Raw genomic sequence first — 57671 nt, 5'->3', positions numbered from 1 at the left:
AGGGCATCAATCCATATATCACTATTAATGCTTACAATAAGAAATTAACCAGTGAAAATGCTTTGGAGTTGATTTCTCAATACGATGTAATAGCAGATGGAACTGACAATTTCCCCACAAGGTACCTAGTTAATGATGCTTGTGTATTGTCAAATAAAACGAATGTTTATGCCTCAATTTTCCAATTTGAAGGACAGGTCTCTGTTTTTAATCATTTCGATGAAGGTGTTAGAGGCCCCAACTATAGGGACTTGTACGAAACCCCTCCACCAGCAGGCCTTGTTCCTAGCTGTGCAGAAGGCGGGGTCCTAGGCGTTTTACCAGGCATCATAGGAAGCTTGCAGGCCCTTGAAGTTATAAAGGTGATTACAGGTGTAGGTGATGTGCTCAGCGGAAAACTATACACTTTTGACGCTCTATCCTTTCAGGCACATACATTCAAGCTGAAAAGGAAAGAGAGCAATCCTTTGAATGGCGCAAATCCTTCCATTACTGCTTTAATAGATTATGATCAGTTCTGCAATATTGGCAATGAGCAAAGAAAGATTAAGGAAATAGATGCTTATGAGCTGAACGCCTTAATCGAAGGGGAAGAGCTGTTTCAGTTAATAGATGTTAGAGAACAGCATGAGTTTGATTTAGAAGATATCGGGGGAGAATTAATTCCTTTAGGCGCGGTTTTAGATAAGGCTGACAAAATTAAGCGGGACAGAAAAGTAGTAATTCACTGCAAAATGGGAGGAAGAAGTGCCAAGGCTATACGTGATCTTGAAGATCGATTTTCCTTTGACAATTTATACAACCTAAAAGGTGGAATAAACAGTTATTTAAAACAATACAAACCAAGATAGACCCAGGTATTTGAATATGAACTGAATTGCCCCTTACTATTTCATTTCCAATAATTTATGCACTTACAATACGGATAAAATTGATAGGCATCCAAAGCAGATATTTAGTTAAACCCGAAATATGCAATAGACAATCTATTACGTGCTGAAATCGCTTCAAAATCAGCCACTTCGTTGCTGTTTTGATATTTCACCATAGCGGTGCTATGCTAAAATATCCAAACAGCCTGATTTTCTTGCGATTGCAACACTTCCCGTAAACACGGGACAGGCTATCACGAATCCAATTACATAATCCGGGTTAAAAGAACAAACCCCTTAGTATTTGATTACTGAGGGGTTTGTTTTTAATAAAAGCACAATTTCCAAAATTGGATTTGCTATTCTTCTTTCTTAGACCAATTCTTGTTTAGTTTTGGTAAGCTAAGCTCAGTGCGACGATTGAGCTGGTGCATTGAAGGTGTACAAGGTTTATCTACGCAGTCATTAACCGGTTTCTCTTTGCCGAAAAACTCATAGACCATTCGATCTGAAGCGATTCCCTTGTCTTCAAGGTATTTTTTCACAACCAAAGCTCGTTTTTCAGATAACTTTTGATTGTAAGCATCGCTGCCTCTATTGTCTGTATGCCCTTTAATTTCCAGTCTTCTTTGAAGCATTTCTCTTAGCAATAAAGCTACTCTTTCTAAGGCCATCATGTCCTCACCATCGAGGGTAGCTTTGTCAAAACCAAAGTATATAGTAGGCAATTCTACTGGCAACTGCACATTACTTATATCACATAGATCAAGGTCAGCCATTTCAGGCGGAAGGTTATATGCTTTTCCTTCCTCTGGGAAAGCCAATAATAACAACTCCGTACGCCTATTGACCTGATGTTTGTTTTCTGGACAAGGAACACCATCTCCACAGTCGTTGGCAGGTTCTTTTTCCCCAAACCACTCTGCTTCAATTCTAGATCTTGCTATTCCGTATTTACCTAAATAATCTCTTACCGCATCTGCTCTTCTTTCACTAAGGGCCTCATTGTAGGCATCACTTGCACGTGAATCAGTATGAGAACGAACAGCTATATTCAAAAATGAGTAGGACTTCAAAAGCTCTGCAACTTTATCTAGGGAAGCTTCCGCATCCTCTCTTATTGATGAATCGTCTAAATTATAAAACACCAAATCAACGTAAGCAGTGGTATTATAAGGAATACGTACCATTTGATAGGTCTTTTCCAGAGAGGCTTCTTTCAGCCCCTTGGTACTCAATTGCTTGTCATGAATGGTGAAGTATCCTTCTTTCTTGATTACCAGTTCCAAATCTTCTTCAGGTGCTATTGATGCTTGTAGTTTCCCTTTCCCATCTTGCTTTACATCCACTATGGATCGATCCGCACCTTCCATAAGGTTAACCTCAAATGTGCCTGTCAATAGCTCACCATTACAGCCTAAAATCAAAGCCTGGAAATCTTTGTAAAGTGTTTCAACTTCAAAAATATCATCCCATCCTTTACTTTCAGGCCTGTTGGAGGAAAGGATGGTTTTATTATCAGAGGTAATGAAAAAACCGAAATCATCTTGTGGTGAATTATATGGAACGCCAAGATTTTTTAAGCCTGAAAAACCATTTCCTGAAATATAGGTTTCAAACAAATCAAGACCGCCTAAACCAAGATGCCCATCAGACGCAAAATACAGTTTACCTCCTTTAATATAGGGAGCGCTTTCATGTCCACTTGTATTTATCTTATTGCCTAAGTTTACCGGGGCCTGAAATTCAAAATCATCATTGTACTGCATATAGTACAAATCAAATCCACCTAAGCCTCCGTCCATGTCGGATGAGAAATACAGACGTTTGTTTTTTTCATCCACAAAAGGATTACTTATTCCATATTCAAGAGGAGCGTTAATAGAGAGACCATTAAAATCGATCATATGGCCTTCCTCGTCCATTCGGCTAAAATAAACCTCTGAATGGACTTCATAACTTCCCGATTCTCTGATATCTCTTGTCACCGTATAAAAGATCACAGGACTCTCTTGCAGGGCAAAGGGATCTGTTGCGTGAAAAACATTGGGGACAGGAATGGTCATTGGTTCAATTTCGCCAGAATCATCCATTCTGTAAATTCCCAAAAAGTCCCTTCCGGTCCAGTCTGACTCCTTATTGTAATATTTATAGCTCTTGACAATTCTTATTCCTTTTTTATTTCGGTCTGATTTACCTCCCCTATCGGAAGAAAAATAAATGTTCCCTTTACTGTCTTTTGTAAAGCCAAAATCAGCACTAGAGGTATTGACACCTTCAACCCCTATAACACCTGCATTGGCTTTGGTCCCATACCAATGTTTTAATGAGTCAAGGTTAAGGTTTTGAATTGCGGAAGTGCCTTTTCCATTTAATGAGTCCAATGCAGCAAACACAGCATCTCTTTCCCCTGCCTTATTAGCAGCAGCGATATAGGACAACCAATCCTCATTTGAAGCATCCGAAAAGTCTACTACCTTTTTCCACCAATTATGGCTTTGTTGGTAATCTCTCAAATAGGTAAAGCCTTCTGCAGCACCTTTGGCAGCCTTATAGGTCGCTTTCTTATTGTAAGCTTTTGCATAACCAGTGGCAGCTTCGTAATAATTTGATTCCGCAGCTTTTTGCTGGGCATACCTCAACAGGCCGTTTTGTGCCTGTACTTGGCAGACCATGGCACTGAATAAAATTACAGGCAAGAAATAAATAAAAATCTTTTTCATATTTAGAACCATCTTGGGTTTTTCATATTCACTTTTCTTGGGGAGATATAATAACCTAAAGACATCTCATGGCTATTGTTTCTCAGACCATTAAGGGCATTGGTTTGTACATCATAAGCATATCCTAGTCTGAGTTTTTCTGTAGCAAACAATTCAAGGATCAATGCTACAGCATTTTTGGAAGAGAGTCCTGAAGGCAAATCAGAGGCACCAACTTTTAAATTGGTACGGTAAGAAGCTCCTGCCCATATTCTATCCATAAATAAAAACATCCCATTTAGGTCAAGGTTGGTTGGTCCGCTTCCCCCATTTCTCATCAGAAAGGATGGCTTAAACTTAACTTCATCAGATAGAGGAAACAAAGCCCCTGCAGTCAGGTAATAGTGGACATTGTGATAAGCCAAAGCAATTGCTTCTTTTTCCAGGCTTTTCTTACCTACTAAATTATACGCGCTGAATCCAGCATAAAAATTGGGGTTGTGAAAAAAGATACCCGTATTTAGGTTGGGCGTATAAACGTTGATCCTTCCTTCTGGTAATTCTCCATCACCGAAATCATTTGGGTCAAACATGCTCCCGTCAATGGCATATTCTGAAATTCCTCCACTGACACCGATTCCCAAAAAGGATTTATCTCCAGTTTGAATTCTGTAAGCATAAGTCAATAAACCGGTATTGGTTTTTGTTGGCCCAACTTCATCTGACATAATAGATACGCCAAAGCCCATCAAACCTTCATTGGCACTTAAATCTGCTGTAACCGTAAAAGTGGTTGGTGCATCCGGTAAACCTCCCCACTGACTCCTGTAGGTAGACTGAACATAATGTTCCCCCTTGTATCCTGCATAGGCCGGATTTACATGTAAGCCATTAAACATGTATTGGCTAAACTGGGGCAACTGCTGGGCTTCTGAGCCATTTATCCCAACAGCAAGCAATATCACCAAAAATCCAAAAACTCTAAAAATATTCTTCATCGAACTTATTATTTTAATGCTGCTACTATACACAAGATCACTATTTTATGACTTGAAGCCAACCTTTATAGGTCTGCTCCTCACCACTATTGTCCGTGATCACTAAGACATAAAAGTAAGAACCCGAATTTAGACCTTGTGCTGCCCAATCATTTCTGTAATCCTCTGATTCGAAATCATGGTCACCATTTCGATTGAAAATAGTCAAAGCACTTTTTGCAAAATTCTCTATTCCTTTAATTTCAAAAGTATCGTTCTTTCCATCCAGATTTCCTGGAGTAATCACGTTAGGTACAAAAAACCTAATGATCTGATTGATGTCACTGGCATCCTGATTGGCAGAACTGTTGTCCTGATCATCTGGCACTTCTATATTCACGGTATTGGCAACTGTACCTACACCTGAGGCCTGCACCTTGATGACATAAACCATTTCTTGGCCAGCAGTAATAGAAGGTATAGTCCAACTTAAGGTATTTCCAGAAAGTGTTGCTCCTGGATCTGTACCTGTAAAGCCAATGTAGGTTACATTTACTGGCAATTGATCACTGACCTTAACATTCTCGGCTGAGCTTTGACCATTGTTACTTACCCGAATTTCATATTCGAATTCGTTGCCTTCATAAATGGCTTTGCCAAAGGAGGTTTTTGACACACTAATGTCTACTGACTTGGCAACCACCGTTACTGGAGAAGCAGTAACTTGATCCGTGAAATCACCGATACTTATCGTAGCAGTATTAATTTTTTCACCTCTTTCAACACCCATTGCTTCAATTTGGAGGTTTAAAGATTCTCCAGATGCCAAAGCTGAAATCACCCAGTTGCCTTCAGAGTCCTGTGCTGGGACTGCTCCCATATTTAACAAACCGGCTGGAAGTGGGTCTGCCACCAAAACATTGGTCAGATCAAAATCTGAATTATTGGTTAGTTTTATCGTGTAGGTAACTAACCCTCCTATTTGAATTTGGGAAAGGTCTGATGTTTTGCTTAATGCCAGCAAAATCGGCCTTACCAAAACACTCACTTTGGCTTGATCGCAGAATAGTCTATCTGCATTCTCACAAATTTCATAGGTAAAGGAATCATCTCCTGAGAAATTGGTATCAGGAGTATAGGTGACTACACCACCATTGCCAATAACAATGGAACCATTGCTCGGATCTGAGGTGATCAACAATGTTTCCTCTAGAATTGCACCTGCATTGGTAAAATCATTGTCCAAAACTGGAATATCAATTGCTACATTTTGATTGGTAACCACATCCTCATCCTTGGCTTCCAATTTAACATCTTGCAAGCTAAATTTAATTTCTCCTTGATCCTTATTGGTTGGGTTTATGGTTTCTACAAGATCATATAACAGAACATAGTCCCCTTCAGGTAAACCTGTAGGCAAGGTAAGTACCCCCTCTTCAGAGAGAGTTACGCCCGCAAGGCCATCATTATCTGTCAATATTGCATGAACCCTATCTGTAGTTACAGGTTCATTATTCAAAAGGTCATTACCCAATACATTCCCTACATCTCCAGCTCGATTTAAATTTATAGAACCGAAGCTATCATCCAAAGCTTCCAATACGGTAGACTGAACAGAAATTGATACCGTAGCCTGATCACATTTCCCTGGGTCAGCTTTATCACATATTTGGTAAACCAATTCAAAATCACCAGCAGGAATTCCTTCTATTATATTAATAGTTCCATCTGCATTCAATACTACTTTACCAGCAGAGTTATTACTTACTATGCTAAGGTTGACATTGTCTATCAATGCTGGTAATCCGTTTAGCAAGTCATTGTCCAATACGTTAATTACAGTCTCTTTACCGAAACTATCATCAAGTTGGATCAAATCATCATTAGCAATAGGAATGTATTCAATGACTTCAACGGTTACCTCTGCCTCATCTGAATCGCCTCCACCCGTTGTGATCTTATAAACCATTTTGTATATGCCCGGGGCAGTATTTGGTGGCACATCTACCGTACCATCAGGATTCAAAGTGACAGTACCGGCTGGAAAAGGAGTCACTGTTTCCAAAGTCACATCAATTGGATTCAATGGAAAACCGTTTAACTCATCATTGTCGTAAACATTAATAACTGCTTCTCCTCCTAATTCACTATTAACTCTTTCCGCTAAATCCGGGGTAGCGGAGATTGCATTGACAAAAAACACAAGTTTTCCGTCAGGTTCATTCACTGCAATAATTCTTATACCAAAAATGGGTTCACTTGACTCAAAAATTGCTGGAGAAAAAAGCACCATATATTGGGTTTGGGTAGGGGCATTGGTAACATGGTTAATACCAGTATTCCATTGATAGCCTCTAACCTGGATAACCTTAGCTCCTTCTATAGGTTTTCCTTCCCTATCCAGTGCAATAAAATCTGTTGCTGAATTACCATTCCTTTCTGTATACAGTAAATACCCAGATGTAACAACCTGATCCTTGTATTCCAGGTCTACAAATGCTTCACCCTGAGGAATGGACGGTTGACCATTAATATCCCAGTAAGATCTAATATCAGGAGTTGAGACAACCATTTCCAAGCTACTCAAAAAGTCAGCTTCCCTATGTGTAGTAATACTATTGTCAGAGTGTACGATTTGAACTGCCTCCGATCTGATAGCTTCTGTACCAATTACCGGATTTGGATTTTCAACCACTGGATTTCTGGTGGTAGCAAAGATTACTTTATCACCTCCAATCTTTATTGAGCTAATTACCACTGGCACATCTGCCGGGCTAGGGTTTTCATTCCCATCGGGTGAGGTTTGAACCAATTCATTCCCTTCAATAAGGTATTTTACTTCCTCAATGAGGATATTATTTTCTGTACCCGTAACAGTCACTGTTTGGGCTGAAACCTGCCCCACAATTGAAACAATAAATAATAAAATAAAAGGGATAAACTTAATGGTCTTTTTAAAAAAATAATGAAGACCAAGCTGAACCAATAAAATTAATCTTTTCATATAAAATTAAACTTAAAAACTAGTCACAACACTCCTATGTAAATCAAAAGAATAAAATAGTCTCCAAAAATAAGACTTTTATTTATAACTGACAAGGGCATGAAAGCCCCTAACTCACTAATTCATATTGTTTTTTAAAATGATTTTAATTTAAAAAAAACCAAGTAGCTAATATAAAAGCCACTTGGTTTTTAAAACAATAATCAATTAATAAAACAGGAAAAATAAAAACTCATTCTATTTCATTATTATACTGGCAATACTACTTATTTCGCATTCAACAACACCTTATCCTCACGATAACCTTTCTGATCTTTGTACCAATCTGGATAGGCTTCTCCACCTGTAGCTGCCCATTTATAAAACATATTGTATCCTGTAGTTATGCTCTCTTTGTTCATCATATAAGGAACACTTTCGGTTACATTAAGTCCCCAAGGAAGTCCATTGTCTTTGCCTTTGTAAAAAGAGTTATCGTCTCCGTTAGAATTGTCCTGTTTTGTTCCGAATAGAGATTTGTCCACATGCGCCGTAGGCCTTTTTCCTGGAAGATGCACTTCAACACCACGTTTCTGATTAACTATAAGGAAAGGATTGAAACTATCCATCGTCAAGTCACTAAGCATTACTGGTTCTTCCCTGCTCCTAGTTGTTACAATTGGGTCATTAAGGTACAATGTGATACGCATTTTCTCAACAGACTGCATTGGGAATTTGGGATCTGTATTGATACCTACTGATCCTCCACCAGGGTGGGTAAGCACATTGTCAACATCATCAAAAGCAATTACAGTAGCATATTCATTTCCTTCTTCAAGTCCATTGGACATGAATTTATGAATGGTATTGGACTTAATTTTGGAACCTTCTACCTTATAGATCTGACCAGGAGTAATGCCTGTAAACTCTATTCCAAAGCCATTAGAATATCCAGCCCCTGCTGCTCTAGGCAATAGATCTAACTGTACTTCTACAACCTTACCATCAGCATCTGTAATCCTATTGATCATATAATCCAATACCAAATCATTGAAATCATAATCTCCAGTAGCTGGCCACAAGTCTTCAAACATTAAAGTTCCCGGTCCTTCAGGCGTAAGGTAATTGTTGTAGGCTTTGTATTTATCCTCTGGATAATCATCTTCTCCATCAATCACACCATCACCATCTGTATCTTTTTTCTCTCCTTTTGGAAAGCAATTCGAAGAAGGGTCTGAATAATATTCGCCTGGAATTTCAATATTATCAATTGCCATTAAAGCATCCTCACCATAAACCATAAAAACAAGGTGAACTTTTCCTATCGCACCCTCCATGTCTTTGGAGATTTTAAAGTCAGCTTTTTTGGTTTTATCCTTATTTTTACTACCATAGTTGACTTCATGGTAACCTAGGTATTCATAATCTGTGCTTTCTCCAGTTTCCTTATTATCTTCATCAAATGGAATAAAGAAAGCGTATACTATTGCCTCTTTCACCTTGGAATAAGGCGTCAAATCCATATAAATTTTACCTTTTTCAAATTTCATCCATGGAGATTTTATATCACCACGACTCCCATCACTATTTCCTTTTGTTATAAAGCTGTACTTTCCTTCAGTAACATAATCCGACTCATCAGTCAGAGAAATATCATAAAAATCCCAACAGGAGTAATAGTAATCTTTCAAGCTGCCCAATTCCCCATCATTAGTGACTACGGTCTCAGCAAAAGAATGATAACTAACCAACCCCAACAGGTAACAAAATATTAATTTTTTCATTGTATTAATAGTTTAAAAATTTTATGATATTATTCAGCGCTTAATTCAGCGAATTCTACGACCTCTTCGTCAGCATCTCTCTCCAACTCAAAATTGAAAGATGCTACATTGTTATTGACTTCAGACGACTTTTCGGTTCCGCCATATTTCATAACAATTAAATCCACACTTGAAGGCAAATCAAAAGTCATTTGAAAATCCTCATGCATCTTGTGAGAACCTCCAAATATTTCAGTTCCTTCACTGGTCAATAAAGTAAGCTTTTGGTTGACTCCTACATCCACTGTTAAGCCTTCAATATTTACAGTAATTTCATTGGTCGTTTTCCAATCAAAAAATTCTGAAACTGTTAACTCATCAATCGTTTCGGCTTCCGGACCTATCAGCTTGGTGTTTTCTTCTAATTGCTCCTCATTACAGGAGGAGAAAAATACCAGGATAGGAATAATTAACGCCAGGGTTCTAAATCCCATTCTTCTGCTGTTTTTCATTGTTCTGCTGTTTACTATAATTTAAAAAAGTAGTGTGACTGCGTGTCACCTTTATAATAATGAATCAAATATCCCCTTTAATTCATTATTAAAGGAAAATAATCGACGAACACAGGAAAAAGGTTGGCTAACTCCTGCTTTCAGTAGGTGAGATTATTACTAATAGTTGGTTTACTGGTATAAATGTAGAAAACATATAAAAGGCAAAAAAGTATTTATTAACAAAAGAGAGATGTTAATGATACAAAATTCTTTTTATTATTCAAAAACCAAATAATATAATATAAAAAATTACACAAGCATTTTTTTGAAGGACAGAGTAAGTTTTATGATGTTCAGATAATTCATACCTAAAAAAAGCGGAAAACCACCTTTGTTTTGATGAAACTATTTCACAATCATCCACTCTTAACTATTTTTTAATCAACTTATTGAATGCAAGCCTCAGACTCAGTCAAGCTTAATCATTTAGCCATTCAAATAATATAGATAGGTCAGCTAATCAAATATTGATGCCCCTCTTAAGTTTTCAGACCTGGATTAATTAACCCGAAATAAGCAATAGACCTTCTATTACGTGATGGAATCACTTTAAAATCAGCCACTTCGTTGCTATTTTCGACTTCACCATAGCGGTGCTATGACTCAGTCTCCAAATAGCTTGATTTTATTGTGATTACACCACTCATAACGAATCCTATTACATAATCCGGGATTAAACAACAATTTGCTAAAAAAATATCCACTACTAGGTTTGAGAAAACCAAAGCTAAAAAAACAAAAAAGCTATGCTTCACCTGACATAAGCAGGTAGAGTATAGCTTTTTCTTCTGTTTAATACGAAATAGGCAATAGAAGGTCTATTACATAATCAAGGTTTAAAACAACCCGTTAAAATATATAACGTACGGAAAGGGCGAAATCATCCCCCCAGAATCCTCCACCATTAATAAGGTTAATGGCTGGTTTAAAATCCAAGGAAAAATTCAGAGGCAAATCCTCCAGCACATAATCAAGTCCTATAATACCGTCAATCCCCAAAATGGTAGACCCTTTGTAATTATTACCAGCCCAATAAGGATTATTGGAACCACTATTCCAGCTTCCTAAATGTGCTCCACCACCATAAAACCATCCTAAACCGCTGACGTCTTCAATGTCTTTATGTACTTCATAAAGCCCTGTAAGCAATAGCCCTCTCCACCTGGTATGCAATATCCCTTCAATGGCCGCATCTTGGCTTATAAAATGTTTTACACTCAATCCACTGCTTGAACCTAAACGTAGACCAACTGCAGTGTTGTAGGCTTGTGCTTTACTTTCGTTCGATACCGAATACATTAGAATCATTGCCATAGCGGCAAACATTACTTTTTTTACCATGTTACTATTGTTTAATTATTTTTAAAATAGGATCGATCCATCTGGATGTATACAAGCATCCAAGGGGACATCGTGCGTTTCGTGTGGAATTTCCTCGGGCATTGGCGCCTCGAAAGACAATCCAATCTTCAAAACATTCGAATCAAGCTCTTTAAAGAACGTATCATAAAAACCCTGACCATACCCCAAACGATTACCAAGTGTATCTACCCCCAATAATGGGACAAACACCAAATCAATCAATTTGGCATCTGTTACGAATTCTGGTGATTTTGGGACAGGGATCCCCAATTTGTCAGTTTCATAAACGGTGTCTGCAGTCAACTTGACAATGGCCATTTTCCGACTACCATGTAAGGTCACCGAGCTATAAACCCGGTATTCTAACTTAAAAAGTCTACGCAATAATGGTACCGTATTTATCTCACACAGCCTTTTAATAGGTAAAAAAACATGAATATGCTGTACCTTAGGGAAATTCTTTAAGAATTTCAGACAATTTAGAGCAATACTTTCGGAGCGTCGGGCTCTTTCTTCGTCACCAATTTCTTTTCGCTCATTTCTGAGACGCTTCCTTAGCAATTCTTTCGCTACCATTTTCCTTTAATAGGATGAAATTAAAATCTAAGGGGTCAAAGGTATTAAAAAGGGACTGTATAAAATCCGGGTTACCTAAATAGAACTCAAGAAAATTAATTTTTCTTTCCTGCAAAGTACCTTGAGGGAAAAGCATTTTTTTAATATCACTCAACTGTTGAATGGCAATGGTGTTTTTTCTTTCTTCTGCCTTTCGAAACTTAGTAGCTACTTGATCCAAAATCTTTTCGTTTCGTTTATAGGCAGCCTTTACCGCATAGGCTAAAGTCGCATCCATTGTTACAGACTTCTCTTCCAAACTTTTAAAAAGATCTGCAATTTGACTTCGCTCATCTTTTAAATCCAGATCTTGTTCAGCATGTTCCTTTACATAGCTTATGCGCAAATTGTCTATGGGCAAAAACAACTCCTTTTCTACCAGTCCAAGCTTGTCCATTTTTCGCTGAACAGGTAAGGATAGCACCATGGCAAAATTCCTTGGCAATAAGAAGGGATAATCTATTGAATAATGATCGAATACACTTTTTAATTGAAACCAATAAGCCACCTCGGCAGGTCCACCCAAGTAGGCCAGGTTAGGTAAAATCACTTCCTGATAAAGTGGGCGCATAACCACATTAGGGCTGAATTTTTCAGGTTTTTCAGCTATAAGGGTAACCATCTCTTCTTCCGTCCATTCATTTTCTCCATCATAGGTTTTAAAAACCCCTTCTTCACAAATCAACCTTTCCCTTCTGCCATTTTCCATGTAGAAGAAATTAATTTCTCTCGGAAATATTTGAGTGGCATATCCCGCATCTTCCAAAGCACAATTGCAATCATTAACCAGATTATTGGCAGTAGAGGCAAACAGATCATCCTTAATAACAGGAGCAAATAATTCTTTCAGGGCTTTCTCATTGGCATCAATTATTACCAAACCTTTGTCTGCAAACAAATGATGAACATACTTCCTGACAGCTTCTTTTAGCGTTTTACTTTCCGTATAGGCCGTCTTAAAAAAATCAGGTAGAAACTGCAGTTCCCCAATTAACTTTTTCAAAGAATCATCTATTACAAAATCACCTACCGCTCCGGTTTGATCCGTGTCCCACTGGTAATTTTTCCCATCAAAATAAAAATGGTTGATCTCCTCAAAATCATGGTCTTCGCTTGCCATCCAATACACTGGCACAAATTGATACCCGGGGTTTTCCTTTTGTAGTTTTTCTGCCAGTGAAATGGTAGAGACGATTTTATAAATAAAATAGGAAGGACCAGTCATTAGGTTTAGCTGGTGACCGGTAGTGACTGTAAAGGTGTTACTTTCATTTAGTTTCTGAATGTTAGTTTTAACTTTCGCACCATCAAAGCCTCCATATTGTTGGTTTAAAACATCAACCAGGGTATTTCTTTTCTTCTGATCAAAGGTTTTACTTTCAATAGCTTGTTTAAAATTTCCCAAATCTGGAAACTCCTTATAGAACTGCTTTACTGAATCCTTATTTTGAATATAATCTAAAAAAAGTGACGAAAACAGGCCGGTACAGGCCGGGTCTAAAGTGGATTTTAACATAAAAGGAGAAATTTCATTATTGTATTGGCAGCTATAGAATGCATTTAAAACGGCTAAACCAAAGGTAAAGTTCAACAATTCTAGCTACAAATCAGAAAACAAGTTATACATTTTTTCAAAAATTGTATAACAATAATGCACTACTCAGGTCGTAATTTTGTCCAATAAATAAGCATTCTATCATGAGTAAATCAATCGAAGTACCGATTTCTGGAATGAGTTGTGCCGCATGTGCTGTAAGTGTAGAATCTATGCTTAAGGAAACCGAAGGGATTCAATCAGCAACTGTCAACTATGCCAACCAATCCGCCATAATTACCCTTGAAAATGAAGGTGTAGATCTTTCTGTAGCTAAAAAAAATATCCAATCGATCGGATACGATCTGTTAATAAATATTAATAATCAGGAAGACCTAGAGGCCATAAAATCAGCAGAGTTGAGCCTACTGAAAAGGAACACTTTGTATTCAGGCCTATTGGCATTGCCTGTATTCTTAATTGGCATGTTTTGGATGAACTTCCCTTACGCCAATATAATCATGTGGACACTAACCACTCCAATTTTAGCAGTATTTGGCAGATCATTCTTTATCAATAGCGTCAAACAAGGCAAAATTGGAAATGCCAATATGGACACTTTGGTAGCATTAAGTACAGGAGTGGCCTACCTTTATAGCTCCTTTAATACCTTTTTCCCCCATTGGTTAGAATCAAGAGGAATAGAACCGCACGTATATTTTGAAGCCGCCGCAGTGATCATCTTCTTTATTCTACTAGGAAGACTTATGGAGTCTAGGGCCAAGGCAGGCACATCTGAAGCGCTTAAAAACCTAATCGGCCTTCAGCCTACTAATTTGATAGTGATTCGGGACGGAGAACCCATAAAGATGAATGTTGCGGATGTTCAACCAGGTGAAACCATCCTTGTTAAGCCCGGTCAGAAAATCCCCTTGGATGGGATTCTCACTGAAGGACAATCTTATGTAGACGAAAGCATGCTCACAGGTGAACCTATAGCCCTAGATAAAAACATCGGAGACAACGTATTTGCAGGCACAATCAACCAGGCAGGTAGCTTTAAATTTAAATCAAACAAAAGTAAATCAGACACCTTACTATCCAGTATAATCGCAAGGGTAAAACAAGCCCAAGGCTCAAAAGCCCCTATACAAAAAACGGTAGACAAAGTTACTGGTATATTTGTTCCCGCAGTTTTGGCCATTGCTGTAATTACCTTTATTATTTGGTCTTTAAGCGGTACAGAGGACGCTACTTTAAGAGGAATGCTTTCTGCCATCACGGTATTGGTCATCGCATGCCCTTGCGCCTTAGGTTTGGCAACTCCTACCGCCATTATGGTCGGAATCGGAAAAGCCGCTTCAAAGGGAATATTGATAAAGGATGCTGAAAGTCTTGAAACAGGTAAAAAAATTGACACCTTAATCCTAGACAAAACAGGTACAATCACAGAAGGAAAACCCGGGGTCAAAGAAGTACTTTGGAAGTCGGGAATAGATAGTAAAGCATTGGCCTCCATATTTTACGCCTTAGAAGAAAAGAGTGAGCATCCCCTTGCCGCAGCAGTCACCGAACATTTTGCCGAGGAGAAAACGTCAATAGACTTAGCCGAATTCAGTTCTTTTACTGGAAAAGGCGTTCTAGGCAAGTACGCTGATAAAACGTACTATATTGGAAACTTAAAATGGCTTGAGTCTCTAGGAATAAACATCGATAAAACCCTGGCCCAAACTGCAGAGGAAATGCTGAACAATGGAGATATAGTTATCTACCTAGGAGAAGACAATCAACTTGTGGGTGTAGTTAGCATTGCCGATAAGGTAAGAGAGACTTCTAAGGTCGCCATTAGCAAATTAAGAAAAATGGGCATTGAAGTGCACATGCTCACTGGAGATCAAAAGAAAACTGCTGCTTCAATTGCTAAAAAGGTGGGAATCGATCATTTCCAAAGCGGGATGTTACCTCAGGACAAAGGAGAATACATTAAGAAATTGCAACAAAAAGGACATAGGGTTGCCATGACCGGTGATGGAATCAATGATAGTGAAGCCCTTGTTTTAGCTGATTTAGGCATAGCTATGGGGGCAGGCACGGACATTGCGATGGAAACAGCCCAAGTTACGCTAATGCATTCAGACCTTATGGCCATATCCGAATTGTTGAAATTGAGTAAAGAAACGGTGGCTACCATCCGACAAAACTTATTTTGGGCGTTCATTTACAACATCATTGGCATTCCTATAGCTGCTGGTATATTGTACCCAATATCTGGTTTTTTGCTAAACCCTATGATAGCCGGTTCAGCAATGGCGCTTAGCTCCTTGTCAGTTGTAGGTAACAGTTTGAGGCTAAAATACAGTTAGACCAATGGGTTAAAAACTGCCTCAACCGGGTCTAAAACCACCAAGGTTAATTCTATACTGAACTATTTCCAAAAGGAAATCATTTATCAGAAACAATAAAATTTCAAATAAGATCAAAAATGGCAAAACAAATTAAACTTAAAACAAATGTAAAATGCGGTGCCTGTGTAACAGCCATTTCTCCAGCAATGAATGGTTTAGAGGCATCTCATTGGGAAGTTGATTTACAGTCTCCTGACAGAATTTTAACAGTAGAAGGAGATGTTAATGAGACTGAAATAAAGGCTGCACTGGAAAAATCCGGTTATAAGGGTGAATCTATTTAAATGAAAGAAGGCAGGATAGGTAGAAATTTTATTACTTTTGCCTCTATTCTATGATTAAATACAAATCTTTTGTTTTAGACAATGGACTTCAGGTATTGGTCCATGAGGACCATTCTTCAGAAATGGCTGTTGTCAATCTCTTGTACAAGGTAGGTTCTAGAAATGAGGTCTCCGGCAAAACAGGCTTAGCCCATTATTTTGAGCACCTTATGTTTTCTGGCACCGAGCATATCCCCGAATTTGACAGTGCAATAGAACGGGTTGGAGGTGAGTGCAATGCCTTTACAAACACCGACATTACCAATTTTTACATCACCTTACCAGCTATCAATCTGGATACTGCGCTTTGGTTGGAAGCAGATCGGATGAGATTCCTTAATCTTAAGGAAAAGCCCATCAATACTCAGAAGCAGGTCGTAATTGAAGAATTCAAACAACGCTACCTCAATCAGCCTTATGGAGATGCCATGCATCATGTTAGGCAATTGGCTTTTACCAAACACCCCTATCGCTGGCCAACCATAGGTGAGAAAATTGAAGACATCGAAAGATTTGAGAGAGAGGAACTACTGGCCTTTTATGAGGAAAATTACACTCCCAACAATGCCATACTTTGTATTGCTGGAAAGGTGAATTTTGAACATGTCAAGGCAAGGGTTCATTATTGGTTCGATGACATTCCCAAAGGAAAGCAAAGCCAGAAAACTATTGTTGCTGAGCCAATCCAAAATACAATAAGGCGCAAACAAGTCTTTTCTACTATCCCTACTGAAGCTTTGTATAAGGTGTATAAGATGCCGGGCAGGCTGGAGAACAACTACCTTACCTGCGACCTTATTTCAGACATTTTGGGTTTTGGGAGATCTGCATTATTGGAAAAAACCTTGATTAAAAACTCCTCATTATTTGCCAATTGTCAGTCCTATGTTTTAGGAAATATTGATCCTGGATTGATGGTCATTACAGGTAAAATGGAAAAAGGAGTGGCTGCCGAGGATGCAGAGGCAGAGTTAGATGAAGTATTGGAAAACTTTAAAAAAGAACCTATTCCACAACGAGACCTTCAAAAAATCAAAAATCAGGCACAAGCGATGCAAACGTATGAATCTGTTTCTTTGCTAGGAAGGGCAATGAAACTTGCCTATTATGCCTATTTAGGTGACACTCAACTGATGAACAAGGAGTTTGAGCGAAAAATAGCCATTACCGTAGAGGAAATCCAACAAGCAACAAACACATACCTCAACCAGGATCTTGCTTCGGTAATTTATTATAAATGTTCACCTAACGACTGATCAATTTTATTGAAAAATCATTAAAATTATAAATATATGAGTGCATTTCGCATAGGATTCGGATACGATGTTCACCAATTGAAAGAAGGTGAAGAATTTTGGTTGGGTGGAATAATCATTCCTCATAGCAAAGGAGCTGTAGGCCATTCTGATGCTGATGTTCTGATACATGTGATCTGTGATGCACTATTGGGAGCAGCTAATTTACGGGACATAGGCTACCACTTTTCAGATCAAGACCCTCAATACAAAGGCATTGATAGCAAAATATTGCTTAGTCAGGTAATGGATCTTTTAAAGGAAAACGGCTACCAAATAGGGAATTTAGATGTTACAATTTGCCTGCAACAACCTAAAATCAATCCGCATATTCCTGCCATGAAAACCTGTTTGGCTAAAGTCATGCAAATCGATGAAGGTAAATTGTCTTTGAAAGCCACCACTACAGAACGATTAGGCTTTGTAGGACGTGAGGAAGGGGTTTCTGCTTATTGTGTGGCCTTGATTCATTCATAATTCACTTAATAATTTCCCCCATGGAAAACCAACAGCCCAAAATCATCACCACAGAAGACGGATCACATTCTGTGTATCTTCCTGAAATCAATGAAAGCTACCATTCTTCCAATGGGGCTTACAAGGAATCAATTCATGTGTACTTGTTGTATGGTTTGGAGGCATGGTATGCTAGAAACAGAGGAAAATTCCCCATCAGGATTTTTGAAGTAGGTTTTGGCACCGGACTTAATGCCTGGCTAACCCTAATCTGGGCAGAACAAAACCAAGTACCTGTTCTCTACCATACGATTGAACCTTATCCACTTGAAAAGGAGATTTATGAGGCATTGAACTTCACCCAATTGGATGAAACCCTGACTCATTTTAATGGCTACTTTAAGCGTCTCCATCAAATGGCCTGGGACAAGGGAATGCCAATGACGGATTATTTCAATATTAAAAAAGAAAAAAACACCTTACAAAAGGTACAACTATACGGTTCAGACATTGTGTTTTTCGATGCCTTTTCTCCAAAAAAACAGCCAGAACTCTGGACAATGGAAATGCTGGAAAAAATCGAAGACAGTATGAACCCATCTGCTGCTTTTGTTACCTACTGTGCTGCGGGCCACCTCAAAAAGAACCTTCAATCCCTTAACCTAACCTTGGATGAGGTACCTGGACCTCCAGGTAAAAAGGAAATGACAAGAGCGTGGAAAAAAAGCTAGTACTACAAGGTCTTACTATTCTATTGATTTTTTCTCTGCTTGCTGCGACTTCCTTTGCTTGCAAGCCTAAGGGTGAAAAATTATCGCCAATAAATGATAATTCAAGTCCTATTAAACCAAGTACTGAAGTCATTAAGGCAACTTCAAAAAAGACCGAGGGCTTTCATAATATAGTTAAAGGAGACAGTATTGTCCAACGTTTATTTCTAAATGAGAAACTGCATTATGAAAGCCTTATTCTAGATGGAAAGAGGGTTTACAACCACATCTATCCCCAAATAAGTGACTCCTTCCTTTTCGAGGACAAATACTACCTAAAAATAAGCTACCCTATTCCTTTTAGTGGCACCATTGAAACAACAATTCCCGATTGTCCCGATTATGTACTTACCGATTTGGATGATGACATCCTACAGATAGTAATTTACAATGCACTGGATCTTAGCAACATCGATCTCAAGTTCAATTATTCACCTTCCAAAAAAGACAGCTTGGTCAGTTCCGAATATCTTTTTAATTACGTGATTTTTAATTGAGGGACAGCCCTTTTACCTGGACATATTCTCCAAATATTTTAATGAAGAATTATGCGATTAATAATTCAAATTCATTAATATCAGCATGCCTTTTTGCTCCAAAGTGAATTGTTACACTTGGATTTCAGTGGAATAGTTCTAGTTCTGACACTTTAAGCATCACTTAAACAACTTGATTTTCGAGACTTTAAAACTCTTTCTAAAGGAAGAAGATCCGAAAATCGAATCGTATATTCAGGGATCAAAGGCTATGAATGACAAATAAACCTTGTGAAAATCATGAAAAACTACCCTCTAATACTGGCAAGTACAATTTTGTATGTATTTACAATAGCAGTTGTACATGGCCAATCCATAACTTTTGACAATCCTTTAGATGTAAGTCAGAGATCTGTTTCTGGAGTCAGTGCTTTAGATGTAGCAGATTTGAATGGTGATGACCAAATGGATGTGGTTGTACTTGAAGGAGGTGTTCACGCTGAAGGTCGTTTTACTTTGGCATGGTTTGAGCAAGCTAAAAAGGGGAAATGGATAAAACATGATTTTAGCATCCCTGTAGAATTTGACGATTTTATTGGTTCTGCACGTTGCGAGGACATGGACAATGATGGAGACATGGACTTGGTTTTTAGCATTGATGGCCACGGCACTGGCCCTATAAATGTCTACTTATTAATCAACCCCGGTAAAAAGAAGGTTTACAAACAATGGGAACATATTCTAATATCCAGCATTGAAGGCTTCCATGCCAATGACATGCGATTGGCAGACATGAACCTTAATGGTAAAAAAGATGTGGTAATACGTCATAAAAATCCAGAATCTTTAAAGATCATTTTTCAGAATGAAAAAGATGACTGGCAAACCAAGACAGTATATGAAGGGCAAGCAGGTGAAGGGCTTGCTGTTGGTGACATCAACATGGATGGAATTCCTGACATCACCATGACAGGACATTGGTTTAAGTCACCTAAAAACCCTAAAACCGGTCATTTTATAAGGTTTGATATAGAAGCGGGTTTCAAGGAAGTGAATAAAGCCACAAAGGAAGAAGTTGGCGACATTAATAATGATGGTAGGCCAGATGTTTTATTGTCTCCTGCCGAACATTTTAAAAAATATGGCGGCGACAATTACGATTTAGCTTGGTACGAGTGTCCTCCAAATCCGGAAGAAGTAACAGAATGGACAAAACATGTTGTCAAATCAGATTATAACAAGGCCCATTGCGCAAAACTAGCAGACATGGACAATGATGGGGATTTGGATATCATCTCCGCGGTTGCTTGGGACAATCGGGAAATCAGAATATATATCAATGAAGGTGGTGAATTTCGAAAATCAATCTTAGTAGCCGAAGGAAAAGGCATATATTCAGGTGCAATAGCAGACATGGATGGGGATGGAGATTTAGACATCGTTGGAGAAGACAAGTACGCAACAGACGCCAAACCCTGGCTATTTAGAAATCTGCTTATTAAATAATTAGTAAATTCAACTATGAAAAGGAGAGATTTCATCATACAGACTACACTTTCAGCAGCTGCCATCACCGGTCTGCCATTAGCAAGCCTTGCCAAGCCTAGTAAAAGTAAAATGGACAGGATTGGTTTAACAACTGTTGTATTTCGAAATCGATTTGCCTCTACCAAACCAAAAAATAAGGTGCTAGAAAATGAGCTAACCTTATTGAGTACACCTGAATATTTTGTAGATCGATTTAAGGTTCATAACGTTGAAATGTGGACCAATCATTTTGAATCCACTAGCAAAAGTTATTTAAAGGAAATAAAAAAATCCTTAAAGAAACAACATTGCACCTTAATCAACTTGCAGTCTGAGGGAAAATTCGACCCTTCAGATCCTTTGGAAGAAAATAGATTAAAGGCAGTAATAGAAGTTAAAAACTGGATTGACATTGCCAATACCCTTCGGTGTGAGGCAGTGCGTGTAAAATCAATGAAAATGTCTTATCCTCAGGCGGTATTGTCCCTCAAAGAGATTACAAAATACGCCAAGTCTAAAGGAATTAGGATATTGATAGAGAATCATAACGACTTGTTTTCAGATTATCAAACCCATATCAGCACAATAAAAGACGTCCCCTTGGACAACATAGCGCTTCTTGCTGATTTCGGAAACTACCCCTCCAATTCTGTGAGGTTTGAATCATTACAACACATCGCTCCATTTACCAAGCTGGTTTCCGCAAAAACAAAGGATTTCTCAGACCAAATGGAGCACAGTGCTTACGATTTCCAGAAGTGCATTCGTATTTTTGAGGCCAACGGTTACAAAGGCATCTACTCCTGTGAACAATGGGCAAAGCCAACCCAAACTATGATTATGAAAAAATTACCGATTGGATGATTGAAAACATAAAAGAAAGCATTTAAAACACTTTGAATTAAAGCGTTTTAAATGCTTTTATAGGTATAATTACCAATATAACCTGAATGCCCCTTCTGCATATCTAATGAGCTGTTCGGAAGAGCTTCACCAGAAATTGATTTCTTCATTCTGCAAAAAAAGTGCTATAGAAAATTTAAGGTTTAAGGCTGAAGTCTACTCAAAACAGCTTTCGCTTCTTCCCATGAAAGCCTTGGGCCAAATTGACTAACTATCTTTGAAGAGGCCATGCTGGCCAATTTCCCACTAGAAGCATAAGAATGCCCATTGGTAATGCCATACATAAAAGCACCAGCAAACATATCCCCAGCACCATTGGTGTCTACGGCTACAGTAGGATAAGGCGCTATGTCAATAAAAGTTTCCCCATCATAAATCAAAGCACCGTTTTTCCCTTGGGTAATTACAAAATGCTTCGCGATTTTTTTCAACTCTTCACCAGCTTCAGACAAATTGTCTTTTCCTGTATAGAGCATGGCCTCTTCCTCATTGGCAAAAAGCATGTCTACTCCAGAGCCGATAACCTCTTTAAAGCTTTCGCCAAAATATTTGACCATGGCAGGATCTGAAAAGGTAATTGCCACCTTTACATCATTTTCCTCTGCAATTTTTTTAGCAGACATCATGGCTTCTTTGGCATTCTCTGAGGTAATAAGGTAACCTTCTATGTACAAATACTTTGAGTCCTTAATTGCTTCCTCATTAATCTGGGATGTTGAAAATTTCTCGGTAATTCCTAAAAAGGTGTTCATGGTCCGCTCCGCATCTGCTGTGACCATCACAAGGCACTTCCCGGTAATCCCTTCCTCTAACTTAAATGGATCAAGGTTATGGTTAACCCCCGCTTCTTTCATGTCTTCAATGAAAAACCTTCCCAATTCATCATTGGCCACTTTACAACAATAGTAGGACTTCCCTCCAAATTGACTTACGGCAATTATGGAATTAGCGGCTGAGCCACCACACTGTAATTTTGAAGTTTTGGTATTTATAGCAGACATCAACTCTCCCTGACGATCTTCATCAACCAAAGTCATCAACCCTTTTTCTATGCCATATTTATCCAAAAAAGGATCACTAACTTCAAACTCTATATCTACCAAGGCATTACCTATGCCTGTAACATCATACTTTTTTGTCATATTCAATTAACTATTGTTTTGGCCTGAAATTGGCCACTAGGATAATAATTGTCGATTTTAATCTGTTCTTAGTCTTACAATTTTTGACTTCTGCCTTTGATCGCTTCCAGTGCAAAAACTATAGCTGAGATTACTAAACCAAAAAACTCTCTATTGATCTCCATTGCATTGGTTTTCATAGAAAGGTCTTTTTGTTGCCACTCCTGTCCTATCCATCCAAAAATGTTATCTGGCCAAAAAAAGATGGCTCCTACAAGATAGATAAAGGTAAGGATAACTAAAATATTTACATTAAACCTTCCAAAGAAGGCAAACCCTGATGTAATTGATGCTATCAGGTAAACCGGAACCCACAATTGAGGATCAGGATCATTGATCTGCCAATAACCGAACAGCAAGAATATTAATGAACAACTTCCAAAAAAAATCTTCCAGGATTTACTCATAACACTACTAATTTAATATTTATAAATAGATCATGACAAAATTCGATCACTTTCTATTGACAACATCATGAATTATTGAATAAACGGATGTTGGATCGACATTTTCTCCTTCCTCTTTATCACTCGACCTAATCAGTACAGGCCAATCTTTTGTACTTTCAGGAATTCTTCCATGCGAGCCTTTTACCAATTCAGCTTTTAAAGGGATAACGTCCATTAGGTACCTGAAGCCCAACTTTTTCTTCAACAAGGTCCAACCCAATTTCCCTTTTAGAAATTTAATGTCCGGATTGGCAAACATTTCTACAGGGTCATACCCAGGCTTGCGGTGAATATCTACTGTCCTGGCATAATCTGGAGCTACATTATCGTCCAGCCAATAATAATAAGTAAACCAAGAATCTTTGTCAGCCACAGCCACCAAATCTCCAGTTCTATCGTGGTTCAATTTAAAATCCTTCTGCTCAGCACTATCCAACACCTTTTCAACTCCTGGTAAGGCAGCTACAAGGGCCTTCACTTTAGCCAAATCCTTCTTATCGTTAACATAAATATGTGCAAGCTGATGATCAGCTACTGCAAAAGCCCGACAAGTTCCAGCATCCAAGGTTTCCAGCCCCAACTCATCTTTTACTTCAATATAGCCTGCTTTTCTTAAAGCCTTATTGATATGTATGGGTTGGTTAACAGAAGTTATTCCATATTCGGAAAGCAAAATCACCTCAGCTCCCTTCTCTTCGTAATAGGTAATCAGTTGCTCGCATAGGACATCAACTTCATTCAAGCTTTTACTAATCTTGTCGAAATCAATCCCAAATTTCTGCAAAGCATAGTCCAGGTGAGGCAAGTAAATCAGTGTCAAGGTAGGATCGTGCCATTCATCTACTTTCATAGAAGCATCTGCTATCCATTTACTAGAAGCAATATTCGCATTGGGACCCCAAAAAGAAAACAGGGGAAATTGACCAAGTTCCTTTTGCAGGCGGTCTCTCAGTCCCATTGGTTGGCTATGAATATCTGGCAATTTCCTTCCATCTGAGGGGTACAAAGGCCTTGGAGTCACTGCAAAATCTACAGATGAATACATATTGTACCACCAAAACATATTGGCGCATGTAAATCCCGGATTTTCGGCCTTCAATGCATCCCAAATTTTGGAAGATTGTACCAGATGATTGGACTGGCGCCAAAACTTGATTTCACATTCATCTTTAAAATACCAACCATTACCCACAATCCCATTTTCCTCCGGCCATTTACCGGTTAGGTAGGTTGATTGTGAGGAGCAGGTCACTGCTGGCAAAACAGGCTGAATTGCTGAAGTTTGTCGTTTTTCGCTCCACTTCTTTAAAAAAGGGGTATGTTCTCCAATTACCCTTTGCGAAAGTGCTACCACATCGAGTACAACAGTCTTTTTCATTATATATTGCTTTTTACCCAGTTCAACTCCCTGGCAATGGACTGATCCAATGACAAATGGATATCTTCAGGCAAAACTTCCCAGGTATAGGTTTCTACTTCAAGATGACTGGTAAGTTTTCGCTCTCCATTAAATTTTAACACACTTAATATATCCTCTTGTGTAGATTGTAAATGCCCGTAGGTAGCCAAGAACAAAGGAACGTGAAAATGAACACGCCACTCCACTTCATTGGTAGTCGCCAAATCGACAAGTGCATCTGGCAGGTCTGGATAAGCATGTAGACTATTGTCTCCCATTTTACCAACTACCTGATGGAGATAAGTGGATTCTACAAAGGGCAACAATGCTTTTTCTACAGGTTTTCTTTTGTCTTTTTGTGCCGGGATAGCTGCTTTTAAAGCGGCGCTCAATTGGAATTTCCCAATTTTGATGCCTTCATCCTTAAAAGTATTGAGGACTTCCTCATGATTTTCATAGCCTACGGCAAAATGACAAACATCATAACATACCCTAACATGGTCTTTGATTACAGAAGCAGCAACTTGGGGTGAAACCCCAAATTTCTCGACCAAAAGAGGGATTCCTGCCGGTATCAACCAGTCATTGTAAAAATCAACCAATCCTTTAGAGTCTTCTATAACCCCATCCGGTTCTGGTTCAATGTCCAAATGAAGATCCAGGTTTTGATCCAACTTTAATTGATAAAGTTGCTCCACAACCTCCATAATATGAGCACAAGATTGGTCCATCAAGGCTTTCATAGCCTCAGTGGATTTGTGCCAATGCTTATAGCTTAAAGGTGAAGTGGAAATCCCCGCATCCATATTGGCCGGCATTATGGCTGCCAATATTTTAAATAATCTTAATGTATAGTCCTTCCTTGCAGTTGAACTCCAATCAGGAAAATGCACCTCATCCTTAACCACTTGCCTGTGAAAACCTCCAAAGGGAAAACCATTGAAAGTAAAAACATAACAATTATTATCCTTTAGCCAGGATTTAAATTCTGCTAACCGTTCGGGTTTAATCAAGGTTTTACTGGCCTCATCAGAAACCCTTAATCCAATGGCAAAAGCTTCTGTAACAGACAACTCTCCCTTAATTTTAGGGATGTATTCTTTAAGGTTTTCAAAGGTCGCATCCCAACTTTCCCCTGGATGTATATTGGTACAGTAAGTTAAATGGAAATCGGCTATTTGCATATTAAGGGTTTGGCTATTCGTTCAGAAAATCTGGCTCAGGCCTTTAGGTATTCGACTTGTAAATCTTTAAGTTTTTCTATTGCTTTAACAATTAAAGCTTCAGTCATTTCATGAACTTCCACTCCATGACCTATTTTATCCAAAAGCATAATGGTCAACTCACCTCCCAAGTGCTCTCTAAATTCTTCAAGTCCCTGAAGCAATACCTCTCCTGACAATTCAGGAAGGTACAAATCAAATCCAAGATCAGTAATGACTTTCAATACACGGTTCAGTTCATTTTCAGATAGCATTCCAGACAGGAAGCTATAGGTGGTATCAAGAGCTATCCCTATGGCCACAGCTTCACCATGCCTTACCCTATAATCTGTCAAATGCTCTAACTTGTGCGCTGCCCAATGACCAAAATCCAATGGTCTGGAAGAGCCACTTTCAAAAGCATCTCCAGAAGCGATATGATCCAAATGCATCTGGGCACAGCGGTAAATTAATTCAGACATTGCAGGATTGTCTCTATCAAGTAGGTCTACTATTTGTCCTTCTATCCATACGAAGAAAGAGGCATCTTTGATCAGTGCAACTTTTAAAGCTTCAGAAATTCCAGATCTCCAATCTCTTGGTTCCAGTGTTTGTAAAAAATCACTGTCGTTGACCACTGCATAAGGAGGAGAAAATGAACCGAGGTAATTTTTTTTACCATATGCATTGATGCCATTTTTAACACCTATGCCCGAATCATTTTGAGAAAGTACCGTGGTAGGTATTCGGATATGTCTGATTCCTCTATGGGCGATAGTGGCTGCAAAACCAACCATATCCAAGAGTGCTCCTCCTCCTAGGCCTACAATATAGGAATGCCTGTCAATCCCGTATTCGTCTGTTGCTTTAAGAACCTGCTGAAAATACTTCTGATTGTTCTTTACCTGCTCCCCTCCTGGAATTACCAATGGGTCTGCACATAATGTAAAAACTTCTTTGTATTTCTCAGAATACGTCTTAATTGCTGTAATAAGATCAGGGTGGGTATTCACCACTCCTTCATCCAGAACAAAATATACTTTAGGGATTTTTTGTCCACTTACCAAGTCTGCAAAAAGATTGTTATTCAGTGAAAACAATGCTTTTGTAAAAAACACTTCATAACTGAAAGGAACACTGAAAACTTGTTCAATTGATTTATGTGCCACTTTATTCATTTTATTTTTGATTGTTCCTGAGAACCTTTTGCTTCATAATATATAAGTAATTCAACCTCTTTTTGGTTCACTAAGTAACCGCAAAACCCTTGGCCAATTGCAAAGATAGTGGTAATAATAGTAAAATAACCAATCCTACTATCCAACCCGAAAAAGCCGCAGCTATTGTGGCATTGACAATAATTAAAGCCAACACGGCTGCTTTTACAGATTTACCTATTAGTGAAGGCTCCTTATACTTCAAAGCTTTAACCAATGGGGGAAAAATAAAATAGCTTAATAATACCAGAAATGGTAGACTTTCCCACCAAGTTTCAATATTCATGTAAGCAAGTAGAAAAATGGACAATACAATGATTGCATAAATCCCTAAACCTGCTTTTAGGGCAGTAGTATTTTCTCCATGAACCTCACCGCGACTAACCATAGTAATGGCCGACACATAGAGTAAAGGAATAAGTCCAATGTACCAATAAGTGGCTACCGCACCTTCTATCAAACTCATTCCAAGCAGCAGATTCCCCGCCCTGCATAGTCCCATATTTATGGGGCCGAAAATATTTTGATGCTTTCCCCAAGCATCATATAAAACAGCCAAGATAGCCACCACCAGGGCAATTAAAGCAGAAAAACCACTTACTTGCCATGCCGCCAATACGCCAATAAAAAGCAGCACTGTGGCCATAATGCCAGCACTTTTTACGCTTGCCTGGCCACTGGGGATGGGCCGTTCCGGCCTTTCTACCCTATCCAATTCTGCATCAAAAACATCATTAAAGGCAACACCTCCACCATACAAGCCAATGGTGGACAATACCAGCCAGGCAATGGAATTCAGAATAGTGGCATCCACCCCCTGAATTAAAGTGTAAACTGCACCTGATATGGCAGCTCCTGCTAAAATATCTGCTATTGCAGTGACTATATTCGCAGGTCTGGTTAGCTTGATGTGCGCAATAAGTGATGACATCTGATAATTAATTCTCTATGATATTGGAGGAATCGCTTTCTACACGAGGATTTTGTCCACCTCTAAGCACAGTATTTCCTCCCATTTTTTTTGTTTGATCGATTGGCTCTTTTTCTAACCAATCTTTTTCATCCATCTGCCCGCTTTGACCGTAGGCTTTCAGGGCATTTCCATAACAAGTCATTTTAATATGCTCTTCAGGAATTCCTTTTTCTCTCATTAAGGCTGCCGTTTTTGGCACTGCCAATGGATCACTGATTCCCCAATCTGCGGCACTGTCTACAATGATTCGTTCCGGACCATATTGGCGTACAATTTCTACCATTCGCTCACTTCCCATTTTGGTATGTGGGTAAATCGTAAACGCTGCCCAATATCCTCTATCAAGAACATCCTTCACTGTTTCTTCATTGTTGTGGTCCACAATGACCATACCCGGATCGAGTCCATGCTCCTCACTTACAACCATACTTCTGATGGTTCCTTTTTTCTTATCCCTATGAGGAGTGTGGATCATCACTGGCAGATTTACCTCTTTTGCCAGTTCCAATTGAAGCCGATAAAACCTGTCTTCAGCTTCCGTTTGATCATCATATCCTATTTCACCAATGGCTACCACGCCTTCCTTGCTTACATATAGGGGAAGTAGCTCCATCACTTCCTCAGCCAAGGCCACATTATTGGCCTCCCGGGAATTCAGTCCCATTGTGCAATAGTGCACAATCCCAAATTGCTTGGCCCGAAAACGTTCCCAGCCAACAAGGCTACTGAAATAATCTTGAAAACTTCCTACTTTGGTTCTTGCCTGTCCTAGCCAAAATGCAGGCTCAATTACAGCCACTATTCCAGCTTTTTGCATGGCTTCATAGTCATCAGTAGTTCTGGAAGTAACATGTATATGTGGATCAATGTACATCATAACGCTTCAATTTTATATGCTAACCTATGTTAATTTAAATGCAATTCATAATGATAACAAATGAACGGGGAATTTCAAGTGAAAACGGCAAACTGATACAATGAATTAGTTTTCCTCTTCATATTTCTTGCCTATTCCTTCCCAACTTATTTCTCCCTTATCTATTTTATTTTTTATTTCCGGATATTTATCCAGAAGACTTTTGGCTGAAATATTTTCACTTTGAGAGCAGGTCAGGCCTACTGCATATTTCTCCAAATCTGTTCCATTGACCATTACCTTTTCCAAGAGGCCTAGGATTTCCTCATCTACAAATGGAGAGACAAAGCGCCACAGCTCTGGAATCACATTCCTATTGGCAGACCAGCGTTCGTGAACATAATCGACCAAGGTTTTAGCCAAACTGCTATTCAGCCGCTTTTCAATTCCAATGATCTGATAGAGAGGTCGCTGCATAAAGATGGCCTTTAGCACCATTTGATTCCAGGCTTGCTCCACCAGAAAATCTGCTGGATAGGGATTGTTTAATGCTATGGCATCAAATACCGAGGTCATATTACTGCGCAATCCCTCAGCAGCACGCTTGGTAAAATTCTCCTGAAAAGGATAGATGGGCAAGGCAGCATACAAAGCCTCCTGCTCATGAATATCTGCTGATTCAAAAAGTTTCTCTATATCCTTCAGCCATTTTTCACTGTCCTCTGACAATGCTTCCAATACCAATAAGACCCTTGCCGTTTGCAGACAGGTCCATTTACCAGGAGAAAAACCATCCCTGATTTTTGCGGCTTCCTGAAGACCTTGATCTGATAAATTTAATGGATTTTTGGAAAAATGACGGGATGCTTGACTAAAGGATAAAAAAAGCTTCATTGAGCCCATATCTGCTTTAATCCTCTCCACCTGAAGCTCCAACCAATCCATGCTATCGGAAGCGGCTGTTGCCTTCAAGCTTCTCTTTAGAAATTCTATGGTGGATGAAATACTTTTCATACTTTTCAGCTTTTTTGTTCTCTACAAATATAACATTTATTCTATTCCAGTTTTTTGAACATGAGCACAATCATATACTAAAAATTAGTCTCTCGGGTGAAAAAAATAAAAAAAGCCAGACCATCTTATCAAATGGCCTGGCTTAAAATAAGCTAATTCAATTAATGCTTTACAAGTTATTTTAGCCAATCAACGCCAGTATCTTTCCAGCTTCTGGATTTGGCAGAGTCTAATACGGCCTCACATACCTTCTGGGTCTCATAAGCATCTCTAAAAGTAGGGTTACAAGGCTCATCACTTTCAAGACTCTTAAAGAAATCCGCTACTTGATGAATAAAGGAATGCTCATAACCTATACTTGTTCCAGGTATCCACCAACGATCCATATAAGGTTGATCTCCTTCGGTAACATGAATAGAACGCCAGCCTCTAACCTGAGGTTCGTCATTATGATCGAAGTATTCCAATCTATTCAAATCATGTAAATCCCATCTGATGGAAGCATGTTCTCCGTTTATCTCAAAAGTATAAAGCGCTTTGTGTCCTCTCGCATAACGAGTGGCTTCAAAAAGCCCTAATGAACCATTGTCAAAATGGCAATGAAATGCACAAGCATCATCAATTTCAACCTTTTGTTTTTCCCCACTTCCCTGGTGTACTCTTTCCTTGATAAATGTTTCAGTCATGGCAGAAACATCTTTAATCCCTCCATTTAGCCACATGGCAGTGTCTATACAGTGAGCCAAAAGGTCACCAGTCACTCCTGATCCGGCTGCAGCTGCATCTAGTCTCCAAAGTGCATCTCCTCCTTGGGGTAATTCCGGACTGATCGTCCAATCCTGAAGGAAATTGGCCCTGTAATGGAAAATCTTACCTAGCTTACCAGAATCAACAATTTGTTTTGCTAAGGTTACGGCTGGCACTCTTCTATAATTGTACCATACAGTATTTTTTACTCCTGCTTCTTCGATTACTTTTACCATTTCTTCCCCTTCTTCTATGGTTCTGGAAAGTGGTTTTTCACAAAGAATCATTTTTCCTGCTTTAGCAGCAGCGATGGCTATTTCCGAGTGCGTGTTATTTGGCGTACAGATGTCAATGGCATCTACATCATCTCTTTCAATGACTTTTCTCCAGTCTGTTTCATAAGAAGCATATCCCCATTGCTCAGCAAAATCTTTGATTTTGTCTTCCCTTCTGGAACAGGCTACTTGTAAAACTGGTCGGTACTCGTATTCAGGGAAGAAATCCCCCAGTCTTTTATAACCGTTGGTATGGATTCTGCCCATTAGGCCCGTACCTATCAATCCTATTCTTATTTGCTTTTTTTCTGACATGTTTTAGTATTTTGGTTGCTAATCAATTGTGCGTGTAAAAAGGCGATTTACACTACTCTTTCCAGCCATGTTTCTCTCTTACAGAAATCATTGCTGCTAGGATATTGTTCCAGGTATCTTCCTTCTTCATCACCTCATTTGGGAACATACATCCATCCCAGCACATGTGTTTGAAGGCTTTGGTCAATTCACCTTTTTCATCCCTCAACCAATAACCAGCATCTTCAGCAATATCCAATTTACCATTAGGGTCATTGGCCAGGCAATGTCTACCTGTTTTATCATGCGATCCAGAGCCAAAAACGGTAGCATCATTCTGAGCTACGTGGAAATCAATCGTCCAAGGTCTCAAAGCATCCGTCATTTCTTTTAGGGCTGCTTTCCAGACAGATTTGTCTTTCCAGTCATATCCCTCAGGGAGTAACCTGTGTTCAGGGTAATTGTATCCTAATGTATACAATAAGGTATGGGCCATATCAGCCTGAAAACCCAAGAATGGGCTATTTACAGACTCAAGGGTTTCAAGCATAGTTTTCCAGCTTTGCATACCACCCCAGCAAATTTCACCCTCTGCGGCAAGTCTTTCCCCATATCCTTCAGCAATCTTTGCTGCTTCTTTTAGGGTCTCAACTATTATTTTTTGGCTTCCTTTTGGATCTTTTGCCCATACTTCTGGGCTACTAGCGGTGTCTATTCTTACGATACCATTTGGTCTTACACCTATTTCTCTTAATTTTTTGGCAAGCTTACAGGATTTTTCAAGCATATCCAGGTAAACCACCCTGTCTTCTTTGGTTCCTAGAATAGGTCCTCCCCAAATGGGTGCTACCACACTCCCTATTTCTAGTCCAAGTGAGGAAACCTTATCAGCTAATTTTTTAATACCATCATCATCCATGTCCAAATCGACATGTGGATCAAAAAGTCCTATATCCACCCCGTCAAACTTCACACCATTCACTTCGGCATTCGCGGTGTTTTGTAACATCTCATCAAAAGAGATGATAGGCTCGGAATCAGGACCTTTTCCTACTATTCCAGGCCATGTTGCATTATGTAACTTTGGAAAATTATTTTGGGACATAATTTTATATGGTTAGCAATGAATAATTAATTTAAATCACAATAAAAAACCGAAAATTTAAAAGGAAAATTTCCCGTTTAATATTTTGTTATCAATTTAATAAATAACTATTGGAATACCATTGTAAGGCGGTTTCCAATAGTTATTCTATTCGTTTCTAAAGGTTCAAATCAGGGTTCTTAGGGCCAAAATGTTTCAGCATCACTATAGGGTCTGTCTTTGACTGATTGGTGATTTTAACGCCTTCACTTGCCGCTTTCTCAGTGACAAAATACTCATCATGGGTCAATTGTCCATAACGAATCAAAGAAGGTGTTTCAATGTCCCAAGCTCCCATTGTACCGTGACCTTGCATCATGATCATACCATAGGCAGCATTGTCTTTAATGACTACTGTCTGACCTGGGAAAACTGTCAGTTCCTTTGCACTAAAGGCATCAGAGCGATAACAGATCCAGTTTTCTACATAACCTGCCGCTTCCATTTCGGCAACATCAGCTACAGGAACAGGTGCCATAAATCTGGTTTCCAATATATTTGGATCCACATTCAATTCCCAATCAATTACCTCCATCAATTGGTCATAATCACCAATTCTGTCTTTAGGCGTACCTTTCCAAAGTAATTCTTCAGGGATAATGGCCTCATTCACTAGCGATTGGTACATGGCAAAAACATCAGAAGACTTCTGAGGCTCATAAGTACACATACTTCCAGGAGCATGTAGCATTCCTGGAGGAACATCCCAACCCGTACCCGGATCAAGTTTGAAAGCTTGAGAAAAGCTGGTAATCTTATTGTCTCCTTTGTTAAAGTTTTTAAGACACTCTTTAATTTGTTCCTTGGTAGTACCTGGAGCTATTCCAAAAAATGTATAAGGAAAATCTCCACCGTGGTTGTTCAATTGAGGCGGGAAATAGTAAGCTTCAGGCTTACCTTTCATACCAATTTTGGCAGCATGCTCATCATTGTGATGGATATGGTGTGGCAATGGCCCCATATTGTCAAAAAACTTGGAATACATTGGCCAGCTTTCGAATTCATTCCAAAGCCTGTCACCAATGATCTCACCTTTAAGTTCATCGATAACATCCTTCAATAAAATTTGCTCCTCTTTTCCATCTTCTCCCAGGACCACTTTACTTAGGCCTTCATGCTCACCAGTAAGAGGGCCGTTTTCAGCAGGACAGGTAGAAGAAAACCATCTTTCATCTATACCACCTCTTTCACCACCCAAAATATAATAATCATCAGGATGAAGTTTTATTCTTCTTCCGGGTACACAAAAAGATCTAGGCACCCAAGTAGGGGCCAGACGCAAAATCCCCTGTCCTTCTTCTAATGCTTTTTTTGCCAAACTCATAGGTTCTATTTTGATTTATTGTTAATTTATTACTTGTTGTTCTCTACAAATGACTGTATTTTCTTCTTATTTGTCAAGACATCGAATACCAGTTCGTATTGCCTTTTTTCTCCAGGTTTCAAAAGTATAAGCGTACCTTCTTCCCGGGCTTGGGCCTGGCCTATCGGTGGATTTGTACCCGGCTCCAAAGCTGTCACATATTCATTCTCTCCCCAATGTTGCCAATTTACCAACCAAGGGAGTTGTTTTTTGTCAAAGGTCATCCGAAAAGCAAATCCTAAGGCAGGATTGAACAAGCCGGCTCTACATCTATCATCCGACTCAGGTGCTGGATCTATAAATGCCACATCCTCTCCAAAACCACTGTGTTCCGGCATAGGGGCAGGACAAGATTTAAAATCATTTTCTTTATTAAATATCCGGTTGTTGGGATCGCCATCTCTTGCTTCCCAAGATCCTTTCCATAATAGCTGAGTGCCTTCATCTATTAGTGGCCAGCCAAAATTGACATGGTACAATAACATATGTGGCGCCTCTACATTGGAGATATTGGTGACCTCGTCAGTTATTTTAAGGTAAGGCTGGCCTAAAATTCCTGAGATTGTTCTTTTCAGCAAAAGATTAGGGCCGAAAACACTACATTCTCTGATTAATCCGGTAATGTGCATTTCCAAATCACCGGAAAGGAGGTCTGGCTGCTTAATGGCGATAATCTCGGCAGGGCTATTGGAAACTCTCCCATGCAACCCTCTCTTTCCCTGCTCATCATTTTCCGGGCCTCCCACATGGGATAGACCGCAGGTAGTAAGTAATCCTCCGCCAAAGGTACTCAGCCAATCTATTCCGTCTGCCGTGAATGGAGCTGGAGGGGTAATACCAACTTGACTCACCCAAGCCAATCCATGCTCCCCAAACTGTGCTGTAGAAATGTCCATAGCCCGGTCCAAAACCAACTGGTACCGAAAACCAGCGCCTGTGTCAATATTGGCAATTCTTACTCCTTTGCCAGAGCCATTGTCCAGTATAGCAGTCTCAATACCACCTATTTGTTTAACATTTCCAACTTTACCTTTCCAGCGCTGATTTTTTGCCTCCATATTTTTGCCAGCTTTATTGCTCTAAAATAGTTATTCCTCAAAAAGAATCCATCCTGTTCTTTCAGGTAAATCCTCTTTTATATAGCCGAAAATTAAAGGTTCTTTAAATATATATTTCGGTAGGCTACCTGCATAGGAGGGCCAACGTGTACCTGCATTCCCAAATAACCTTTAGAAGAACTATTCGCAGGATCCTCATCGGTCACATCACTCATTAGGGTTCCATTAATATAATGTTTCAAGCGGTTTCCCTTAGCAACAATCCGAATTTCGTTCCAATCGTTTGACTTGACAACCTTTCTCATTTCAGCCCTATCACCCAATTCTTTCACTACTTCAAGTCCTAACCAAGCATTTTTTTCAACATTCGCTCTCAAATCACCCTCTTTTTCTTGAGGATTGATCTTGGTTTGTTGACCTATATAGGCAAGGGTAGTTCTTTTTCTTTCTTCGTAATTTTGGCCTGTATAATTGTTTTTACCATCAATATCTGCTTGGTATCCTTTAAGCGCATGTTCCAAACCTTCTACTGGAGCACTTCTGTAATTGACACCTGAGTTACCAGCCTCAGTAATTTTAAATTCAGCTTTAAATTCAAAATCTGCAGGTTGACCACCCTGATAAATGATAAAATGGTTTCTATCCAATTTGGTGGACTCGGTGATTTCGCCTACCAAAGCCCCATCTTCTACTCTCCAATAGGTGGCATCTCCATCCCAACCATTAAGACTTTCACCATCAAAAATCTTTTTAAAACCATCATTGATGTTTGCTTCAACAGCTACTTCTTCTTGACTTGCTGCCGCATCATCCTTTTGCTGACCTGAACCACAGGAAAATGTAAGCGATGAAATGGCAACCAGTGAAGTTAATCTAAATATATTTTTCATTTGGTGCTGATTTAGGTTGAAAATTTTCAGGCCAAACAAAAATTGTCCGGCCTGAAAACGTTTTTCTTTAAGTATTATTATTTGTATACCTCGTGATTAGGATTGCCTCCTGACACCAGGTAAGCCATCAAATCTTTAAGTTCCTCTTCGTTGAGTCGATTGACTAAACCTGGAAGCATCACAGATACTTCTGACTCTTTCGTACTTGTCACCTTATCTTTTGGAATCTCCACAATCATGTCTGGAGAAAAAGGATTTTGTGATATATAATAAGTCGTTTCATCCTCTCTTATTAACCTTCCAACAACCGAAGACTTGTCTCCCATCACAAATACCATAGCGGCATATTGATCAGAAATCACGTCATTAGGGTTAATGGTCGCTTCAAGAATATCCTTAGGACTAAATCGGGTACCAAGCTGAGTAAGGTCAGGACCTACGGCTCCACCTTCGCCACCCATGGCATGACAAGAAATACAAAGTGTGGCATTAAACATTGCCTTGCCTTTTTCAAGGTCTCTTCCTTTAAGCTCTTCTACTAAAGGTGCTGCCTGCTCAACGGTCCATCTTTTACCAGGGCCTTCAGGCTGAATAGTCGTTTCCACAATCTCATTTCCAGATCCGGAAAGCCTTTTACCTCCTGATAGTTCATCGTAATGATCAAACTTGGATTTTGGAACAGTACTTAGTGCCATTTTTCTAGCTCTGTCAATAAAGCCTACATAACTTCTACCACCTTTGTACTGGAATGCATTATTGGTCCAATTGAAATATTTTTCATAAGAGGACTCATCCCAACCAGCTTTGGCTCCTCCAAGTACTGTAGCCAAATAAGTTTGTTGCGCAGGAGGCACATTGGCAAGCATATTTGCTATATCCAAACCATACTGAGGATTTCTCATGATCAGGTCAGACGAAGCTGTAAGTGTTTTCTGGAAATTAGGATCATCTTTTGCATTTTCTAACATGCCCAATAATTTAGGCACTGCAGTAGGTGCTTCTATTTTCACCAAAACTTTGCCTATCACCCTGTTTACCCTGTTTGTTTCTGCCGGAAACTGGGCATCCAAATAGCCAATCAATTGATCTCTTACAGAACCAGTTGGGTTACCATGTCTGGCAATAACTACTTCAAAAGCTCTGGCCAAATTCATTTGATCTTCCTCATTGAGTGACCCATAATCTAAGCCCATCAATGCTTCTATCATTTGATTTCTCTGTGAAGCATTTCCATGTCTCGCTAAGGCAATAATTGCCTGAGCCAAAGCCCTTGGATTGGTTTCGTTCAATGCTTTGCTTTGCCATTCGGAAAGAGGTTGATGTTCTACAACTATCCTTGCCGCATATTGCACAAACCTGTCCTTATGGCTCAAATATGGCCAAGCAAAATCAATCGCACCAGATTTTGGTCCAGAATGGTATGCTTCTAAGCTTCTACGGATTTTGTGTTCTTCAGGAAGGTCTGCTTCCGTAAGACCACCTTTACGCTCACCACTTAGGTCTCCAGTATAATGAACTCTGTACAAGTCAGACTCAAGGCGTCTACCACCAGTCATAAAATACAAAGCACCATCAGGTCCGATCACACCATCTGTCAAAGGAAGTGGAGAGCCTGAAATAAATTCTTCACCTGTAGCCGTATAAGACCCGCCATTTGGCTCCAGGTTAATTTTGTACATGATACCAAAACTCCAATCAAAGGCATAAAGTGCATTTCGATACTCTTCAGGGAATTTTGCTTTACTACCATAAAACACATTGGTAGGGGAACCCTGGCCAATATTCAATACTGCTGGAAGATTATCTGTGTAATCCGGAGACCATTTCATGTTTCCTGTTCTCCAACCATATTCACTACCACTAGTTACGTGGTTGATTCGAGTAGGTCTGTACCATGGCATGCCAAAGTCCCACTCCATATCAGAATCATAAGTAAACAAATCACCTACTTCATTGAAAGCTACATCAAATGGATTTCTATAACCTACACTAATTAACTCCCATTCTTTACCTTCAGGATCAATTTTAGCTACCCATCCTCCTGGTGCTCCTCTACTGTTGGCATGACCTCTAGGATCCTTGATTTCAGGAATCAGGTTGTCATTTTCCCAAACACGTGGAATTCTGTAATGATCCATTTCAGGAACGTCAATATGATTTCCTACAACAATGTATATTGACTTTCCATCAGGTGAAACAACCATACTGTGAGGACCATGTTCTCCAGGGCTACCAGTAAATTCTCTTACGGTTGTTATTTTATCAAATTGATCATCTCCATTGGTATCTTGAAGTCTATAAAGACCTGTACTCTTGTCAAAATCATCATTGGCACGATGATTTACCATTACATATAGGCTGTTAAAGGCATACAATAAAGCCTGAGCATAACCCATACCTATTTTATCATCTCCTGCATCTCCAATAATCAATTTATTCACTGTTGGAGTCAAAGAATCTGAACCAATGGGCGGAACCTCCATGCGATAAATCGCACCGTATTGGTCTACGGTTAAAAGTCGGTTTTTATCATCGAAGGTCATTCCCACCCATGATCCCTGGTCATTCTCTCCCGGGCTATATAAGTGTTCAGCTTCGAAACCTGTCGGCAATTTTAATTTGGCTACCTTGGGATGCACCTCCTTTTGGTCAACATCGCTTTGACCACATGATCCCATCATTAACAGGATCAATCCAGCCATTAGCCAGTTCTTCATTATTTTATTTTTATACATAAGTTAGTTGTTAATTCACATTCCTACTAGCAATTGTTTACCACTCGCTTAAAACCATTTTTAAAATTAACCCAAATTCGCAGCTTATGATAACCAATAATGTCGAAAAAAAACCTTTGGTCATAAAAACCCAAAAAACAACGGAAAGCGATAAAGCTTTCCGTTGTACCTTAAACCATAAATATGGCTTAAATCTTAGCACAAACCTTTAGAAGTGAGGGGTTATCTCAGCTTCAGCTGCAGGCAATGCGTAATATTTGGTGATATTAGTAAAAGCATTGGATCTGAATGTAGCACCTTCAGGATAATAATAATCCAAAGGATTTGCTAAGGCTCTTTGACCAAAATCTCCAATGATTTCTTGAACCCTATCCGCTCTGACAATATCAAACCATCTTTTGTTCTCAAAAGCCAATTCCACTCTTCTTTCTTTAAAGATAGCTTCTCGCATATCGGCTTGGCCGGATGCAGTTGTTGCGTCCAATCCAGCTCTTTCTCTGATTTCGTTCAGATATTCTGCTGCTTCTGCAGTTTTACCTTGCTCATTAAGGGCCTCAGCCAAGAAAAGTAGAACTTCTGCATACCGGTAGATAGGCCAATTAATGCCGTGGTTTCCATGCAAGGCATGGGGCTTGGCATATTTCTTAATGTAAGGATAAACCTTGTCTTCTCTATCACTTCCCGCAATCTCTACATAAGCGATGGATGCATCTTTTCTCAAATCTCCATCTTCATAAGCCGCAATAATATCGGGAGTAGGAACATTGTTACCTTCTCCATCAAGCCCTTGAGTATTGGATGTCCCTGTAATGGGCTGTAATTCCTGAGAAGAAATTGGTCTCGGCATAAAGCTGTACAAGAAGTTTCCATTCAAGCCTTCAGGACCTTCAAGGTACTGTACCTCAAATAAAGATTCTGCATTGTTTTTATTACCCACACTTTCGGAAAATACATTTTCATAATTTTCAATAAGTTCATATTCTCCACTACTAACTATGGCTTTCAACAAAGTCTCAGCTTCTGACCATTTCTTTTGTGTGATGTAAACATCTGCAAGCAACATTTGCGCTGCACCCTTAGAAGCTCTACCTACTCCTTGATTGGAACGTACAGGAAGCAAAGCAATTGACGCTTGAATATCACTTACAAGTTGATTGTAAATCTCTGCTTCAGGTGTGATCGGTAGGGCCGCTTCTTCTCTTGTAGTAACAGGCTCTAAATGAAGTGGTACACCACCAAAATACCTTGCCAATTCATAATAAGCATAGCCTCTTAAGAAAAGCGCTTGTCCTTTTAAATTATCCTTTTTGTCTTGGTCAAATTCAACCTCATCGATTACCGAAAGAATTTGATTGGCTCTGGCGATAATAAGGTAATCCTGTCGGTACTGATTAAGCACATGGGTATTTGAAGTAATTCCCTGCGCTTCAGGCAAGGCATGGTCAGAAATATCTTCTTGTTGCTCTGTAGCTCCAAAGTTGATATTCCTGGCATAGATCGTATTGTCAGAACGCATTTCACATAATAACCAAGAACGGTCATCAGCTATGGAACGAAGTGGTGCATAAGTTGCATTAACCGCTTGCTCAAAATCCGCCTCTGTCTTATAAAAGGTGGCTGAACTAAGTGCCGTCTCGGGAGTTAGGGTCAAAAACTCTTCACAGCTTGACGCCATAATACCCAAAAGCACTATGAATATATTTATTTTTTTCATTTTTAATCAAATTAAGGTAAAAAGCCTGATTAGAATGTAATGTTTGCACCGATAGTGAAGGTACGAGGAATTGGGTAACCTGTAAGGTCAACTCCTGGGCTTAGATTACCTCCATCACCTGTTCCATTGTCTTGACTAACTTCTGGGTTAGGACCTCCCCAGTAAGGAGTAAAGATATACACATTCTGTACTGAGGCATATACTCTGGCACCTTTCACAACATTGGCAATTTTTCCGATGTCATAACCAAGCGTAATGTTTTTGATAGAAAAGAAAGAAGCATCATAAACAAAATTGCTATTTGCCCAGTCTCTTTCGATCCCTGTCACATTACCACCCCCTACTGTGGTTCCGAAGATTCCTTCACCCGGATCAGAAGGAGAGCGGAAACGATCAGTTGCTTTTGCAACCATATTAAATACTCCATCCAAATTGGCTGTACTATATAGGTGTCTCATGTACAACTGATTGCCATGTGAGCCGGAAGCAATGATATTCAAATCCCATTGTCCGTACTTAAAGTTATTGGTAATACCATAAGTAAAGTCAGGGAAAGGATTTCCTATGATTGTTCTGTCATCATTGTCTCCTCCACGTGTAATGATACCATCACCATTAATATCTTCTAGTTTGATGGATCCTACAGTAGACCGTCCAGGAACCTGAGGAGAATTATCTAAATCATCTTGATCCATATAATTACCTAGCTTTCTCAGACCGTAAAATTGACCGAAAGGCTGTCCTACCTGGGTGATGTGATAAGAACCATATACTCGGTCTATACCATCAGCCAAAGCTTCTACCCTATTTCTATTGAAAGAGATATTGGCATTGGTTGTCCATATTAATCTTCCTTCGGTATTTCTTGAAGTGATAGAAAATTCATGACCCCAGAATTTGATCTCACCAATATTATCGGTAAAGCTTCCAAAGCCTGCTTCCTGAGGAATCTGAACATTGTACAACAGATTGGTGGTGTTTTTCGAGTAATAATCATAAATGAAAGTTACACGATCATCAAACAAGCCTAAATCAAGTCCTATATCAAATTGCCTGGTTGTTTCCCATCCTAGGAAAGGATTGGATAATGAGGTAATGGCAGCCCCTGGTACCACTGTATTGTCAAATACATGGTTTACGGTATTACTAACCAAAGCATATTGGGTATAATTACCGATATTATTGTTACCAGTAACACCAAAGCTACCTCTAAGTTTAGCAAAGGAAACTTTGTCACTTGTATTCAAGAAACCTTCGTCAGACAATACCCAACCAGCAGATACTGAAGGGAACACACCCCAACGGTTTTCAGAACCAAATCGAGAGGACCCATCAGCCCTTATGGCTGCAGTCATCAAATACTTGCCTTTGAAGTTATAAGTCAATCTAGAAAGGAATGAAGTCAATGACCACTCCTGTACGTCAGAAACGGAACCACCTCTATTGATGTTAATTGCGCCTTGAATGGTAGGAAGCCTGTCATCAGCATAGGTATCTGCTGCAACTCTTGTTCTCTCTCTTCTGAATTTCTGGTTAGTAAAACCTCCCAATAACTGGAAGTTATGGTCATTGATAGATTTGTTATAAGTAACCGTATTTTCATTCAACCAGCTAAAATTATCATAATGATCCCTTACAGAAGAAGCAACTGCTGGAATAGCAATGTTGATTCCTGAAGTGGCCGTAGATGGGTTGAAATAAAAATATTTGCTATTTCTTATTTCCGCATTGATGGTAGATTTAACAAATAATCCTTCAATAGGCTCATACTGAACATATGCATTTGAAAGCAAGTTGGTTTGCTTGGTCTCATTGGTGATCTCTAAAGCAGAACGAACATAGTTTGGATAGGCAAAGATATTACCTGTTTCAGCAGGGAACCTATTGTAATATGTCAATTCACCTTCATCATCATATATAGGCATATTTGGCCACGCATGTAGGGCATTGAACAAAATACCTGTACCCCTTGAACCATCTGTTCTAGGTGTATTGTCCCTTACATATTGAGGGGCAAGATTAAATCCCATAGTAAGCTTGTCAGAAGCAGTATAATCAGAGTTAATCCTTAATGAAAAACGTTCATAATCCGTGTTCAATACCACACCTTCTTGGTCAAAATAACCAGCCACTACAGAAGTTCTCATTTTTTCTGTATTGGAATTAATGGTCAGGTTGTAATTAGAAATTGGCGCTGTTTGTAGCAAAGCGTCATACCAATCCTGGGTTTTTCCTTCATAAGAAGACGGATTTTGAAACATGTCCGGCACAGGTCTGCCCGCATCCTCATAATACTCCTTTTTAAACTGGGCAAACTCAACCGCATCCATCATTTCAAGACGGTTGTAGTGTGGTACATTTTGAATACCAGTGTACACATTTAGAGAAACACTAGACTGTCCTGCTTTACCTCTTTTAGTAGTAATTAGAACCACACCGTTCGCAGCTCTAGAACCGTAAAGAGAAGTAGAGGCAGCATCTTTCAAAATTGTGATATCCTGAATTTCATCCGGGTTCAAAGTGGAAATATCTCCTGTGATAGGGAAACCATCCACTACATATAAGGGATCACTACCTGCAGAAACAGAAAGTTGCCCCCTGATACGGACGTTCATTCCCTGTCCTGGTCTACCTGTAGTTTGGTTTATTTGTACACCTGCCAACTGCCCCTGTAACTTTTGAGCCATTTGAGACACTGGCATATCCATCAGATCATCACCATCTATGGTTTGCACCGAACCGGTGATCTCTTTTTTCAACTGACTACCATAACCCACCACAACAACTTCTGTCAAATCGCTCACAGAAGAGGCTAGGGTAACATCATATTGCGTTTGACCACCTTGAATAGTGATTTCTTTGGTCGCATACCCGATATAACTTACCGAAAGGACTTCTCCTGCGGCAGCTTCCACCTGAAACTTTCCATCGAGGTCCGTAACTGTTCCTCGTGTAGTCCCTTTCACCAATACCGACACTCCCGGTATTGTTTCGTTATCGCCTTCTGAGCGTACCACACCCGAAACGGTGCTTTGCGCATAAGAAGCGAAACTCAATAACATAGCAGCTAAAAGGGAAAATAGCTGCTTGCTATCCAAAAATTGGTAACAATTTTTTTTCATAATTAATAGGTTAAATTGATTTGGGAAATTGACTCTCTCATCGGTTTAATGATGATTTCAAATACAATAAAACCCTAATTTTCTCTAAAACTGTCCTGTACTGTGCTGAAGAAAAGTTCCACTCTTTCTCCTACAAATCAGATCGGTATATTGTAGTTATCTTAAAAAAATTAGGAGCAGGAATATTTAATTTTGAATAAAAAGAAAAAATAAAATATTTCGACATTCAATTCAGGATAATATCAAGGGACATAACTTTATATTCTGCCAGCCTATTTTAAAAAAGAATGAGCTTCAGAAAACTTAAGTCTTCTGAAGCTCATTAAAAGAAAAAAATTAATAACCTGGATTTTGAACCAATGAAGAATTTATTCTCATTTGATCCTGTGGTATAGGGAATAGAATCTCATGAGCCTCAAAAATAAAGTCATTGTTTGAAAAAGGTATTCCCTCTCTGGAAGTCGTAGGATTTGCACGCTCTCTTAGTCCATAGGCATTAAGCATGGTAACTAAGTCACTGGCAGATTTAGTACGTTTCAAATCAAACCAACGGTGGTTCTCAAATGCCAGCTCAATCCTGCGCTCATTTAGAAGCACTTCTCTGAACTCATCCTTGCCCAGGCCATTGATAGGATCCAACCCTGCTCTGGCACGGATCTCATTTAGATAGCTATAGGCAGTTCCAGTAGGACCGTCCACTTCATTGATGGCCTCAGCAAGCATCAATAGCACATCCGCATACCTAATTACAGGCCAATTGTCATTGGTTACCCCTCTGATAGTATGTGGATGATTGAATTTATTGATAAATGGTACGCCGACATATTCACCTTGAAGATTGGTATAACCTTCCTTTAAAGAAACATCTTTTCTCAAATCTCCTTCTTCGTACAAGGCAATGATCTCATTGGTAGGCGTGTTCCAGCCACCACCATCCTGGCCTGGAAAATCAATGACCGCTCCTCCGGATTCTCTCGGGGCAAATGTATAGATAAAATTACTGTTGACCCCGTATTGATTGTCGCCCTGGTATTGAATATCCCAAATGGATTCCTGATGGTTTTTATTCTGCGGATCAAATATATCCTCATAATTATCCAGCAAATCGTAACCCAAGGAAGTTACCTGATTCAATGTTTCTATCGCCGCAGAGTAATTTTTTCTGGTCAGGTGAACCTTACCCAGTAAACTTAAAGCCGCACCTTTTGTCACCCTGCCGATATCGTCTGATCCATAATTGGCAGGTAAAGCACCTATCGCGAAATTAAGGTCAGAGATAATCTGCTGGTAGACCGTTTCAACTGGTGATCTGTTGTACTCAAATGCTTCAGCAGGAGATTTCACAGGTTCGGTAATAACAATTACATCACCAAAATGCTGCACCAGATGAAAGTAAAGGTAAGCCCTGATCATTTTCAACTCACCCTCAGACCTCAATTTGATGGCCTCAGTAGCATTGGATTCAGGCAGTTTACTTAGCCCAGTATTGACATTTACCATTATCCCATAGGTACTGTTGTACAAGTTGGTAACGTTAGAGGTGGCAGGATTGTATTGCCAAAATTCCAAGGCCTCAAGGCTTGGTCCGCTACCTCTGTTTCCAGGATTGAAATGTAGGGTAGTATTGTCTGAAATAAACTCAGTATACTGCCATTGATTCAAGTGCCAGCCTCTCAACTGTCCATACACACCGTTTATGGCCTGTATGACTTGTTTTTCTGTCTGGTAAAAATTATCAGACACCAAAACCGTAGGGTCTGTTTTATTCAGAAACTCTTCATCACAGGCTGTGCCTAGTAGCAGAATGCCTATGCAAAGGATCGTTATATTAAAATACTTTTTCATGTTTCTAGTCAATTTATGATTTAGAATCTTATGGATGCGCCTAAAGTGAATGTTCTAGGCATTGGATAAGCTTCATCGTCCACGCCTATATTGATTCCACCTCTTGTGTTGATTTCAGGATTGGTTCCTGGGAATGAAGTAAACAGAAAAGGATTTTCTGCACTAAAAAACACCCTTGCATTAGGAAGTATTGGGTTTTTCGGAATAGTATAACCGAGGGTAATGTTTCTTAACCACACATGGCTAGCATCATATACATACCTGGAATTTGACTCGCGCTGCCATTTCCATGTATTGGTAGTGGCCCCTCTGCCGTCACCAGGATTTTCTGCAGACCTCCAACGGTTAACACCTGATTGCAGAATATTGAACACCCCATCCATGTTCATTGTAGTGGCCTCTATGTTTCTAAAAACATCATAATTGAAGGCTCCGGTGAACATTAGGTTAAAGTCAAAGTTTTTGAAATCACCTCCTAGGGTATAGCCAAGGATGTAATCCGGATGCGGGTTACCTATTTCTATCATGTCCTGTTGGTCATAGGAAATCACCCCATCTCCATTGGCGTCAAAATACTTATAGGTACCCGGAACTGCCCCATCTTGGTTAGGCCAGGCTTCAATTTCTGCATCAGTATTGAAAATACCCACCATTTTAAAGCCATGTAGCATCGCCAAAGGTTTTCCCACCTGAGACACATTATAAGTACTATAAAAACCACCTGACCAGATCTCATCATTTTCACCTCTTATCTCCAACACTTTATTTCTATTGATGGTAAGGTTTACATTGGACCTTATGTTGACCTGATTGAACTTGGTTCTGTAATCCAAAGCCAGTTCAAGGCCTCTGTTTCGTACTTTACCAACATTATCCAAAGATTGAGTAAATCCTGAAATCACAGGCATCTCTACAGAAAGCAGCATATTATTGGTCAACCTATTGTAATACTCCGCGGTCAAAACCAAGCGGTTATCAAACATGGCCCAATCCAAACCAATATCGGTCTGTTGGGATTGTTCCCAACCTAAATTGGCATTGGCAAAATTGGAAAGAATTTGTCCGTTGGCAATGGCTCCTCCCAAAACGTAATTTGAAATCCCCATATTTGATAAACTAGAATAATTACCAATGGCATTGTTTCCAGTAACCCCAAAGCTAGCCCTCAATTTCATATCGGTGATCCAGCGAGTTTCTGGCATAAAGGATTCTTCAGAAATTCTCCATCCTGCTGAAAATGCAGGAAAATTCCCCCATTTATTGTCTGCTCCAAAACGTGAACTACCTTCTCTTCTAAAAGATGCGGAAAAAAGGTACTTGTCGTTGAAAGAATAGTTGGCCCTTGCAAAGTAAGCCATCAAACTCCAATCCGCTTCCCCAGAGGTAGAGGTTTGCCTAATGGCAGCACTCAAAAACCTAACTTGATCATTGGGGAATTCATTGCCATTCCCCTGCAAGAACTTATAAGTTTCTTCTTGAGCAGAAAAACCAAGTAGCCCTTCCACTCTATGGTTTCCAAAAATCTTATTGTAAGACAATAATTGATCTGCTGCAATATTAAGGGTTTCAAATCTTCTCTGGTACAAAGTGGCTTCCCTTGGTGGGGCTTGATTAAATCCTGTACCTGCCAAAGTAGACGGTCTGAATTCTTTCTGATCGCTGTTTTCTAAGATTGCGTTTACAGAAGTTCTGAACTTAAAGTTTTTCAAAAAAGCAAATTCCAAAAACCCATTGGTCATGACATTGTTTTCTGATAGTTTACGTTCCATTTCATGCAACTCCTGCACCACATTGGCCGCACCAAAGACACCATTTGTTCCTCCAATATAATCATTGAAACTTCCGTCTTCATTGTAAACAGGATATCGTGGATCCGCCCATAAGGCCTTTCCAATTATTGCACTTCTTCCATTGGTAGAGGCATAATCCTCATTGGAATGGGAGGCAGCGATGTTCCATCCCATGGTAATAAAGTCATTAACTTTACCCCCTATGTTTGCCCTGACATTAAAACGCTCAAAACCCGTTTCGATCACCGCACCTTCTTGGTTGATATAACCTACAGAAACCAGGGAGCGAATGCCCCCTTTGCCTGAGGACAGGGTGGCGTTGTAACTTTGGAATTTAGCATTCTGATTTAATATTTCATCAAACCAATCTGTTGAGACAGTGTTTTGTTCAGGATACCTGAATTCAAGCGGAACTTCTTCAATCGCTGGCTCTCTTTTTTCGAAATACCTGATTCTGTCTACAAAACTATCATGCTTGAACTGAGCAAACTCTGTCCCATTCATCATCTTTGTTCTTCTACTGTCAGGTACATTCTGAATACCTTGGTTGACCACAAAATCAAGATTCACCACGCCCTCTTTTGCTGATTTTGTAGTGATCAGGATCACACCATTGGATCCTCTGGCACCATAAATGGCTGTAGATGCCGCATCTTTCAGCACCGTCATGCTTTCAATGTCTGCAGGGTTAAGGTTTTGTCCCAATGAAGTTCCCACAGGAAAGCCATCAACTACATAAAGGGGCTTACTCCCTGCGCCTAAAGAACCAATTCCACGAATGGTTACTTCCATCTCTTCTCCTGGCCTACCTGAAGTCTGCCTAACCTGCACCCCTGCTGCCTGTCCTTGAAGCAAACGGGTAACATTCGTAGTAGGCACCTCTCCAATATTGTCCATATTTATTACAGATACTGCCGAGGTAATGTCTGCCTTACGCTGGGAACCATACCCAACTACCACTACCTCTCCAAGGTCACCCATAGATGACTCCATTAAGATCTCATAGCTGGTTTGTCCCCCATTTACAGGAACCTCCTGGGTTGTAAAGCCTATAAAACTTACGGTAAGTATATCTCCGGAAGCAGCCTGAACTGTAAATTCCCCGTCAATATTGGTAACCGTGCCTCGACTAGTGCCCTTTACAAGAATAGAAACCCCTGGAAGGGGCTCATTGTCCTCCACGCTAACAACTTTACCTGAAATCTGGCTGGCCTGACGGGAATACCCCAGCATGACCACCATTATCAGTAGCATAGTTATTAACATTCGGAGCTTAAATTGTACCGAATAGTAACTTTTTTTCATGATTATTTTGGTTTGACTGTAAAATTAAACAATACAAATAGTATTGAAATTAACCCAAAATAAAAGGAATCACTATCCTGCACTATCCTGTTCTGTTAAAATTTTATATAAGCGGATACTGGTTTGAAAGCATTAAATTTCACCCTAAAGTTATTTCAAAAAACAAACAAGTAGACATCAACTAATTTACCTGTATATTCCAAAAGGATTCTTTATAAGGGATTTAAACCCGAAATATGAAATAGACATTCTATTACATAATCCGGGTTAAAAGAAAGTTTTTTGGATCAAAAGAAAAAAAAAGGGAGCCATTGGCTCCCTTAATGCATTCATAAATCTGATGGTAATTATTTTTTTACCCTGATTTTTTCTTTAATCCTTGCAGATTTACCATGTCTTCCTCTCAAGTAGAACAATCTTGCTCTTCTTACTTTACCTTCTCTCAATACTTCGATTTTTTCGATGCTTGGAGAAATAATTGGGAATATTCTTTCTACACCAATACCATTCGAAATTTTCCTTACGGTAAAAGTTTCGCCATTTGTATTGATATTTTTTCTTTGGATAACGGTTCCTTGAAACTGCTGAACTCTTTCTTTAGCTCCTTCAGTAATTTTCACGTGAACGTTGATGGTATCACCAGCCTTAAAAGATGGGAATTTACTTCGCACATCTTTGTACTCCTGTTCTACGAATTTAATAAGTAGTTCGCTCATTGCTTTACTATTTTGCTTATCGCTTTTATGGATACTTAGTAAGCACCCTTAATTATCGTTTTGTTCTATATTATTATCGTCCCTCTCTTTGGAAATGCCATCATTCATTAAATCTGGCCTTCTTTCATGAGTCCGACGTACCGATTGATCAAACCTCCATGACGCTATCTTGGCAGCATGTCCTGACAGCAAAACCTCTGGCACTTTCCATCCAGCATAATCTGCTGGCCTAGTAAATACTGGAGGTGCTAAAAGACCATCCTGAAAAGAATCTGTCAAGGCAGAAGTCTCATCATTCAAAACCCCTGGAAGCAACCTGATTATGGCATCAGTAACAAGTGCAGCAGGAAGTTCACCTCCCGAGAGCACAAAATCACCAATACTAATCTCCTTGGTAATGAAAATCTGCCTTACTCTTTCATCTACGCCTTTATAATGGCCACAGAGAATAATTAGGTTTTTTTTCAATGACAAGGCATTGGCTGTCGATTGATTGAAAGTTTCACCATCAGGTGTCATATAAATGATCTCATCGTAATCCCTCAATTTCTTCAAGGACTCGATACAATTGGCAATGGGCTCGATCATCATGACCATACCAGCACCACCTCCAAAAGCATAACCATCTACGGTCTTTTGCTTACCAATACCATAATCTCTTAAATCATGTATTTCTACCTTGGCCAATCCTTTTTCTTCGGCCCTTTTCAAAATTGAATGTGAAAAGGGACCTTCAAGGAGACCGGGTAAAACCGTTATGATATCAATGTGCATCACCTATCAATCTTCCAAGTAAATGTCAATCAAGCCCTCAGGCAAGTGACAGAAAACTTTTTTTTCTGCCTTATCAACTTTTTGTATGATTCCGTCCTTTATGGGGATAAGTACTTCTTTACCCTTGTATTCCATACCGATCAAATCCTGGGTCTCCATATCATAGATTACCTTAACTTGACCCAACTCGCCTAGCACTTCGTCGATCACCATGAAACCCACTAATTCGTGGAAATAATACTGATCATCTTTAAGTTTTGGAAGAGCTGTTGATGGAAGGTATAAAGCCGAACCAACCATGGGTTTTACCTGATCGATGTGATTAAACTCCTCAAACTTGGCTAAAAACCTGCTATTGGGTTGGGGCACCATGTGCTCCAAAATAAATGGAACCAAGCGGTTTCCATTCTCTACAAAAACATGCCCTAAACCTTCGTAATCTTCCGGATAATCAACATCAAGAACCAACAAAACCTCTCCATGTAATCCATGAACTTTGGCAATATGGCCCAATTGGTAACAATTGTCTTTGTTCATGGTATTTGATCAGTTTTATGCTTTTTCTTCAGCAGCATCTTCGCCAGCGGCAGGAGCTTCTCCTTCAGCAGGGGCTTCAGCTACAGGTGCATCAGTTGCTTCAGGAGCTTCTGGTGCGGCAGCGGCTTCAGCAGCTTTAGCTTCAGCATCAGCTGCAGCTTTTGCAGCATCTTCTCTTTCTTTGATCGCGTCAAGACGGGCTTGATTTTTAGCAGTCTCTGCTTCCAATGCGGCCTTTTTAACACTTTCTTTAGCAGACTGAATTTTCTCAACCTTGCTAGAAATAGCTTTTTCTTTACCATCTAACCAAGCCTGGAATTTCTCATCCGCTTGCTCTTGGGTAATTGCTCCCTTTACAACACCAATTTGAAGGTGTTTTTTCAACATGACTCCACGATAAGAAAGCATGGCTTTCACAGTATCGGTAGGTTGCGCACCATTCATCAACCATTTCAACGCTCGGTCGTTGTTGATGTTTATGGATGCAGGATCAGTATTTGGGTTGTAAGACCCGATTTTCTCGATAAAGCGTCCATCACGTGGAGCCCTAGCATCAGCAATTACTACATCATAGATGGCCATTTTTTTACGACCTCTACGTGCTAATCTGATTTTTACTGCCATATTATATTGACTTTTAGTTAATTGATGGAACCCGTCCATCGTTAATTTTTGGACTGCAAAGATAAGCTAATAATATCAAAAAGAAGAATAAGACTATATTTTATTTGCGTAATAGCAAAATTATGGTTTAAATTGCGGTGTTTTTGAGGGGGAAAGTCTTCAAAAACATGCTCAAACGGCTTAATCACTTGTTAGCCAATAACAAAGAAGCAGTTATTTTAATTTTATAATACTAGGCCTCGTAGTTCAATGGATAGAATAGAAGTTTCCTAAACTTTAGATGCAAGTTCGATTCTTGCCGAGGCCACAAAAAACCCCATTTACAATATGTATTTGGGGTTTTTGTTTTTTCAGCTTTAGACAAATCTATTCTCCATTTTTTTTTGCGGCTCGCACCTCTCTCCAATATTTCCCTTAAGCCTATCCCCTGAAAAGGCATTAACCTTATTCCTCTATTATGGTTAGACCTGGGCGAACAATTCATCTCTCAATCTAAAAATTGACACAAAAAAAAAGCTATGAAATAAAATCCCATAGCTTTAGTCAATTAACAATAAACCCAAAATAACCTGCTGTAGGAGAAGGAGTCGAACCTCCACGGAGCAGTTAGGAAAAATACGAGCTCGCTATTTTCTTTATCCTGTGATCTCCACCCCCGAGACAGGAGGGCATGTCTGCCAGTTTCATCATCCTACAGTATATATCAGTAATAAAGATTCCCTTCACTACCCAAAGACCTTTTGTCTTTGTTTGATATGTCAAAGGTAATTAAAAGATTAATAAATTAAAATTATGGTAACAATTAATATATATTTTTACACTATAATTATTAAACATGCTATTTTATTTACAAATCATTAATTCAACACTTCTAAAATCAACCCTAATTAAAAGATTTGTAATAAATAAAACACACAACCTTGATTTGACAAATAAAGTGAAATTTCTTGCCTACAAAACACATCTACCTTGGGAATGAAAACAAGCATTTTTGCCCGTATTCCAACCTGTTTTTAGGAGAAACCGAGATAAAAACCATCCAAAATCAATTAATTATCCCAACTAATCGATATTTTAGAATATAAGTTTATCGAGAAAAGTCAGAATAGCTTTACCTCGACACAAAAAAAACAAACCATGAACAACGGACTAAAAATCACAATTTTTTCTTTTTGGGTCATTAGCGGATGCTCTTTTCAGACCAATAATATTGTAATTCAAAGTCTGTCAGGAAAACACCATCCCTTAAAAAATGAAATTTGGCTCTCACATGAACATATTTTGGTGGATTTTATCGGGGCTGATAGCATTGATTATAGTGAATGGAATCATAAACAAGTTATTGATGAAATAACGCCCTATTTGGAGGAGCTGAAGACATACAATGTCGGTTACTTTGTAGACGCAACTCCTAACTATCTTGGAAGAGATGTATTATTGCTGGAAAAGATAGCCAATAAAACCGGATTAGAAATCCTTACTAATACAGGCTTGTACGGGGCAAGAAACAATCAATTTATTCCGGATTTTGCAAAAAGAATGACGGCCAAAGAATTGTCAGACATATGGATAAAGGAGTTTACTGATGGCATAGCCGGAAGCTCCATACACCCCGGTTTTATTAAAATTGGAGTTGACAATTCGGATCCTTTAAGCCCTATGCACAGCAAGCTGGTAAAAGCTGCTGCCCTAACTCACCTGGAAACAGGCTTGACCATTGCTTCCCATACCGGAGCAGCCAAAGGTTTGTGGCCACAATTGGCGATACTGAATGAACTTCAGATTTCTCCCGAAGCCTTTATCTGGGTACACGCACAATCAGAAACCAATACGGAAGCCTACCTTAAAGCAGCAGATAAGGGATGCTGGATTAGCCTTGACGGTTTGGGGTGGGACCTTGAAAGGCATGTAGAAAAAATAGTTTTTGCCAAAGAAAATGATTTTTTGGACCGTATTTTGATTTCCCATGATGCAGGATGGTACGATCCTCAAAAAGACCAGCAAAGCATAAAGGGCTATACCAATATTTTCAGCCAACTTATTCCTGCTTTGAAAGCGCAGGACTTTACGGAGGAGGACATTCAGCTGCTGTTAAGCACAAATCCTTCAAAGGCTTTCTCGATCAAAATCAGAAAAACAAAATGAAGGGTCTCGCAAGTGAAAAGGGCTGAATTTCTTTATTAGGCATTAAAAATACTTGCAAGAAAACCCAAAATCACTAATCGCAATCAAATTACCTCATGGACATACCCAAACTTGCCCCCCAACAACCGCTATATTCTACCATTGAAATCCGATGGTTCTTCAGTTCTCCAATTGAGGAACTATTGAATTTCGTAAAAGAGTTTTCATTGAATAAAAATGTACGGGATAGCCGTACAGATACTTATTTCCCAATGGCAGACAGGCCGGATCTGGGGCTTAAGGTTAGAGATGATATTTACGAAGTAAAGCAAAGACAGGAATGGACCATCCCTCTCCCGGAATCCCAGCCTTTGCCCGGTAAGTTTGAAGCCTGGGACAAATGGACGTTGGAAAAATTACCCAAAACTGAAAGTAAATTAACCGGTTTACCCATTCTAAAGAAACGTTGGCTGACAAGCCTTGACCAAGCATTTAATGTCATTTCCAATTTCTCAAACCCTCCGAAGAAAATTCAAATCGAATATACGGAAATCAAAATTGAAGCTACAAACCATTATACTTTTGCCTTGGAAATTTCAGGCTTCCCTACCCCGGAAAAGCTTCTTGAAATTGCCAGAAAAACACCAATCCACCCGAGGATGACCGCAGAAAACTGTTGCAGCTACCCTTCTTTTATTTTGGAAAATGTAGTAAAAAAATAATCCCCAGTCATAAGAAAATATCTCATGACTAAGGATTACATTATCTATTAAAGGGCAAATCTATTGTTCCTTTTCCCAATATTCTTTTGCTTCCAATTTCTTCTCTTTCTCCCATGCTTCAATTTTTTCTGAATATGCCTTGGCCCAGGATTCCATCTTTTCTGCATTTTCCGCGGCCCAAACTTCCATTTTCTTTTCAAATTCTTTTATTTTAGGCTCGTTCTCTTTCTGCCAGGCTTCCATTTTTTGCTCAAACTCCTTCATTTTAGGCTGAAATTCTTTTTCCCAGGCTTTCATTTTTTCCTCGAATACCTTTTGGGATTTCTCCATTTTCTTTTGAAGCAACTCCATTTTCCGCTCAAGCTTTTTCTTTTGTTCCTGTGACAAAACGGAGGTATCCCCCTGCAGCATCACTATATTTCTTGCATATACTTGAATACTGTCTCCAAAACCACCCATAATGTTTTGGGTATAATGAATCAAGCTATCATTAAACACCGGAGGACTAAAATTAGCAACAGGAGCAGGACTTAGGTTCACCACAGGCGGTTGTTGGGGTAAGGGTAAACTATCCGAAACCACTGAACGAATACTCGTTGTAACATGATTATTCGAATGAATAACTACTTCTACATCTTCTGAAACTTCTTGATCAAGATCTATAGCCACATCTTTATTGATGACGATCACAGTGTCTTCTACTTCAATGGACTTTGGCAAAGTATCCATCAAAAAGTAAGTGTCGCCATCAAATTTTGATTCCAAGGCTGTGGAAACCCAGCGTTCCTGAGTTTTTTTAACCTCATTGGCATTGCCGATAAATAGAATGGCGCTAAATATTAGGGTAAGTATCATTGTTTTAGTAATTAAAGGTGAATTGGAAAAACGGGCAGGTTCATTGCCCAGCATCCTTTTGATTCTATTGAGTAAAGGAAAATTGGAGGAATGTGCCGCCATGGCCAATTCAGGGGATTCCTCCACGGCATCATTGGCAACAATTGCCAAAGCATTGGCTAAATCAATTGCTTTGACCCCGGCCTGAATTGCGATATCATCTGCAATATGCTCTCTCGCTTCTTTCACCAGTCCGTTGACCCACCAAAAGGCCGGATGATAAAAAAACAAGATCTCTAACACAGACTGCATCAGGTTGACTGCAAAATCATACCTGCGGATATGGGCCAACTCATGCGCAATTATGGCCTCCAATTGCACCGGAGACAATTGCATGATCAAACCTAAAGGAAGCAAGACAATCGGCTTGAAAAAACCATAGGTGATGGGTACAGAAATTTCTGAACTTATCCTGAAATCCACCGGTAAACTTAGAGCCAATCGGGCTTTTATGCTTTCGATGGACTGAAGGATATTTTGCGGCACACTTTGGTGAGACCTGGTCTTTAATTGCTTCAAGACAACAAAATTCCCCAGGTGCCTTACAAAATAAAATAAAACGCCAATTACCCAAAAATAAACCAGATAAGGCAATACATAGGCTATTCTCCCTGATAAATAGGCCGGCCAATGCATTTCACCTGCAACAGGCTGAGCACTTGCCCGGATTTGACTGCTGAATACCAAGGCTTCCTGACCTTCATCTTGAAAGGAGTGAAATTCCATTATGAAGGTTCCTACAAACATGCAGCACATCACTCCCAAACCACCCAATCCAAGCATGTATTTTTTCTGTGGACTATTTAAGAATTTAAACCTAAAGAGCAACCACATCACTGCTGCTACAAAGAGCAACTGCCAAAGTGAATGGGCCAAAGTCCAACCCAAAGCTTCAGGCAAACGCGATACAATCCATTCGGTTTTCATTGTGAATCTTTTTCTATTTTATCCAAAAATGCACGAATCTCTTTGATCTCCTCCTTAGATGGCTCACTCTGACCCAAGGCTTGCATGACCAACTTTTTTGCTGATCCACCAAATGCTTTCCCTATAAAATTTCTAACCAAAGATTGCTGGGTATCTTCCTGGGAGATCAAAGCACTGTAAATATGACTTCTTTTCTCCTCGTCTCTTGCCAACAATCCCTTGGCATGCATGTTTTGCATGGTTTTTAATGTAGTCGTATAGCCGGTTTCCTTGGTCAAAGACAATTCTTCGTGCACCTGCCGTACACTTACTTGCTCCTTTTCCCAAAGAATGGCCAATATCTCTAATTCTGCTGCTGTGGGCTTGTCCATAGTATTGATGTACGATTTATTTCGTATCAAATATATACGACAAAATTCGTAATTGCAAATTACATACGATTTTATTCGTAATTAAATATTGTTAAAAATAATTTGGATTGGTTTTCCCTTTACGAGGGGAGCTAATTAATTTTACGCCATGTGCTTACTTACATTTAGCTGGAATCAGCATCCCAAATACAAGCTTATCATGGTTGCCAACAGGGATGAATACTTCAATCGTCCGACCAAAGGCCTCCACCAATGGGACAATGGGATTTATGCCGGAAAGGATTTAAAGGGAGGAGGCACATGGCTGGGTTTCCATACCAATGGTAAATTTGCCGCCCTAACGAATTATAGAGATCCCCAAAATGACAAGCCATTAAGCAAAACTAGGGGTGAATTGGTAACCAACTTTTTAAATGGAAGCCAATCTCCCAGGGACTATTTGAGGCAAATAGAAAAATCGCAGCAGGATTACAATGGCTTCAACTTATTGGTAGCTGAAAAGGAAGAATTAATGGTGTTTTCAAATTACGGCGGAGGCATTCAACAAGTACCTGAGGGTATCCATGGGCTTTCCAATGCTTTCCTAAATACGCCCTGGCCAAAAGTAGAAGCTGCCAAAGCCGATCTTAAAAACCTCCTAGCGCAAAAAACTCCTTCTCTGGAAGATTTATTAAAATTGTTACAATCAAAGGAAAAAGCACCAGTAGAATTACTGCCCAATACCGGTATCCCCATAGAGTTGGAACAAACCATTTCTTCCCAATTTATCCGGGTAGAAGATTACTACGGCACCGTCAATACAACGGCCCTATGCTGGGGTTATGATGGGAGCGTTAGCATAAAAGAAATACGCACCATTCCTGAAGAGGAAATCAATGAAAGTACTTTTGTGAGCCGGTAATTTAAAAAGCGCTGCAAGAATATTTAATTCATAAGAATTTGTGTCAGTTCAATTTGGATCAACTACCGGCATTCCATCCGATACAGAAAAATTGTCTTTCAAATTTATTTGGGTTTGTCCATAACCCGAATCACAAAGAAGGGTCTCTTATATGGCTTCCAATTAAAAGGAAGTCTCCAAACAACAATGTGGCGGCTGATTTTAAGGTAATTCAGCACTTAATAGAAGTGCCCATGCTTATTTCAGGGTTAATTGAAAGGTGAAGCAATTGTAACTGGGAAGGCAAAGTATTTAAAAAAAGTTTCCAAACGAATTCGCTAGTAGAAAAATCCTGATTTTTTGTATCTTGTGGAAATTACTATTTAACTGTATGCGCAAGACCATAATTTTGAAAAACGATAGGTTTCAAAAACTGCCTATAACACGGCTGAAATCCCTCTATGGTTTCGAGTTAATAAACGGTTAAAGGATTTATGGAATGTAAGTGGTACCTCAAGGAGCGGGTTTGGCAGTGACTTATACACCTATTTCGCTGACTGACTTAATCCCATGCAAAGACTTGGGCAGCCGTATTAAGCGTTGCGGTGGGAAAGTGAGCATTATAAAGCCAATCACTCCGCATTAGTTAAGGCATTCCTATGGCACTTATCTGCATAAAGGTAGGACGAACGGTAATACAATAGCTATATGAACTCCGAAACCATAGAACCACAGAGATTTATACGCACATAAGTAACCGGAAAATTAAGAAGGTTCAAAGTCCAATAGAGGACATGGACATAAAAATATAAAGTGAAACAAAACTACACCAATTCAACCAAATGCGGATATATTGTGCAATAAAACTGCGCATATAAACAAGTTGAACAAAACCTCCTACGTCGGTAGTTTTTTACTTTTCTTATATTAATGATCTTATTTTCAGGTATATAGATTATTTTTATTCCATGTTTAACCTTTAAACTTTACTTATCATGGAAAAAAAAGCCTA

General features: G+C 39.4%; 44 protein-coding genes and 1 tRNA gene (1 of these 45 running past the window's edge). 13 read left to right on the top strand and 32 right to left on the bottom strand.

All coding sequences use genetic code 11. The features are described from left to right. Positions 1–851, top strand: the 3' portion of a protein-coding gene (gene moeB / locus AC13EX_RS03600; protein ID WP_482891573.1) for a molybdopterin-synthase adenylyltransferase MoeB. It extends 289 nt beyond the left edge of the window; the window shows 851 of its 1140 coding nt (coding positions 290–1140); its start codon lies beyond the left edge, outside the window; it ends in the stop codon at positions 849–851. 380 nt (positions 852–1231) lie between these two features. On the opposite strand, the gene AC13EX_RS03595 is transcribed toward moeB, so the two are convergent. The 8 genes from AC13EX_RS03595 to bshC form a co-directional block, all read right to left on the bottom strand. Beyond that, positions 1232–3595, bottom strand: coding sequence for an OmpA family protein (locus AC13EX_RS03595; protein WP_482891572.1), 2364 nt, complete (start codon positions 3593–3595; stop codon positions 1232–1234). Positions 3596–3597: 2 nt separating this feature from the next. Continuing rightward, positions 3598–4572, bottom strand: a complete 975-nt coding sequence (locus AC13EX_RS03590) for a PorP/SprF family type IX secretion system membrane protein (protein ID WP_482891571.1) — start codon at positions 4570–4572, stop codon at positions 3598–3600. Between the two features lie 40 nt (positions 4573–4612). Next, the gene (locus AC13EX_RS03585) at positions 4613–7555 is read right to left on the bottom strand and encodes a T9SS type B sorting domain-containing protein (RefSeq protein ID WP_482891570.1); all 2943 of its coding nucleotides are present in this window, start codon (positions 7553–7555) and stop codon (positions 4613–4615) included. Positions 7556–7821: 266 nt separating this feature from the next. Next, positions 7822–9318 carry an LruC domain-containing protein gene (locus tag AC13EX_RS03580; protein WP_482891569.1) on the bottom strand — a complete coding sequence of 499 codons (1497 nt, stop codon included), beginning with the start codon at positions 9316–9318 and terminating at the stop codon, positions 7822–7824. 29 nt (positions 9319–9347) lie between these two features. Beyond that, on the bottom strand, positions 9348–9809 hold the full coding sequence (locus tag AC13EX_RS03575) for a hypothetical protein (RefSeq protein WP_482891568.1): 462 nt from the start codon (positions 9807–9809) through the stop codon (positions 9348–9350). 891 nt (positions 9810–10700) lie between these two features. Then, positions 10701–11192, bottom strand: coding sequence for a hypothetical protein (locus AC13EX_RS03570; RefSeq protein WP_048641126.1), 492 nt, complete (start codon positions 11190–11192; stop codon positions 10701–10703). 21 nt (positions 11193–11213) lie between these two features. Further along, on the bottom strand, positions 11214–11789 hold the full coding sequence (locus tag AC13EX_RS03565) for a 5-formyltetrahydrofolate cyclo-ligase (RefSeq protein WP_482891567.1): 576 nt from the start codon (positions 11787–11789) through the stop codon (positions 11214–11216). Next, positions 11749–13344 (bottom strand): bacillithiol biosynthesis cysteine-adding enzyme BshC, encoded by a 1596-nt coding sequence (gene bshC, locus AC13EX_RS03560; RefSeq protein WP_482891566.1) that lies wholly within the window; start codon positions 13342–13344, stop codon positions 11749–11751. The genes AC13EX_RS03565 and bshC overlap by 41 nt, the downstream gene beginning before the upstream one ends. A 182-nt stretch (positions 13345–13526) precedes the next feature. Between bshC and AC13EX_RS03555 the strand changes: the two genes are divergently transcribed. From AC13EX_RS03555 to AC13EX_RS03520, 8 genes are all read left to right on the top strand, one after another. After that, the gene (locus AC13EX_RS03555) at positions 13527–15725 is read left to right on the top strand and encodes a heavy metal translocating P-type ATPase (protein WP_482891565.1); all 2199 of its coding nucleotides are present in this window, start codon (positions 13527–13529) and stop codon (positions 15723–15725) included. A 119-nt stretch (positions 15726–15844) separates the two neighbouring features. Next, complete coding sequence (locus tag AC13EX_RS03550) at positions 15845–16051, top strand: heavy-metal-associated domain-containing protein (RefSeq protein ID WP_482891564.1); 207 nt, start codon at positions 15845–15847, stop codon at positions 16049–16051. 50 nt (positions 16052–16101) lie between these two features. Beyond that, positions 16102–17346 carry a M16 family metallopeptidase gene (locus AC13EX_RS03545; protein WP_482891563.1) on the top strand — a complete coding sequence of 415 codons (1245 nt, stop codon included), beginning with the start codon at positions 16102–16104 and terminating at the stop codon, positions 17344–17346. A gap of 36 nt (positions 17347–17382) precedes the next feature. Beyond that, a complete protein-coding gene (gene ispF / locus AC13EX_RS03540) occupies positions 17383–17862 on the top strand; it encodes a 2-C-methyl-D-erythritol 2,4-cyclodiphosphate synthase (protein WP_482891562.1) in 480 nt (159 codons plus the stop codon). Between the two features lie 20 nt (positions 17863–17882). Further along, positions 17883–18572 carry a tRNA (5-methylaminomethyl-2-thiouridine)(34)-methyltransferase MnmC2 gene (mnmC2, locus tag AC13EX_RS03535; protein WP_482891561.1) on the top strand — a complete coding sequence of 230 codons (690 nt, stop codon included), beginning with the start codon at positions 17883–17885 and terminating at the stop codon, positions 18570–18572. Then, positions 18557–19108: a hypothetical protein gene (locus tag AC13EX_RS03530; protein ID WP_482891560.1), complete on the top strand. Its 552-nt coding sequence runs from the start codon at positions 18557–18559 to the stop codon at positions 19106–19108. Before mnmC2 ends, AC13EX_RS03530 begins: the two co-directional genes overlap by 16 nt. Positions 19109–19387: 279 nt before the next feature. Next, positions 19388–20593 (top strand): FG-GAP repeat domain-containing protein, encoded by a 1206-nt coding sequence (locus AC13EX_RS03525; protein WP_482891559.1) that lies wholly within the window; start codon positions 19388–19390, stop codon positions 20591–20593. Positions 20594–20608: 15 nt separating this feature from the next. Beyond that, positions 20609–21478, top strand: coding sequence for a TIM barrel protein (locus AC13EX_RS03520; protein ID WP_482891558.1), 870 nt, complete (start codon positions 20609–20611; stop codon positions 21476–21478). A 182-nt stretch (positions 21479–21660) separates the two neighbouring features. Here the strand turns inward: AC13EX_RS03520 and AC13EX_RS03515 are convergent, their stop codons facing one another. The 22 genes from AC13EX_RS03515 to AC13EX_RS03410 form a co-directional block, all read right to left on the bottom strand. After that, positions 21661–22659 carry an adenosine kinase gene (locus tag AC13EX_RS03515; protein ID WP_482891557.1) on the bottom strand — a complete coding sequence of 333 codons (999 nt, stop codon included), beginning with the start codon at positions 22657–22659 and terminating at the stop codon, positions 21661–21663. A 74-nt stretch (positions 22660–22733) separates the two neighbouring features. Continuing rightward, positions 22734–23105: a transmembrane 220 family protein gene (locus AC13EX_RS03510; protein ID WP_482891556.1), complete on the bottom strand. Its 372-nt coding sequence runs from the start codon at positions 23103–23105 to the stop codon at positions 22734–22736. A gap of 46 nt (positions 23106–23151) precedes the next feature. Continuing rightward, on the bottom strand, positions 23152–24525 hold the full coding sequence (locus AC13EX_RS03505; protein WP_482891555.1) for an alkaline phosphatase family protein: 1374 nt from the start codon (positions 24523–24525) through the stop codon (positions 23152–23154). Continuing rightward, a complete protein-coding gene (gene eboE, locus AC13EX_RS03500; protein WP_482891554.1) occupies positions 24525–25730 on the bottom strand; it encodes a metabolite traffic protein EboE in 1206 nt (401 codons plus the stop codon). The genes AC13EX_RS03505 and eboE overlap by 1 nt, the downstream gene beginning before the upstream one ends. Positions 25731–25765: 35 nt before the next feature. Continuing rightward, complete coding sequence (locus AC13EX_RS03495) at positions 25766–26926, bottom strand: 3-dehydroquinate synthase (protein WP_482891553.1); 1161 nt, start codon at positions 26924–26926, stop codon at positions 25766–25768. A gap of 70 nt (positions 26927–26996) precedes the next feature. Further along, positions 26997–27896, bottom strand: coding sequence for a UbiA-like protein EboC (gene eboC, locus AC13EX_RS03490; protein ID WP_048641139.1), 900 nt, complete (start codon positions 27894–27896; stop codon positions 26997–26999). Between the two features lie 7 nt (positions 27897–27903). Next, the gene (locus AC13EX_RS03485) at positions 27904–28815 is read right to left on the bottom strand and encodes a TatD family hydrolase (protein ID WP_048641140.1); all 912 of its coding nucleotides are present in this window, start codon (positions 28813–28815) and stop codon (positions 27904–27906) included. Between the two features lie 105 nt (positions 28816–28920). Further along, entirely contained in the window at positions 28921–29808 is an 888-nt protein-coding gene (locus AC13EX_RS03480; RefSeq protein ID WP_482891552.1) for an EboA domain-containing protein, read from the bottom strand. A gap of 176 nt (positions 29809–29984) precedes the next feature. After that, positions 29985–31145, bottom strand: coding sequence for a Gfo/Idh/MocA family protein (locus tag AC13EX_RS03475; protein WP_482891551.1), 1161 nt, complete (start codon positions 31143–31145; stop codon positions 29985–29987). A gap of 52 nt (positions 31146–31197) precedes the next feature. Continuing rightward, the gene (locus AC13EX_RS03470; protein WP_048641142.1) at positions 31198–32229 is read right to left on the bottom strand and encodes a sugar phosphate isomerase/epimerase family protein; all 1032 of its coding nucleotides are present in this window, start codon (positions 32227–32229) and stop codon (positions 31198–31200) included. Between the two features lie 157 nt (positions 32230–32386). Then, a complete protein-coding gene (locus AC13EX_RS03465) occupies positions 32387–33592 on the bottom strand; it encodes a class I mannose-6-phosphate isomerase (protein ID WP_048641143.1) in 1206 nt (401 codons plus the stop codon). A gap of 29 nt (positions 33593–33621) precedes the next feature. Next, entirely contained in the window at positions 33622–34689 is a 1068-nt protein-coding gene (locus tag AC13EX_RS03460; RefSeq protein ID WP_482891550.1) for an aldose 1-epimerase family protein, read from the bottom strand. A gap of 92 nt (positions 34690–34781) precedes the next feature. Further along, on the bottom strand, positions 34782–35579 hold the full coding sequence (locus AC13EX_RS03455) for a 3-keto-disaccharide hydrolase (protein ID WP_482891549.1): 798 nt from the start codon (positions 35577–35579) through the stop codon (positions 34782–34784). Between the two features lie 77 nt (positions 35580–35656). Continuing rightward, entirely contained in the window at positions 35657–38296 is a 2640-nt protein-coding gene (locus AC13EX_RS03450) for a c-type cytochrome (RefSeq protein WP_482891548.1), read from the bottom strand. Between the two features lie 226 nt (positions 38297–38522). Then, positions 38523–40028: a RagB/SusD family nutrient uptake outer membrane protein gene (locus tag AC13EX_RS03445; protein WP_482891547.1), complete on the bottom strand. Its 1506-nt coding sequence runs from the start codon at positions 40026–40028 to the stop codon at positions 38523–38525. Between the two features lie 29 nt (positions 40029–40057). Continuing rightward, positions 40058–43150: a SusC/RagA family TonB-linked outer membrane protein gene (locus AC13EX_RS03440; protein WP_048641148.1), complete on the bottom strand. Its 3093-nt coding sequence runs from the start codon at positions 43148–43150 to the stop codon at positions 40058–40060. Positions 43151–43486: 336 nt separating this feature from the next. Next, complete coding sequence (locus AC13EX_RS03435; protein WP_482891546.1) at positions 43487–44995, bottom strand: RagB/SusD family nutrient uptake outer membrane protein; 1509 nt, start codon at positions 44993–44995, stop codon at positions 43487–43489. 20 nt (positions 44996–45015) lie between these two features. Next, the gene (locus AC13EX_RS03430; protein ID WP_482891545.1) at positions 45016–48090 is read right to left on the bottom strand and encodes a SusC/RagA family TonB-linked outer membrane protein; all 3075 of its coding nucleotides are present in this window, start codon (positions 48088–48090) and stop codon (positions 45016–45018) included. A gap of 347 nt (positions 48091–48437) precedes the next feature. Next, positions 48438–48806, bottom strand: a complete 369-nt coding sequence (rplS, locus tag AC13EX_RS03425; RefSeq protein ID WP_048641151.1) for a 50S ribosomal protein L19 — start codon at positions 48804–48806, stop codon at positions 48438–48440. 48 nt (positions 48807–48854) lie between these two features. Continuing rightward, positions 48855–49580 (bottom strand): tRNA (guanosine(37)-N1)-methyltransferase TrmD, encoded by a 726-nt coding sequence (gene trmD / locus AC13EX_RS03420; RefSeq protein ID WP_482891544.1) that lies wholly within the window; start codon positions 49578–49580, stop codon positions 48855–48857. A gap of 6 nt (positions 49581–49586) precedes the next feature. Next, the gene (gene rimM / locus AC13EX_RS03415; RefSeq protein WP_482891543.1) at positions 49587–50117 is read right to left on the bottom strand and encodes a ribosome maturation factor RimM; all 531 of its coding nucleotides are present in this window, start codon (positions 50115–50117) and stop codon (positions 49587–49589) included. A gap of 15 nt (positions 50118–50132) precedes the next feature. Beyond that, positions 50133–50741 (bottom strand): 30S ribosomal protein S16, encoded by a 609-nt coding sequence (locus tag AC13EX_RS03410; RefSeq protein ID WP_482891542.1) that lies wholly within the window; start codon positions 50739–50741, stop codon positions 50133–50135. Between the two features lie 235 nt (positions 50742–50976). Here AC13EX_RS03410 and AC13EX_RS03405 point away from each other — a divergent pair. From AC13EX_RS03405 to AC13EX_RS03395, 3 genes are all read left to right on the top strand, one after another. After that, positions 50977–51048 (top strand) — tRNA-Arg (locus AC13EX_RS03405). 830 nt (positions 51049–51878) lie between these two features. After that, entirely contained in the window at positions 51879–52886 is a 1008-nt protein-coding gene (locus tag AC13EX_RS03400; RefSeq protein WP_482891541.1) for a phosphotriesterase family protein, read from the top strand. Positions 52887–52981: 95 nt separating this feature from the next. Continuing rightward, the gene (locus AC13EX_RS03395) at positions 52982–53587 is read left to right on the top strand and encodes a hypothetical protein (protein WP_482891540.1); all 606 of its coding nucleotides are present in this window, start codon (positions 52982–52984) and stop codon (positions 53585–53587) included. Positions 53588–53647: 60 nt separating this feature from the next. Here AC13EX_RS03395 and AC13EX_RS03390 read toward each other — a convergent pair whose 3' ends face one another. Beyond that, entirely contained in the window at positions 53648–55408 is a 1761-nt protein-coding gene (locus AC13EX_RS03390; RefSeq protein ID WP_482891539.1) for a M56 family metallopeptidase, read from the bottom strand. Then, entirely contained in the window at positions 55405–55779 is a 375-nt protein-coding gene (locus AC13EX_RS03385) for a BlaI/MecI/CopY family transcriptional regulator (protein ID WP_482891538.1), read from the bottom strand. The genes AC13EX_RS03390 and AC13EX_RS03385 overlap by 4 nt, the downstream gene beginning before the upstream one ends. A 148-nt stretch (positions 55780–55927) precedes the next feature. Between AC13EX_RS03385 and AC13EX_RS03380 the strand changes: the two genes are divergently transcribed. Next, positions 55928–56680 (top strand): NRDE family protein, encoded by a 753-nt coding sequence (locus AC13EX_RS03380; RefSeq protein WP_482891537.1) that lies wholly within the window; start codon positions 55928–55930, stop codon positions 56678–56680. Positions 56681–57671: the final 991 nt, after the last annotated feature.

The sequence above is a fragment of the Cyclobacterium sp. L-R genome (assembly GCF_056859355.1).
This window is presented reverse-complemented; position numbering and strand designations above follow the sequence as displayed.

Excerpts from the sequence above, each read along its gene's own strand:
- AC13EX_RS03495 (WP_482891553.1), bottom strand. The coding sequence starts at position 26,926 with ATGAATAAAGTGGCACATAAATCAATTGAACAAGTTTTCAGTGTTCCT.
- trmD (WP_482891544.1), bottom strand. The coding sequence starts at position 49,580 with ATGCACATTGATATCATAACGGTTTTACCCGGTCTCCTTGAAGGTCCC.
- AC13EX_RS03475 (WP_482891551.1), bottom strand. The coding sequence starts at position 31,145 with ATGTCAGAAAAAAAGCAAATAAGAATAGGATTGATAGGTACGGGCCTA.
- AC13EX_RS03430 (WP_482891545.1), bottom strand. The coding sequence starts at position 48,090 with ATGAAAAAAAGTTACTATTCGGTACAATTTAAGCTCCGAATGTTAATA.
- AC13EX_RS03580 (WP_482891569.1), bottom strand. The coding sequence starts at position 9,318 with ATGAAAAAATTAATATTTTGTTACCTGTTGGGGTTGGTTAGTTATCAT.
- rimM (WP_482891543.1), bottom strand. The coding sequence starts at position 50,117 with ATGAACAAAGACAATTGTTACCAATTGGGCCATATTGCCAAAGTTCAT.
- AC13EX_RS03565 (WP_482891567.1), bottom strand. The coding sequence starts at position 11,789 with ATGGTAGCGAAAGAATTGCTAAGGAAGCGTCTCAGAAATGAGCGAAAA.
- AC13EX_RS03395 (WP_482891540.1), top strand. The coding sequence starts at position 52,982 with ATGGACATACCCAAACTTGCCCCCCAACAACCGCTATATTCTACCATT.
- AC13EX_RS03590 (WP_482891571.1), bottom strand. The coding sequence starts at position 4,572 with ATGAAGAATATTTTTAGAGTTTTTGGATTTTTGGTGATATTGCTTGCT.
- AC13EX_RS03465 (WP_048641143.1), bottom strand. The coding sequence starts at position 33,592 with ATGAGTTTGGCAAAAAAAGCATTAGAAGAAGGACAGGGGATTTTGCGT.
- AC13EX_RS03410 (WP_482891542.1), bottom strand. The coding sequence starts at position 50,741 with ATGGCAGTAAAAATCAGATTAGCACGTAGAGGTCGTAAAAAAATGGCC.
- AC13EX_RS03445 (WP_482891547.1), bottom strand. The coding sequence starts at position 40,028 with ATGAAAAAAATAAATATATTCATAGTGCTTTTGGGTATTATGGCGTCA.
- AC13EX_RS03485 (WP_048641140.1), bottom strand. The coding sequence starts at position 28,815 with ATGATGTACATTGATCCACATATACATGTTACTTCCAGAACTACTGAT.
- AC13EX_RS03385 (WP_482891538.1), bottom strand. The coding sequence starts at position 55,779 with ATGGACAAGCCCACAGCAGCAGAATTAGAGATATTGGCCATTCTTTGG.
- AC13EX_RS03440 (WP_048641148.1), bottom strand. The coding sequence starts at position 43,150 with ATGAAAAAAAATTGTTACCAATTTTTGGATAGCAAGCAGCTATTTTCC.
- eboC (WP_048641139.1), bottom strand. The coding sequence starts at position 27,896 with ATGTCATCACTTATTGCGCACATCAAGCTAACCAGACCTGCGAATATA.
- AC13EX_RS03545 (WP_482891563.1), top strand. The coding sequence starts at position 16,102 with ATGATTAAATACAAATCTTTTGTTTTAGACAATGGACTTCAGGTATTG.
- AC13EX_RS03505 (WP_482891555.1), bottom strand. The coding sequence starts at position 24,525 with ATGAAAAAGACTGTTGTACTCGATGTGGTAGCACTTTCGCAAAGGGTA.
- AC13EX_RS03585 (WP_482891570.1), bottom strand. The coding sequence starts at position 7,555 with ATGAAAAGATTAATTTTATTGGTTCAGCTTGGTCTTCATTATTTTTTT.
- AC13EX_RS03510 (WP_482891556.1), bottom strand. The coding sequence starts at position 23,105 with ATGAGTAAATCCTGGAAGATTTTTTTTGGAAGTTGTTCATTAATATTC.
- AC13EX_RS03570 (WP_048641126.1), bottom strand. The coding sequence starts at position 11,192 with ATGGTAAAAAAAGTAATGTTTGCCGCTATGGCAATGATTCTAATGTAT.
- AC13EX_RS03450 (WP_482891548.1), bottom strand. The coding sequence starts at position 38,296 with ATGAAGAACTGGCTAATGGCTGGATTGATCCTGTTAATGATGGGATCA.
- AC13EX_RS03380 (WP_482891537.1), top strand. The coding sequence starts at position 55,928 with ATGTGCTTACTTACATTTAGCTGGAATCAGCATCCCAAATACAAGCTT.
- AC13EX_RS03400 (WP_482891541.1), top strand. The coding sequence starts at position 51,879 with ATGAACAACGGACTAAAAATCACAATTTTTTCTTTTTGGGTCATTAGC.
- rplS (WP_048641151.1), bottom strand. The coding sequence starts at position 48,806 with ATGAGCGAACTACTTATTAAATTCGTAGAACAGGAGTACAAAGATGTG.
- AC13EX_RS03455 (WP_482891549.1), bottom strand. The coding sequence starts at position 35,579 with ATGAAAAATATATTTAGATTAACTTCACTGGTTGCCATTTCATCGCTT.
- AC13EX_RS03525 (WP_482891559.1), top strand. The coding sequence starts at position 19,388 with ATGAAAAACTACCCTCTAATACTGGCAAGTACAATTTTGTATGTATTT.
- AC13EX_RS03515 (WP_482891557.1), bottom strand. The coding sequence starts at position 22,659 with ATGACAAAAAAGTATGATGTTACAGGCATAGGTAATGCCTTGGTAGAT.
- eboE (WP_482891554.1), bottom strand. The coding sequence starts at position 25,730 with ATGCAAATAGCCGATTTCCATTTAACTTACTGTACCAATATACATCCA.
- AC13EX_RS03435 (WP_482891546.1), bottom strand. The coding sequence starts at position 44,995 with ATGAAAAAGTATTTTAATATAACGATCCTTTGCATAGGCATTCTGCTA.
- AC13EX_RS03470 (WP_048641142.1), bottom strand. The coding sequence starts at position 32,229 with ATGTCCCAAAATAATTTTCCAAAGTTACATAATGCAACATGGCCTGGA.
- AC13EX_RS03460 (WP_482891550.1), bottom strand. The coding sequence starts at position 34,689 with ATGGAGGCAAAAAATCAGCGCTGGAAAGGTAAAGTTGGAAATGTTAAA.
- mnmC2 (WP_482891561.1), top strand. The coding sequence starts at position 17,883 with ATGGAAAACCAACAGCCCAAAATCATCACCACAGAAGACGGATCACAT.
- AC13EX_RS03575 (WP_482891568.1), bottom strand. The coding sequence starts at position 9,809 with ATGAAAAACAGCAGAAGAATGGGATTTAGAACCCTGGCGTTAATTATT.
- AC13EX_RS03520 (WP_482891558.1), top strand. The coding sequence starts at position 20,609 with ATGAAAAGGAGAGATTTCATCATACAGACTACACTTTCAGCAGCTGCC.
- ispF (WP_482891562.1), top strand. The coding sequence starts at position 17,383 with ATGAGTGCATTTCGCATAGGATTCGGATACGATGTTCACCAATTGAAA.
- AC13EX_RS03550 (WP_482891564.1), top strand. The coding sequence starts at position 15,845 with ATGGCAAAACAAATTAAACTTAAAACAAATGTAAAATGCGGTGCCTGT.
- AC13EX_RS03390 (WP_482891539.1), bottom strand. The coding sequence starts at position 55,408 with ATGAAAACCGAATGGATTGTATCGCGTTTGCCTGAAGCTTTGGGTTGG.
- bshC (WP_482891566.1), bottom strand. The coding sequence starts at position 13,344 with ATGTTAAAATCCACTTTAGACCCGGCCTGTACCGGCCTGTTTTCGTCA.
- AC13EX_RS03555 (WP_482891565.1), top strand. The coding sequence starts at position 13,527 with ATGAGTAAATCAATCGAAGTACCGATTTCTGGAATGAGTTGTGCCGCA.
- AC13EX_RS03480 (WP_482891552.1), bottom strand. The coding sequence starts at position 29,808 with ATGAAAAGTATTTCATCCACCATAGAATTTCTAAAGAGAAGCTTGAAG.
- AC13EX_RS03595 (WP_482891572.1), bottom strand. The coding sequence starts at position 3,595 with ATGAAAAAGATTTTTATTTATTTCTTGCCTGTAATTTTATTCAGTGCC.